At 64.9% G+C, this 55,548-nt stretch carries 53 protein-coding genes, 2 tRNA genes and 1 pseudogene (1 of these 56 only partly in view); 24 read left to right on the plus strand and 32 right to left on the minus strand.

Annotated elements, in window-relative coordinates:
- Window positions 1–67: 67 nt before the first annotated feature.
- The 5 genes from DBO85_RS07435 to DBO85_RS19075 all read right to left on the minus strand — a co-directional run bounded on the left by DBO85_RS07435 (window position 68) and on the right by DBO85_RS19075 (window position 3,596).
- Window positions 68–610, minus strand: coding sequence for a hypothetical protein (locus DBO85_RS07435; RefSeq protein ID WP_108104041.1), 543 nt, complete (start codon window positions 608–610; stop codon window positions 68–70).
- 574 nt (window positions 611–1,184) lie between these two features.
- Complete coding sequence (locus DBO85_RS19065) at window positions 1,185–1,826, minus strand: hypothetical protein (protein ID WP_146168180.1); 642 nt, start codon at window positions 1,824–1,826, stop codon at window positions 1,185–1,187.
- A gap of 448 nt (window positions 1,827–2,274) precedes the next feature.
- Window positions 2,275–2,571 carry a hypothetical protein gene (locus DBO85_RS07440; RefSeq protein WP_108106635.1) on the minus strand — a complete coding sequence of 99 codons (297 nt, stop codon included), beginning with the start codon at window positions 2,569–2,571 and terminating at the stop codon, window positions 2,275–2,277.
- Between the two features lie 121 nt (window positions 2,572–2,692).
- Window positions 2,693–3,079, minus strand: a complete 387-nt coding sequence (locus tag DBO85_RS19070; RefSeq protein WP_146168181.1) for a hypothetical protein — start codon at window positions 3,077–3,079, stop codon at window positions 2,693–2,695.
- A gap of 112 nt (window positions 3,080–3,191) precedes the next feature.
- Window positions 3,192–3,596 (minus strand): hypothetical protein, encoded by a 405-nt coding sequence (locus tag DBO85_RS19075; protein ID WP_146168182.1) that lies wholly within the window; start codon window positions 3,594–3,596, stop codon window positions 3,192–3,194.
- Window positions 3,597–3,639: 43 nt separating this feature from the next.
- On the opposite strand from DBO85_RS19075, the gene DBO85_RS19200 reads away from it, so the two are divergent.
- On the plus strand, window positions 3,640–3,945 hold the full coding sequence (locus DBO85_RS19200; RefSeq protein WP_158268884.1) for a hypothetical protein: 306 nt from the start codon (window positions 3,640–3,642) through the stop codon (window positions 3,943–3,945).
- A 72-nt stretch (window positions 3,946–4,017) separates the two neighbouring features.
- Here DBO85_RS19200 and DBO85_RS19080 read toward each other — a convergent pair whose 3' ends face one another.
- Window positions 4,018–4,446: a hypothetical protein gene (locus DBO85_RS19080; RefSeq protein WP_146168183.1), complete on the minus strand. Its 429-nt coding sequence runs from the start codon at window positions 4,444–4,446 to the stop codon at window positions 4,018–4,020.
- A gap of 107 nt (window positions 4,447–4,553) precedes the next feature.
- Window positions 4,554–4,835 carry a hypothetical protein gene (locus tag DBO85_RS19085; RefSeq protein ID WP_146168184.1) on the minus strand — a complete coding sequence of 94 codons (282 nt, stop codon included), beginning with the start codon at window positions 4,833–4,835 and terminating at the stop codon, window positions 4,554–4,556.
- 151 nt (window positions 4,836–4,986) lie between these two features.
- Here DBO85_RS19085 and DBO85_RS07450 point away from each other — a divergent pair, with 151 nt between their 5' ends.
- The gene (locus DBO85_RS07450; protein WP_108106636.1) at window positions 4,987–5,952 is read left to right on the plus strand and encodes an integron integrase; all 966 of its coding nucleotides are present in this window, start codon (window positions 4,987–4,989) and stop codon (window positions 5,950–5,952) included.
- 238 nt (window positions 5,953–6,190) lie between these two features.
- Here the strand turns inward: DBO85_RS07450 and rimO are convergent, their stop codons facing one another.
- The 10 genes from rimO to DBO85_RS07500 form a co-directional block, all read right to left on the minus strand.
- Window positions 6,191–7,510, minus strand: a complete 1,320-nt coding sequence (gene rimO / locus DBO85_RS07455; protein ID WP_108106637.1) for a 30S ribosomal protein S12 methylthiotransferase RimO — start codon at window positions 7,508–7,510, stop codon at window positions 6,191–6,193.
- A 361-nt stretch (window positions 7,511–7,871) separates the two neighbouring features.
- Window positions 7,872–8,417 (minus strand): cytochrome b, encoded by a 546-nt coding sequence (locus DBO85_RS07460; RefSeq protein WP_108106638.1) that lies wholly within the window; start codon window positions 8,415–8,417, stop codon window positions 7,872–7,874.
- A gap of 221 nt (window positions 8,418–8,638) precedes the next feature.
- The gene (locus tag DBO85_RS07465) at window positions 8,639–9,118 is read right to left on the minus strand and encodes a GNAT family N-acetyltransferase (protein ID WP_407681452.1); all 480 of its coding nucleotides are present in this window, start codon (window positions 9,116–9,118) and stop codon (window positions 8,639–8,641) included.
- Window positions 9,119–9,291: 173 nt separating this feature from the next.
- Window positions 9,292–10,074: an IclR family transcriptional regulator gene (locus DBO85_RS07470; RefSeq protein ID WP_108106640.1), complete on the minus strand. Its 783-nt coding sequence runs from the start codon at window positions 10,072–10,074 to the stop codon at window positions 9,292–9,294.
- 443 nt (window positions 10,075–10,517) lie between these two features.
- On the minus strand, window positions 10,518–11,204 hold the full coding sequence (locus tag DBO85_RS07475) for a sarcosine oxidase subunit gamma (protein ID WP_108106810.1): 687 nt from the start codon (window positions 11,202–11,204) through the stop codon (window positions 10,518–10,520).
- A gap of 2 nt (window positions 11,205–11,206) precedes the next feature.
- The gene (locus tag DBO85_RS07480; RefSeq protein ID WP_108106641.1) at window positions 11,207–14,119 is read right to left on the minus strand and encodes a 2Fe-2S iron-sulfur cluster-binding protein; all 2,913 of its coding nucleotides are present in this window, start codon (window positions 14,117–14,119) and stop codon (window positions 11,207–11,209) included.
- The gene (locus DBO85_RS07485) at window positions 14,116–14,418 is read right to left on the minus strand and encodes a sarcosine oxidase subunit delta (RefSeq protein ID WP_108106642.1); all 303 of its coding nucleotides are present in this window, start codon (window positions 14,416–14,418) and stop codon (window positions 14,116–14,118) included. Before DBO85_RS07485 ends, DBO85_RS07480 begins: the two co-directional genes overlap by 4 nt.
- 10 nt (window positions 14,419–14,428) lie before the next feature.
- On the minus strand, window positions 14,429–15,670 hold the full coding sequence (locus tag DBO85_RS07490; protein ID WP_108106643.1) for an FAD-dependent oxidoreductase: 1,242 nt from the start codon (window positions 15,668–15,670) through the stop codon (window positions 14,429–14,431).
- An 85-nt stretch (window positions 15,671–15,755) separates the two neighbouring features.
- Window positions 15,756–16,622, minus strand: coding sequence for a formyltetrahydrofolate deformylase (gene purU / locus DBO85_RS07495; protein WP_108106644.1), 867 nt, complete (start codon window positions 16,620–16,622; stop codon window positions 15,756–15,758).
- 432 nt (window positions 16,623–17,054) lie between these two features.
- Entirely contained in the window at window positions 17,055–18,350 is a 1,296-nt protein-coding gene (locus tag DBO85_RS07500) for an NAD(P)/FAD-dependent oxidoreductase (RefSeq protein ID WP_108106645.1), read from the minus strand.
- A 111-nt stretch (window positions 18,351–18,461) separates the two neighbouring features.
- Here DBO85_RS07500 and DBO85_RS07505 point away from each other — a divergent pair, with 111 nt between their 5' ends.
- Window positions 18,462–19,250, plus strand: coding sequence for an IclR family transcriptional regulator (locus tag DBO85_RS07505; RefSeq protein WP_108106646.1), 789 nt, complete (start codon window positions 18,462–18,464; stop codon window positions 19,248–19,250).
- 359 nt (window positions 19,251–19,609) lie between these two features.
- On the opposite strand, the gene DBO85_RS07510 is transcribed toward DBO85_RS07505, so the two are convergent.
- The gene (locus DBO85_RS07510; protein ID WP_108106647.1) at window positions 19,610–20,209 is read right to left on the minus strand and encodes a helix-turn-helix domain-containing protein; all 600 of its coding nucleotides are present in this window, start codon (window positions 20,207–20,209) and stop codon (window positions 19,610–19,612) included.
- 240 nt (window positions 20,210–20,449) lie between these two features.
- On the opposite strand from DBO85_RS07510, the gene glnT reads away from it, so the two are divergent.
- The 17 genes from glnT to DBO85_RS07595 all read left to right on the plus strand — a co-directional run bounded on the left by glnT (window position 20,450) and on the right by DBO85_RS07595 (window position 35,957).
- A complete protein-coding gene (gene glnT / locus DBO85_RS07515) occupies window positions 20,450–21,784 on the plus strand; it encodes a type III glutamate--ammonia ligase (protein ID WP_108106648.1) in 1,335 nt (444 codons plus the stop codon).
- A gap of 90 nt (window positions 21,785–21,874) precedes the next feature.
- On the plus strand, window positions 21,875–22,780 hold the full coding sequence (locus tag DBO85_RS07520; protein ID WP_108106649.1) for a class II glutamine amidotransferase: 906 nt from the start codon (window positions 21,875–21,877) through the stop codon (window positions 22,778–22,780).
- A gap of 38 nt (window positions 22,781–22,818) precedes the next feature.
- Window positions 22,819–23,502 (plus strand): GltB/FmdC/FwdC-like GXGXG domain-containing protein, encoded by a 684-nt coding sequence (locus DBO85_RS07525; RefSeq protein ID WP_108106650.1) that lies wholly within the window; start codon window positions 22,819–22,821, stop codon window positions 23,500–23,502.
- 88 nt (window positions 23,503–23,590) lie between these two features.
- On the plus strand, window positions 23,591–24,913 hold the full coding sequence (locus tag DBO85_RS07530) for an FMN-binding glutamate synthase family protein (protein WP_108106651.1): 1,323 nt from the start codon (window positions 23,591–23,593) through the stop codon (window positions 24,911–24,913).
- Between the two features lies 1 nt (window position 24,914).
- Window positions 24,915–25,817: a bifunctional methylenetetrahydrofolate dehydrogenase/methenyltetrahydrofolate cyclohydrolase FolD gene (gene folD / locus DBO85_RS07535; RefSeq protein WP_108106652.1), complete on the plus strand. Its 903-nt coding sequence runs from the start codon at window positions 24,915–24,917 to the stop codon at window positions 25,815–25,817.
- 10 nt (window positions 25,818–25,827) lie between these two features.
- Window positions 25,828–27,150, plus strand: a complete 1,323-nt coding sequence (locus tag DBO85_RS07540) for an ammonium transporter (protein WP_108106653.1) — start codon at window positions 25,828–25,830, stop codon at window positions 27,148–27,150.
- Between the two features lie 354 nt (window positions 27,151–27,504).
- Window positions 27,505–27,879 carry a hypothetical protein gene (locus DBO85_RS07545; RefSeq protein WP_146168185.1) on the plus strand — a complete coding sequence of 125 codons (375 nt, stop codon included), beginning with the start codon at window positions 27,505–27,507 and terminating at the stop codon, window positions 27,877–27,879.
- Between the two features lie 28 nt (window positions 27,880–27,907).
- Window positions 27,908–28,477, plus strand: coding sequence for a dimethylamine monooxygenase subunit DmmA family protein (locus DBO85_RS07550; RefSeq protein ID WP_108106655.1), 570 nt, complete (start codon window positions 27,908–27,910; stop codon window positions 28,475–28,477).
- The gene (locus tag DBO85_RS07555) at window positions 28,474–29,418 is read left to right on the plus strand and encodes a PDR/VanB family oxidoreductase (RefSeq protein WP_108106656.1); all 945 of its coding nucleotides are present in this window, start codon (window positions 28,474–28,476) and stop codon (window positions 29,416–29,418) included. The genes DBO85_RS07550 and DBO85_RS07555 overlap by 4 nt, the downstream gene beginning before the upstream one ends.
- A 9-nt stretch (window positions 29,419–29,427) precedes the next feature.
- Entirely contained in the window at window positions 29,428–30,453 is a 1,026-nt protein-coding gene (locus DBO85_RS07560) for a heme-dependent oxidative N-demethylase family protein (RefSeq protein ID WP_108106657.1), read from the plus strand.
- Between the two features lie 50 nt (window positions 30,454–30,503).
- Window positions 30,504–31,637, plus strand: coding sequence for an aminomethyltransferase family protein (locus DBO85_RS07565; protein ID WP_108106658.1), 1,134 nt, complete (start codon window positions 30,504–30,506; stop codon window positions 31,635–31,637).
- A gap of 103 nt (window positions 31,638–31,740) precedes the next feature.
- On the plus strand, window positions 31,741–32,088 hold the full coding sequence (locus DBO85_RS07570; protein WP_108106659.1) for a DMT family transporter: 348 nt from the start codon (window positions 31,741–31,743) through the stop codon (window positions 32,086–32,088).
- A gap of 22 nt (window positions 32,089–32,110) precedes the next feature.
- A complete protein-coding gene (locus DBO85_RS07575; protein ID WP_108106660.1) occupies window positions 32,111–32,803 on the plus strand; it encodes a type 1 glutamine amidotransferase in 693 nt (230 codons plus the stop codon).
- Between the two features lie 463 nt (window positions 32,804–33,266).
- The gene (locus tag DBO85_RS07580; RefSeq protein WP_108106661.1) at window positions 33,267–33,608 is read left to right on the plus strand and encodes an EF-Tu C-terminal domain-related protein; all 342 of its coding nucleotides are present in this window, start codon (window positions 33,267–33,269) and stop codon (window positions 33,606–33,608) included.
- Between the two features lie 83 nt (window positions 33,609–33,691).
- Window positions 33,692–34,108: a HEAT repeat domain-containing protein gene (locus tag DBO85_RS07585; protein WP_108106662.1), complete on the plus strand. Its 417-nt coding sequence runs from the start codon at window positions 33,692–33,694 to the stop codon at window positions 34,106–34,108.
- Between the two features lie 87 nt (window positions 34,109–34,195).
- Window positions 34,196–34,624 carry an SMI1/KNR4 family protein gene (locus DBO85_RS07590; protein WP_233356570.1) on the plus strand — a complete coding sequence of 143 codons (429 nt, stop codon included), beginning with the start codon at window positions 34,196–34,198 and terminating at the stop codon, window positions 34,622–34,624.
- Window positions 34,625–34,964: 340 nt separating this feature from the next.
- The gene (locus tag DBO85_RS07595) at window positions 34,965–35,957 is read left to right on the plus strand and encodes a hypothetical protein (protein WP_108106663.1); all 993 of its coding nucleotides are present in this window, start codon (window positions 34,965–34,967) and stop codon (window positions 35,955–35,957) included.
- A 105-nt stretch (window positions 35,958–36,062) separates the two neighbouring features.
- Here the strand turns inward: DBO85_RS07595 and DBO85_RS07600 are convergent, their stop codons facing one another.
- The 7 genes and pseudogenes from DBO85_RS07600 to DBO85_RS07625 all read right to left on the minus strand — a co-directional run bounded on the left by DBO85_RS07600 (window position 36,063) and on the right by DBO85_RS07625 (window position 45,292).
- Window positions 36,063–37,874 (minus strand): methyl-accepting chemotaxis protein, encoded by a 1,812-nt coding sequence (locus DBO85_RS07600; RefSeq protein ID WP_108106664.1) that lies wholly within the window; start codon window positions 37,872–37,874, stop codon window positions 36,063–36,065.
- A 16-nt stretch (window positions 37,875–37,890) separates the two neighbouring features.
- Complete coding sequence (locus DBO85_RS07605) at window positions 37,891–38,544, minus strand: B3/B4 domain-containing protein (protein ID WP_108106665.1); 654 nt, start codon at window positions 38,542–38,544, stop codon at window positions 37,891–37,893.
- A gap of 44 nt (window positions 38,545–38,588) precedes the next feature.
- Entirely contained in the window at window positions 38,589–38,762 is a 174-nt protein-coding gene (locus DBO85_RS19315; RefSeq protein ID WP_177429748.1) for a hypothetical protein, read from the minus strand.
- A gap of 51 nt (window positions 38,763–38,813) precedes the next feature.
- Window positions 38,814–40,187 (minus strand): ammonium transporter, encoded by a 1,374-nt coding sequence (locus DBO85_RS07610; protein ID WP_108106666.1) that lies wholly within the window; start codon window positions 40,185–40,187, stop codon window positions 38,814–38,816.
- 259 nt (window positions 40,188–40,446) lie between these two features.
- Window positions 40,447–41,427, minus strand: a pseudogene (locus DBO85_RS07615) (methyl-accepting chemotaxis protein); the annotation flags it as partial.
- 95 nt (window positions 41,428–41,522) lie between these two features.
- Window positions 41,523–43,868, minus strand: coding sequence for a DUF1989 domain-containing protein (locus tag DBO85_RS07620; RefSeq protein WP_108106668.1), 2,346 nt, complete (start codon window positions 43,866–43,868; stop codon window positions 41,523–41,525).
- A gap of 56 nt (window positions 43,869–43,924) precedes the next feature.
- On the minus strand, window positions 43,925–45,292 hold the full coding sequence (locus tag DBO85_RS07625; RefSeq protein ID WP_108106669.1) for an NAD(P)-binding domain-containing protein: 1,368 nt from the start codon (window positions 45,290–45,292) through the stop codon (window positions 43,925–43,927).
- A 318-nt stretch (window positions 45,293–45,610) separates the two neighbouring features.
- On the opposite strand from DBO85_RS07625, the gene DBO85_RS07630 reads away from it, so the two are divergent.
- Genes DBO85_RS07630 through DBO85_RS07640 form a run of 3 tightly spaced genes read left to right on the plus strand, consistent with a single transcriptional unit; the run spans window position 45,611 to window position 48,185 of the window.
- Window positions 45,611–46,714: an ATP-binding protein gene (locus tag DBO85_RS07630; protein WP_108106670.1), complete on the plus strand. Its 1,104-nt coding sequence runs from the start codon at window positions 45,611–45,613 to the stop codon at window positions 46,712–46,714.
- Complete coding sequence (locus tag DBO85_RS07635) at window positions 46,711–47,370, plus strand: response regulator (RefSeq protein ID WP_108106671.1); 660 nt, start codon at window positions 46,711–46,713, stop codon at window positions 47,368–47,370. Before DBO85_RS07630 ends, DBO85_RS07635 begins: the two co-directional genes overlap by 4 nt.
- Complete coding sequence (locus DBO85_RS07640; RefSeq protein ID WP_108106672.1) at window positions 47,367–48,185, plus strand: PAS domain-containing protein; 819 nt, start codon at window positions 47,367–47,369, stop codon at window positions 48,183–48,185. The genes DBO85_RS07635 and DBO85_RS07640 overlap by 4 nt, the downstream gene beginning before the upstream one ends.
- A 43-nt stretch (window positions 48,186–48,228) precedes the next feature.
- On the opposite strand, the gene DBO85_RS07645 is transcribed toward DBO85_RS07640, so the two are convergent.
- The 6 genes from DBO85_RS07645 to DBO85_RS07670 form a co-directional block, all read right to left on the minus strand.
- Window positions 48,229–50,562 (minus strand): FdhF/YdeP family oxidoreductase, encoded by a 2,334-nt coding sequence (locus DBO85_RS07645; protein WP_108106673.1) that lies wholly within the window; start codon window positions 50,560–50,562, stop codon window positions 48,229–48,231.
- A complete protein-coding gene (gene fdhD / locus DBO85_RS07650) occupies window positions 50,559–51,365 on the minus strand; it encodes a formate dehydrogenase accessory sulfurtransferase FdhD (protein WP_108106674.1) in 807 nt (268 codons plus the stop codon). The genes DBO85_RS07645 and fdhD overlap by 4 nt, the downstream gene beginning before the upstream one ends.
- Before the next feature lie 93 nt (window positions 51,366–51,458).
- Window positions 51,459–52,355: a LysR family transcriptional regulator gene (locus DBO85_RS07655; RefSeq protein WP_108106675.1), complete on the minus strand. Its 897-nt coding sequence runs from the start codon at window positions 52,353–52,355 to the stop codon at window positions 51,459–51,461.
- A 28-nt stretch (window positions 52,356–52,383) separates the two neighbouring features.
- On the minus strand, window positions 52,384–52,848 hold the full coding sequence (locus DBO85_RS07660) for a hypothetical protein (protein WP_233356571.1): 465 nt from the start codon (window positions 52,846–52,848) through the stop codon (window positions 52,384–52,386).
- Window positions 52,849–52,992: 144 nt separating this feature from the next.
- A tRNA-Met gene (locus tag DBO85_RS07665) sits at window positions 52,993–53,069 on the minus strand.
- An 864-nt stretch (window positions 53,070–53,933) separates the two neighbouring features.
- Window positions 53,934–54,010, minus strand: a tRNA-Met gene (locus DBO85_RS07670).
- Window positions 54,011–54,145: 135 nt separating this feature from the next.
- On the opposite strand from DBO85_RS07670, the gene dinB reads away from it, so the two are divergent.
- Window positions 54,146–55,204: a DNA polymerase IV gene (dinB, locus tag DBO85_RS07675; protein WP_407681453.1), complete on the plus strand. Its 1,059-nt coding sequence runs from the start codon at window positions 54,146–54,148 to the stop codon at window positions 55,202–55,204.
- Window positions 55,205–55,353: 149 nt separating this feature from the next.
- Here the strand turns inward: dinB and DBO85_RS07680 are convergent, their stop codons facing one another.
- Window positions 55,354–55,548, minus strand: partial view of an META domain-containing protein gene (locus tag DBO85_RS07680; RefSeq protein WP_108106678.1) — the final stretch only. 210 nt of this gene lie beyond the right edge of the window; only the last 195 of its 405 coding nucleotides appear in the window; its start codon lies beyond the right edge, outside the window — the gene reads right to left on this strand; its stop codon occupies window positions 55,354–55,356.

Genomic DNA, 55,548 nt, shown 5'->3' on the forward strand with positions numbered 1-55,548 from the left:
TAACGTTTGGTTAAGGGGCGGGCTTTAGCCCGTCCCAGTGAGCGAAGCGAACGATTTGAACCACTTGTTAGGCAGCGCCTAGATCGCGGCGAACTACCCCAAAGTTGATGACTACGATCTTCTTTCCCATCTCGTCCCACTCCACGAACTTCTGGCACTTCTTGTAGTAGTGTTCATAGCCCATCAGGTCTCCGAATGCCTCCTTGGGTGCCGATGCATCGGATGCACCGAACTCTTGGAGAAACTGTGCGTAGCTTTTGATGTAGCCGAATAGGCTAAGTGATGTCCCATAGAGGGCGAAACTACGGACGCGCCCATTCTCGAACCCAAAGCTGACCTTCTCAGGAAAGTGCAGAACGCCGCTGTGTTCAGTGGCGTTCGCGATCACATCTGGAAGCGGCAAATCTCGTCCGCTAGCGTCCTGATAGCTAGCACCTAACTCCCTCGACCAGGATGAACTCTTCACGATAGGCGCGAGTGAAACTTCGCAGACTTTGTCGATTGGAAAGCTTTTCGCATCGCATCCGTATGGAACGCCGCATAGGGATAACTCCTCGATTCGAAGATCCGATGATTTGAGGAATTGCAGGTTGTCGAAGATATCGGGCATGGTGATCAAGCCGCCTAACGTTTGGTTAAGGGGCGGGCTTTAGCCCGTCCCAGTGAGCGAAGCGAACGGTTTGAACCATTTGTTAGGCTTTGGGTTTGCACGCTCTGCGGTCTATGGATTGTAGATAGGCGTTGGATTTTGCTTTGTTGCCAACTCGACGCCTTTACGTTCGATCAGAAATACTACGCCAGGCCAATTTTTCCCTCTTGGTAGCGCATGGGCTGTCGCTAGCTCGCTTATTTTTATACCCAAGCCACTCAGATGGTTGGTCACTACTAGGCGGCGCCAACGGCACCGCTGAGAGAATTTATTTGTGAATTCTTTTTTACGCCCATGCCTTGGATGGCAATGATACTCAGCAATAAGTAGCCTCCCTAGATAAGCTTTCATCTCTTGCAATGGCATACTTCGCCATTTTTCTCGAAGGATGGCTTCTGTTCTAGTGGCTTGCGACTGCTTTTTAATCCGCAGAGGCGAGGTTCTCATTGATCTGTAGTACATGGTGCCTAACGATAAGCTAAGGGGCGGGCTTTAGCCCGTCCCAGTGAGCGGAGCGAACGATTTGAGCGACTTGTTATACGCTTTCACGAATGAAGCCTGCCTCCGAAAAATAACGATCAAGATTATTCAAGTTGTCAAAACTCGAAGCGCAAAAATAGTTTAGCTCTTTCACTATATTTGATTCGAAAACTGGTGTTGGTAGATAGCAAGCTCCATCATCTACGCTTACCAGAATAACTCTTTCGATTAAATTTCGGTCGTAGTAAATGTCGCACCAGTAACCTGTAGCTTTCGGATGCAGCCATTTGTTCGCCCATGGATCTACAAAATTATCAGTCTGGATACCGTCTTCGTCATACCGCATAAGCATTCGCAAACGAGGGTCTTCTTTGAGAAACCGCTCCGATGACCAGTTCTTTGAGACGCCGCTCCAATCAGAGCTTGGATTTGTCGTTACCATGAAATTAATGATTTCGTCATGTGACATGTCACGAACAGCTTTTCTGTTCGGATACAGGGCTTCGGCAGCATAGGGTAGGCCGAAAAAGATAGACGAGATTAAGCTCAAAGTGAATGCAATAGGCTCGGCATCTTTACCCGACAGCCAAAACATAGCTGCAATGAGCGTAAGCACAAAAAATACAGCGCCAAAGATCCTGAGTGCATCGGTTCTACTTTTTATGAAGAGGGCAGGCCTCTTAAACTTCTCTTTCATTTTTCGCCTGCGTATAACGTTTGGTTAAGGGGCCGGCTTTAGCCGGTCCCGAGTGAGCGAAGCGAACGACTTGAACCATTTGTTAGGCGCTAACACACCATACCTCCGTGCCGTTCGGCACCTCATGCTTTTGTAGCGACGGAAGTATGCAGCCCCAGCGTGGCTCTCGTGGAGCTGGCGTAAGGAACTGATGGGTTACTAGCATTTCCGCTTCGATCGTTGATCCATCAGGGCGGAGGAGGAAAACCTTGAGAGTGCCCGGCCCTTGGAGTCTGTCCACAAGAGGTGCGGGAACTATAACTAAGCCGCGACCAGATATCTGAAAAGACTCTTCAATGGTCATGATCAAGGACTGCATCTTTTAGCGCCTAACGATTAAGCTCACTGGCAGGCAAATGCGCAGCGTTTGACTGTCCAGCGAACGAAGTGAGAGTAGTGCAGCGCATTGTTAGAGGGCCTTCTCTATGGCGCGGCGATTAATAAATTGATGCACAGAAACCCCCAGATTGATAGCTGCCAAAGCTAAGGCCGTGAAGCTAAGGGAGGGGTCGTAGAAAATAAAGCAACCTGCCACAACAATAATTAAGCTAACAATTGTTACGTTGACTTGTTTGAGTAGCGACCCTTTCAGCCCAGTTGCGATGTACGTAATCGCGATCGGTAGGCAAAGGACAAAGAGATAAAACGCAGCGGACAAGATGACTTCCGTCGGCTCCGCAAATCCTGTTTCGACGTAGGAGTACATTTTGGTCTGCCTCTAACGCCTTGCTCATTTGCGCAGTGGTTGTAGTGGATTTTTGTGCAACAATGAGCGAAGCGAATGCACAAAAAGGAGCGTAGGCCGCTGCGTCAAATGGAGCAATTTGTTAGGCTTTGCGAAGTACATAATTTGACTTATTCACGCCGCCTAAAGCCAATGAAAAAGTAAGCTTTTTCCCCTCAAAACGAAAATTAATAGATAAATTATTGTCGACTTCTTGAAAGCATATTTCCAGAATCGTACTTGTTTCTTCTAGAGCATGCGGCCAACTGAATGTAATTATATTTGGAAGTCCCATGCTTGCGTGCAATTCTAGATTTTTACCTGCGACACCAATTACACCGTACAATTGACTTCGACTAGGCCCACCTTTAGTGAGGAGCAAATAGTCATATCCATTTCTTCTGAGCTCAAGCTCAAATACACCGTCATCAGACTTATATATTCCAGCAAGAGTACTTAATTTTTCTAACACAGGGTATCTGGTGATCATTTTAGCCTAACGCCGCGATAAACGGTGGTTTTTAAGTTGCACTTTTGCCATAAAATGGAGCGAAGCGGAATGGCAAAAATGCAACTTAAAAACCATCCGTTTAATTGCCTTGTTATAAGCTATAGCGCACAACTGCATGACCAAAACCACCTTTTGAGTCAAAACCCGCCCAGATTTCACCCCATGAATATTTTCCGGTTTTGTAACCAATATTCATAAGCCATTTCTCAGTATCTTTTGCGCGTAATTTTTCTTTTTCTTCGCTGAAGTCGTTCCAGTTGCTGCCGTATAATTCAGGGTTAACTATTGCCACATTGACACTTTGCAGTTTTGAGCAAAAGAAACAGAGGCTAAAAATTATTCTCTGCCCACTAATTTCAACAGGTGGTAATGAATACCAAATATACCCATTATTCATATCTCTTTTGTCTGTATCGGGAAGTTCGGCAACCTCTGTTTCCGATAACTCTGAACAAATGATAAGTCCGCTCTTTAATTCAAGCCTAAAATTTTTCACGTTGTTCACTTTCCTTATAACATTTGTTTAGCGGTAATTAGAAATGAGCGACCTGAGCCAAGATACTACATCGCTAGTGCATGCCTTATATCAATCCAGAGAGGCTGTGGAGATCTGTCATGTGCTCGAAAACGAATGTGGCACAGAGGCGCTTTCATGCGAGGGGTGGACGCCCGTGCAAATGGAGCGCGTAAGGTACGCTGTGTTAAGGCTCGCAACAGAAAACAGTATGAGTCTGGACTCAGCTATTGATCTCGCCAAAAAGGACTGGAGAGATCTTTTGATTGCAGCTGGATTTGGAAATGAACTTAATGCTCATAAAGAGTGGGAACGTCGAAAAATCCGCTAACAATGCCAAGCACGGCGACGGCTTTTCCGTTGCGGCTTCGCCTTCACTACAAAGCCGCGCGTGTTGGCGGCGTTAGAGGCTTTTGTTAAAACTGGGGAAATCATTAACTTTTTCTTCGATAAAATGCACATTGAATACCTTCATCTTAGTAAGCGTTTTCATTTCTTCGTCGGTTGCCGGACCTTGACATTCATCGCCGAACCACACCTCACCGCCCACTATTCTTTTACTCGCGGCAGCTTCCGAGCTTGACAGCGTCTCAACTCCTAGCCTTGCCCACCTACCTTTTTTAACTGGCATTGTGCCTGTGTATAGCAGCTGATAATCATCACTCCCCAACACATTCACGTATTCAGAGGTTTCTCTGAGCTTGTACTTGTAAAGCTTAAAAAGCGCAACCTGCTTGAAGTAATCAGACACGAACAAAATTTTTGCTACAGCAAAGACACTGTCGAACGGTATAGAAACAATCGAACCTACAGCCACGTCTTTTTTACTCATGGACTTTGCTCCGAGCCACGATTTTACCCTCTAACGTTTGGTTAAGGGGCCGGCTTTAGCCGGTCCCGAGTGAGCGAAGCGAGCGACTTGAACCAATTGTTAAAAGACTACTGTATGAAACCAATCTTTTGGTGGTCAAGGTTTTTGCCGTAAGCAATGAATTTGACGAAGTGACTTGGTATGTGGATGGTCATTTCTGAACCAATACGATTATTGACCTGTTCTGGAGTTATTGTCAGCGCGACAAAGCCTGGAAGGTGAGTTAGCTGTTTGCAGTAAATATATTTACCCACGCTGCCATCGTGCAGATAGCTTTCAATTGCTTTCCCAAGCTCTTCTATGGCCTGAGGAAATAGCAATACTCCATATTTGTCGTCGTTATTGTTCACGGAGCCTCCATAGTCTTTTAACTATTAGTAGACACCAAATGGTGTGTTTAAACGCACCATTTGGTGGGTAACGTTCCTTGTCACTTCCGGCTCTCGCTGTCTACGCTGAGGCGTGCGCCAGGGTCGGCGCGGGATCAGGGAGTTATACGCCATGGATGGCAAGCCTAGGCTGCTCGATCAGCTGCGCGAGCAGATTCGCGTTCGACATTATTCGATTCGCACCGAAGACGTCTATGTGAAGTGGGTGCGGGACTATGTTCGGTTTCACGGTTTGCGACACCCCGCGGAGATGGGGGCGGCGGAGGTTGAGCAGTTTCTATCTCATCTGGCTGTGCGCCGGCAGGTGTCTGCTTCCACGCAGAACCAGGCGCTGTCGGCGCTGCTGTTTCTCTACAAGCATGTTCTGCACATCGAGCTGCCCTGGCTCGACGATGTGGTACGGGCCAAGCGGCCTGAACGTCTGCCGGTGGTGCTGACGCGGGAGGAGACACAGCGGCTGCTGGCGTTGCTGGAGGGCGAGGTGGCGCTGGTGGCCGGGCTGCTGTATGGCGCCGGGTTGCGCCTGATGGAGGCCGTGCGGCTGCGGGTGAAGGATGTGGATTTCGCCCGGCGGGAGATTCTGGTGCGCGACGGCAAGGGCATGAAGGATCGCGTCACGCTGCTGCCGCAGGCGGTGGTGGCGCCGCTGCAGTTGCATCTGGAGCAGGTCGCCGCGCTGCATCGCAGTGACTTGTCGGCTGGCTTTGGTGAGGTCTATCTGCCGTTCGCGCTGGCGCGCAAGTATCCCAGGGCGGCGGCGGAGTGGGGCTGGCAGTATGTGTTTCCGGCGGCGCGGCTGTCGGTCGATCCGCGCTCTGCTGTGCGCCGCCGGCATCACCTGGACGAGAAGAAAGTGCAGCGCGCCTTCAAGCTTGCGGTGCGCCAGGCGGGGCTGATCAAGCCGGTGACCCCGCATACGCTGCGGCACTGCTTCGCCACTCATCTGTTGGAAAGTGGCCAGGACATCCGCACGGTGCAGGAGCTGCTCGGGCATGCGGATGTGAAGACCACGATGATCTACACCCATGTGCTCAATCGCGGTGGTCTGGGGGTGCTGAGTCCGCTTGACCGGATTTAGGCGTGCGGTGGCATCTTGCTCGACAGTTGGAGGGTGCGGGAGCGGCGCAATGCGCTGCGCTTATTGCGCCCTACGAAGTGGGGGGCGTTCGGCAAGCTGTAGGGCGGGTTAGGCCGCAGGGCGTAACCCGCCGCAGCGTCACCATCAGTGCCCGCACAAGGGCAGCGGAAGATGTGCCAGGCATGGCGCAATGCGCTTTCGCTTATGGCGCCCGACGAGAGTAGGGCGCTCCTGTCGGTCAGATGCGTTCGGCCCAGAGGTCGTACTCGTCGGCGTCGATGACGCGGACGCGGATCTTGTCGCCCGGCTGCAGGTTGGTGTCGGCGATGAACACGTTGCCGTCGATCTCCGGGGCGTCGGCGGCGGAGCGGGCGACGGCGCCTTCGTCGTCGACCTCATCGACCAGCACTTCGATCTCGCTGCCGATCTTGCGCGCCAGGCGCGCGGTGGAGATGGCCTGCTGGTGGGCCATGAAGCGCTCCCAGCGTTCCTGCTTGATCTCGTCCGGGACCGGATCGGCCAGCTCGTTGGCCGGGGCGCCTTCCACCGGGCTGTACTGGAAGCAGCCGACGCGGTCGAGCTGGGCTTCGCTCAGCCAGTCGAGCAGGTACTGGAAGTCTTCTTCGGTTTCGCCGGGGAAGCCGACGATGAAGGTCGAACGGATGGTCAGTTCCGGGCAGATCTCGCGCCACTGCTTGATCCGCGCCAGGGTCTTGTCCTCGAAGGCCGGGCGCTTCATCGCCTTGAGCACTTTCGGGCTGGCGTGCTGGAAGGGAATGTCCAGGTACGGCAGCAGCTTGCCCGCGGCCATCAGCGGGATCACGTCGTCGACGTTGGGGTAGGGGTAGACGTAATGCAGGCGCACCCAGACGTCCATCGACGACAACGCCTCGCACAGCTCTTTCATCCGTGTCTTGACCGGCTGGCCATCCCAGAAGTCGGTCTTGTACTTGAGGTCGACGCCGTAGGCGCTGGTGTCCTGGCTGATCACCAGGATCTCCTTGACCCCGGCCTTGACCAGGCGCTGGGCCTCGGAGAGCACATCGCCCACCGGCCGGCTGACCAGCTTACCGCGCATCGAGGGGATGATGCAGAAGCTGCAGCTGTGGTTGCAGCCTTCGGAAATCTTCAGGTAGGCGTAGTGGCGTGGGGTGAGCTTGATGCCCTGCGGCGGCACCAGGTCGACGAAGGGGTCGTGCTCGGTGCTCGGCGGCACCACCTCGTGCACGGCGTTGACCACCTGCTCGTACTGCTGCGGGCCGGTGACGGCCAGCACGCTGGGGTGCACGTCGCGGATGCTGCCTTCGTTGACGCCCATGCAGCCGGTGACGATGACCTTGCCGTTCTCGGCAAGGGCTTCGCCGATCACTTCCAGCGACTCGGCCTTGGCGCTGTCGATGAAGCCGCAGGTGTTGACCACCACCACGTCGGCGTCCTCGTAGGTCGGGACGATCTGGTAGCCCTCCATGCGCAGCTGGGTGAGGATGCGCTCGGAGTCGACGGTGGCCTTCGGGCAACCGAGGGAGACGAATCCGACTTTCGGGGCGGCGGTGGACATGCAGGCATTCCTCGGTGGGCGACTCGCGGGCGCCTCTGATCAAAAAGTGCGCGATTCTAGCGGTGCTGGCGGCGCTTGACCAGCGTTGCGCGCGGGTGTCCGTCGCTCAGATCGAGCCGGCTCCTGCGGCTCGGGTGACCACTGGGGGCGCCAGGTGCAAGGATGCCGGGCGTCCGCCGCGCCGCCAGTGCCTGGCAGGGCTGGGCTGGCTCGGCTGCGCCAGATGCCCGGCGGCGATCGAGATCCTGCGCATGCATCCCGCGGCAATCTGCGCGGCACCGAGACGGGCGCTGCTGGTACTGGCTGGCGACTCGTCTCGGTGGCGTTGGTGCAGGGCGTAGCAGCGTGCAGCTGGTGCCGGTCAGCGACCGGGCAGCATGCGGGTCAGGGTGTTGTCGCGGCGGATGAAGTGATGCAGCAGGCCGGCGGCAGCGTGCAGACCGATCAGCCAGTAGCCAGCGACCCCTGCCAGCTCGTGCAGCTCCTTGATCTGCCCGGCCAGCTCGGGGTTGGGGCCGATCAGCGCGGGCAGTTGCAGCCCGAAGAACGGAATCGGCTTGTCAGCGGCGCTGAGGATCAGCCAGCCGGCCAGGGGGGCGCCGATCATCAGGGCGTACAGCGCCAGGTGCATCAGCTTCGCCGGCAGTGCCTGCCACAGCGGGATGGCCGGAACGATGCGCGGCGTCGGTGCGATCAGGCGCGCCAGCAGGCGCAGCCAGACCAGCGCGAACACGCCCAGGCCGAGCATGAAGTGCCATTGCTTGAGCAACTCGCGCGGTTCGCTGCCCTTGGGGAAGTTGCCCTTGAGTTCGATGCAGGCGTAGACGCCGGCGATCAGAATCAGCATCAGCCAGTGCAGGGCGATGGACAGGCTGCCATAGCGATTTTCGGAATTTTTCCAGCTCATGATGGAGGTCCTTGAAATGAGTCTGTGGTACGGCGTGGGGGCCGGGTGTGCTGATGCTGAACCGCGATTCTTAATTGAAGCTGAGTAACGGCGATGGGGGGCCGCGACCGCTGGTCGCAGACGGCGGCGGAGGATACATGTTGCGGCGCCGTGCTTACAGCCGTACCTCGCGCCTTGGTTGCAGCGCAATGAGCATGGTCCAGTCGCGGGCTGCGGCAGGTTCAGTCGAGCAACAGGCGCATCGGCAGCATGCTCGAGGCGCTGAAACCCTGGCGTGCGTAGAAGCGTTGCGCGGCCTGGTTGTCGGCGTCGGTAAGCAGGGTGATGCGTCGACAGCCGTGGCTGGCGGCCAGGTCGCGGGCCGCCGTGAGCAGGGAGCTGCCGATACCGCCGGTGCGGCAGCGGGCGTCGACCACCATGTCCTCTAACCAGGCAACCGGTGCGCCAAGCGCGGTGGACTGGCTGTAGAGCAGGCTGACCATGCCGAGCACGCGGCCATCCTGCTCGGCGACGAGGATCTGCCCGCAGGCCGGCTGCGCGATGATCGCCGCCAGCCCGCGAGCCTGCTTCTGCGGGTCGGCGACGAACTCGTGCTCCTGGGCGAACAGCTGGGCGAGCAGCGCGCAAAGGGCGGGTATATCGGCAGCGTTGGCGATGCGGATCTGCATTGGCGTGTTCCTTGTGAGCAGCACTGCGGTCATGCGTTGCGCCGCTCCATCATGGCAGCGCAGAAAACCGGCGCAATGCGCTGCGCTTATTGCGCCCTACGCCCGGGTGAAGTCATGGGCGCCCGGGCTGTCGTAATCGCTAGCGGGGCGGCTCGCCAGCACCTCGCCGGCCCCACCTAGGCGGCCCCACCTAGCGGCGGGGGCGCCTAGCCCCCACCCAGCTCCCGCGAGATGGCGCGGGCGCATTGCTGCAATGCCTGGCGATAGTGGCTGCGGGCGGTCTCGTCGTCCATCACCGCGTCGGGGCCGGAGAGGTTGATCGCCGCCGTCACCGCACCGCGATGGTCATGCACTGCACAGGCGATGGCGGTGGAGTAGTCCGAACGGTGCAGCACCCAGCCGCGTTCGCGATCCTGGTCGAGCATGGCGCGCAGTTCGGGCAGGGTTCGCGGCGCCGGCGGCGGGTAGTCGTCCAGGCGCACGTGCTGGTAGAGGTTGTCCAGCTGGCTGTCGTTCAGGCCGCTGAGCAGCATGCGGCCCATGGCGGTGCAGTGGCAGGGGATGCGCGTGCCGATCGGGATGTTCACCGACAGGCGCTGGGCGGCGAAGGCGCGGTAAAGGTAGAGGCTGTCGGTCTGCTCGCGGATGCTCAGGTGGCAGGACAACGAGGTGCGGTCGCGCAGGGCGTTGAGGTGCGGCAGGGCGACGTCGACCAGGTCGCGGCTGGTGAGGTAACCGAAGCCGTCGCTGACCACCTGCGGACCGAGTTCGTAGTTGTTCTTGCCGAGCTTGCGCAGGTAACCCATCTCGCACAGCGTGTGGACGATGCGATAGATCGCCGAAACGCTGACCCCCAGGCGCTCGGCCATCTCCGCCATGCTCAGGTTGCGGCGGGCCGCGTTGAACATCTGCAGGATGGCCAGGCCGCGCTGCAGGGACGGCACCCGGTAGTCGGTCTCGCGCTCGGTGGTTTCGTCGTCGCTGCGCATGTTGTCTCCCGGGTTAGGGTTTGCATTGCGGTGGGCGGATCGGGGGTGCTTGATCCGCGGTTTTTTGGTGGATGTAAAAAGCGACATCCACCCTACGGGTGTTCGCCGCAGGGCTTCGATCTGCGCGCTGCGTTCGGCTGCGTAGGGTGGATCGCGCTGTGTTGATCCACCGGCTCTGGTTTTGGTGGATGTGAAGAGCGACATCCACCCTACGGGTGTCCGCTGCAGGGCTTCGATCTGTGCGCTGCGTTCGGCTGCGTAGGGTGGATCGCGCTGTGTTGATCCACCGGCTCTGGTTTTGGTGGATGTGAAGAGCGACATCCACCCTACGGGTGTCCGCTGCAGGGCTTCGAGCTGTGTGCTGCGTTCGGCTGCGTAGGGTGGATCGCGCTGTGTTGATCCACCGGCTCTGGTTTTGGTGGCTGTGGAGAGCGACATCCACCCTACCTCTGCAGCAGGGCGTCGATGCCGGCCGGGCGGCCGTCGAATTCGGCCATGGCATCGAGCAGGGCGTCCCACAGGTAGTTGGCCGAGGCGCGGTCGCAGAGGATCTGCAGGCAGGGCAGTGCCTCGTCGCCAAGGTTGATGACGATGACGTTGATCCGCGCCGCCGAGGTCTGTGCCACCGCGCCCGTGCCGAACGCCGCCGGGCGCAGGTCGACGCCGCAGAGCTTGGCCATCACCGCGCAGGCATGTTCGCCGGTCAGCCGCAGCCAGGCATGGCTGTCCTGGCGTGGCAGCAGGTAGTTGGCGCTGGCGCCGAACTGCCAGTTGCGCTCCTCGGCGGCGATGCGCGCACCGCCGTCGCGCAGGCTGCCGAGCAGCAGGTATTCGTTCTGCGACAGCCGCGCCACCTGGCTACCGTCGCTCTGGGTCAGTGCGCGGTTGGGTGCATCGGGCAACTGGTAGCCGCGCTCGCGCAGGTAGTCGGCCGCGGCGGCGCCGCGAAAGCCCACCCGTGGCAGGTTGCACAGGTCGATCAGCGCGCAGCGTTGCAGCTGCGCATGTTCATCGTCCGCGCCGTAACGGCTGACCACCAGGCTGTCGCCCAGGCGGCCGAGGGTGGCGCCGGCATGGCGGCGGTACAGCGGGCTGCGTTCGAGGCATTGGCTGGCTTGCAGGCTGGTCATCATCACAGCTCCTGGCGGGTGTTGTCGGGATCGAAGAACGGCAGGCGAACCACCTCGGCCAGCACCACCTCGCCACCCTCGACGCGGATCGGAATCTGCCCGCCCGGGGTCGCCTGGTCGGCGGCGCAATAGGCCAGGCCGATGATCCGGCCGAGGGTCTGCGAGTACTCGCAGGAGGTGACGTTGCCGCTGATGTCGTCGCCCTTGAGCACCAGATGGCCTTCGAGTGGTTTGCGCGCCTCGGCCGCCAGGCTGAAGCCGACCAGCTTGCGCTTGAGCGGCTGCGCTTCGAGGATCTGCACCGAGCGCTTGCCGACGAAGAACGGCTTGTTGCGGGCAATCGCCCAGCCCATGTCGATCTCCGCCGGATGGGTCATGCCGTCGGTGTCCTGGCTGATGATCAGGTGGCCCTTTTCCAGGCGCAGCAGGCGCTGGGTCTCGACGCCGAAGGGGCGGATGTCGAAGGCCTTGCCGGCCTCCATCAGCGCATCCCACAGTGCCTCGCCAAAGCGCGCCGGCACGTGGATCTCATAGCCCAGCTCGCCGACGAAACCGACCCGCAGCAGCCGCGCGGGAATCCCGGCGACCGTGGCCAGGCGTACGCCCAGATAGGGGAAGCCGGCGGGCGACAGATCGACGTCGCTGCAGAGTCTTTCCAGTACCTTGCGCGCGTCCGGCCCGGCCAGGTTGACCGCGGCCAGGGCGGCGGTGACGTTGGTGATGTCGACGTCCAGGCGCCACTGCGCATTCCACTTGAGCATCTGCTGGTAGATGCGGTCGACGCCGCTGGTGGTGGCGGTGACATAGAAGTGGTTGTCGGCGAAGCGCGCGCAGACGCCGTCGTCGATGACCACGCCGTCCTCGCCGGTCATCAGCGCATAGCGCGAACGCCCGACCGGCTGCTTGAGGAAGGCGAAGGTGTAGAGGCGGTTGAGCAGTTCGGCGGCGTCCGGACCGCGCACGTCGAGGCCGCCGAGGGTCGAGACGTCGATCAGCCCGACCTTCTCGCGCACATGCCGGGCCTCGGCCTGCATGCAGGCATCACGCTGCTCGGTCGGGCCGTAGAAGGCCGGGCGCTGCCAGATGCCAGCCGGCATCATCTTCGCCCCGGCTTCCAGGTGGCGCTGGTGCATCGGCGTCTGCCGCGCCGGGTCGAAGCCGCGGCCGGCGATGTGCGCCAGCTTCTCCGCCACGAACGGCGGCCGCGCGGTGGTGACACCGGTTTCGCTGACGCTGCGACCGGTGGCCTGGGCCACCAGGCGCGCCGTCGGCAGTGCCGAGTGGCGGCCCTGCGAGGGGCCCATGCCGACGGTGGAGAAGCGCTTGACCAGCTGTACGTCGCGGTAGCCATGGCGGGTGGCGTTGATGATGTCGCGCACCTGCAGGTCCTCGTCGAAGTCGACGAATTCCTTGCCCTTGGGATGGGCGAAGATCGGCCAGTCGAAGTTCACTCGCGGCTCGGCGAGGAAGTCCTTGGCTTCGCTGTTCCCGGCCTGCGCCAGATCCAGCCGGGAGAGCGCTGCAGCGGCGGCGCGGCGACCGTCCCGCAGCACGTTGTCGAGCAGATGACGACCATTCACCGAGCCTGCGACCTCGAGCCCCGCCGGCAGCCCGCGCAGGGTGAAGGCGGCTTCCTCGTCGCGGTAGCTGAGGGTGGCGCCGGCCTGGCAGAGCAACTGGTAGACCGGCATGTAGCCGGCCGACATGCACAGCAGGTCGCAGTCGATGCGCAGGCCACTGTCCGCCACCTGGCCCTGAGCCTGGATGCGTCGCACCTCGGCGCCGCTGACATGGCGCATGCCCTTGCCGTGCAACGCCTCGTAGACGGTGCTGGACAGGTGGCAGGCGATGCCGCGGCTGCGCAGCGCGGTGAGCAGGCTGCCGTCGTTGGGCTGGGCGCGCATGTCGACCAGCGCGGCGACCTCTACGCCCTGTTCGTGCAGATCGAGCGCGGCCAGGTAGCCGTCGTCGTTGCCGGTGAGCAGCAGGGCACGCTGGCCCGGTTTCACCGCATAGAGCTTCATCAGGCGCTGCGCGGCGCTGGTCAGCATGATGCCGGGCAGGTCGTTGTTGCGGAACACCACCGGCTGGTCGAAGGCGCCGGCCGCGACTATGCATTCGCGGGCGCGCACCTTGTACAGCCGGTTGCCCTGGATCACCGGCAGGAAGTGGTCGCTGAACCAGGCGTTGCAGGTGGCCTCACGCAGGATGCGGATGTTCGGATGGCTCTCCACCGCAGCGCACAGCTCCTGGCCGAGGCGATGGGCCGGTTCGTCGTCGATGGCAAAGCGCGCCCAGTTCAGTGCGCCGCCGAGGATCGGCTGCTGTTCGATCAGCAGTACCCGGGCACCGCCCTCGGCGGCGCTCAGGGCCGCCTGCAGACCGGCGGGGCCGGCACCGACCACGGCCACATCGGTGAACAGGAAGGCCTTGTCGTGGTACTCGGGGCGAAAATCCAGGTCCAGCACGCCGAGCCCGGCCTTCTTGCGAATCAGCGGCTCCCAGACCTTCCACATGCCCTTGGGCTTGTAGAAGGAGCGGTAGTAGAAACCCACCGGCATGAAGCGCGAGAAGTGGCCGAGGAAGGCGTCACGGTCCTTGGTGAGCGAGCCGGAGAAATTCTGCCCGGTCACCGCAAGGTCCGCTTGCAGCGGATGCATGTCGGCCAGCACGTTGGGCTCGCTGGGCAGTTGCACCAGGCTGTTGGCGTCCTGTCCGGCCATGCTCAGCGGGCCGCGCGGACGGTGGTACTTGAATGAGCGCGAGAGCAGCCAGCGGCCGTTGCCGAGCAGGGCGCTGGCGATGCTGTCGCCGGCAAAGCCCTGGTAGCGGGTGCCGTCGAATTCGAAGTGCAGCGGCCGATCGCGGTCGATCAGCAGGCCCATGGGGGCGGGCAGGCGACTGGGCGAAGTCATGCGGGTGTCTCCGTGGCCGGTGCGCTGAATTCGATCCGGCGGTTGAACAGCTCCTTCGGATCGAAGGTGCGGATGATCTGGTCGCTGACGGTGTGGCGTTCGGCGAGGAACCAGTAGCTGGAGGCGGTGTGCATCCACCATTCGGTGACCACCCCGGCGCGGTTGTCGCTGTTGAACACGTAGTCGGCCCATTCGGCATCGCTGCAGCTGGCCGGGTCGGGCATCTGCTTGAGTTCGCCGCCGTAGGTGAATTCGCTGATGTTGCGTGGCCCGTTGAGGGGGCAGGGCATGATCTTCATGGTGCTTTCCTCAGTGGCTGGCGGCGGTGGCGCCCATCTCGTTGACCTGCTGGAAGGTCGAGAAGCGGTCCAGGGCGAAGGGCTTGATCAACGCCGGCGTCTTGCCGCCGCTGGCGACCAGCTCGGCCATGGTCTTGCCGCAGATCGGCGTGGCCTTGAAGCCCCAGGTGCCCCAGCCGGCGTCCAGGTAGTAGTTCTCCACCGGCGACAGACCCATGATCGGGCTGTAGTCCGGGGTCATGTCGGTGATCCCGGCCCACTGGCGCATCAGCCGGGCGTTGGCCAGGAACGGGAACATCTCGATGGCGTGGGCCAGCAGGCCTTCCTTGAGCTCCAGGGTCGAGCGGGTGTTGTACAGCGGGTAGGGATCGGAGCCGCCGCCGATCACCACCTCGCCGCGACCGGTCTGCTGCACGTAGCAGTGCAGCGCGCTGGAGCTCACCAGCGGATCGAGGAACGGCTTGAACGGCTGGGTCACCATCGCCTGCAGCGGGTAGCTGTGGATCGGTGCGCGGATGCCGGCCTTGGCCATCAGCAGCGAGCTGTAGCCGGCGATGGCCTGCACCGCGCAGCCGCACTGCACGGTGCCGCGGTTGGTCTTCACCGCGGTGATGCGGCCGTGCTCGATGACCAGGTCCTGGACCTCGGTGAGTGGGTGGATCTGCACGCCGAGCTTGGCCGCCTGCTTGGCGTAGCCCCAGGCGACGGCGTCGTGGCGGGCGGTGGCGCCGTCCATGTGCCAGAGCCCGGCGAGCACCGGCAGGTGGCCGGGGTCGAGGTTCAAGGTCGGCACCAGTTCGCGGATCTGCTGGCGGTCGATCATCTCGGTACGGCCGCCGAAGTGCTTGTTCACCTCGGCGCGCTGGCGAAACGCGCGCACCGTGGCATCCGTGTGCGCCAGGGTCAGCTGGCCGCGCTCGGAGTACATGATGTTGAAGTCGAATTCGTTGGAGAGGTTCTGGAACAGCTTCACCGACTCGGCATAGAAGCGCACGCCTTCGCTGGTCAGGTAGTTGGAACGGATCACCGCGGTGTTGCGCGCGGTGTTGCCGCTGCCCAGGTAGGACTTCTCCAGTACCGCCACGTTGGTCACGCCGTGGTACTTGGCCAGGTAGTAGGCGGTCGCCAGGCCATGGCCGCCGCCACCGATGATGACCACGTCGTAGCGGGGTTCCAGCTCGCACGGCGGCGGCAGGTCGACCTCCACCGGGTACTCGGATGACAGGCCGTATTTCAGCAGGTTGAAGGGCATGCGGGCTCCTGGTGCGCGGGCGGCGCGTCGTGCTCGGGGGCGGTCCGCGGCGGCAGTGCCGCGGTGCCGGATAGGGGCGCTGGTTTCACCGGAAGATCACCGTCTTGTCGTGGTTGAGGAACACCCGGTGCTCGGTGTGGTAGCGGACCGCCTTGGACAGGGCGACGGTTTCGGTATCGCGGCCGATGGCGACCAGATCGTCCGGCAGGTAGCTGTGGTCGACGCGCTGGATTTCCTGCTCGATGATCGGGCCTTCGTCGAGGTCGCCGGTGACGTAGTGGGCAGTCGCGCCGATCAGCTTGACGCCGCGTTCGTAGGCCTGGTGATAGGGCTTGGCGCCCTTGAAGCCGGGCAGGAAGGAGTGATGGATGTTGATCGCCTTGCCTGCGAGCTTCTTGCACAGATCGTCGGAGAGGATCTGCATGTAGCGCGCCAGCACCACCAGCTCGGTGCCGGTCTCCTCGACGATGCGCATCAGCTCGGCTTCCTGCTGGGCCTTGGTGTCCTTGGTGACCGGCAGGTAGATGAAGCGGATGCCTTCGCGCTCGGCCATCGGCCGCAGGTCCAGGTGGTTGGAGACCACGGCGGTGATCTGCATGTGCAGCTCGCCCTTCTGGAAGCGGTAGAGCAGGTCGGACAGGCAGTGGTCGTACTTGCTGACCATCAGCAGCACGCGCATCGGGGTGGCGGTGCTGTGCAGCTCCCAGTCCATCTCGAAGCGCTCGGCAATGCCGGCGAAGTCCTTCTCCACGCAGGCGATGTCACCGGTCACCCCGGCGTTGAAGCGGAACACCGCGCGCATGAAGAAGCGCCCGCTGAACTCGTCGTCGAACTGCGCCATCTCGCTGATGTAGCACTGCTGTTCGGCGAGGAAGGTGGTGACCGCCGCGACTATGCCCGAGGTCGCCGGGCAACTGATCTTGATGATGAACTGGTTGGGTGCGTGCTGCATGGCTGCCTCGGATTCGGCTGGGCGGTTTTCTCGTCGGCAAAAGAGAAATTCATCCGCGAATAAAATTGACCGTTAGGAATATATATTTCTTGTGGGGATTCTTATAAGCGAAGCCGTCAGGCGCGTCCATACCCAATAGGAAATATATTTTCTTGAAGTGAATATTTGTTTTGCCGGCGAAGAAGGCGCCTGCCGCTGGCGGATCAAGCCCTGGGCAGCGCTCCTGCAGGAAACGCGCCGGCCGGCCGTAGGGTTTCGGTGGATGAGGAAAGCGTCATCCACCCTACGAACTGCAGTCGTACCAAGCGGGCGGCTCTTCGTAGGGTGGATGGTCGAAGCCATCCACCACAGCGGGTTTCGGTGGATGATCAAGGCGTCATCCACCCTACGAGCCTGCGTTGAGGTTCTTGCGCGGCAGCGCGTGAACAAGCCCTAGAGCCGAGCGAAGCGGAAGGGTGCTGGATCCACCAGCGGCGTATCGCCGAGCAGCAGGTCGCGCATGAGCCTGCCGGCGCCCGGCGCGATGCCGAAGCCGTGTCCCGAATAGCCGGTGGAGAGGAACAGGCCGGGGAGCTGCTCGACCGCGCCGATCACCGGGATCGCATCCGGGGTCACATCCATCACGCCGGCCCAGGTCTGCGCCACACGCATCGCGGCGAATGCCGGAAAGGCCTCGATCAGCGCGCTGCGCGCCTCGGCGAGGATGGTCGGCGAGGGCTGCGGATCGAGTACCCGGCAACGCTCGAACGGGCTCTGCGTATCCAGCGCCCAGTGGTTGGGGGTGAGCAGCTCGTCGAGAAAGCGCCGGCCCAGGCGCAGGCGCAACTCGCGATACTGGCTGCCCAGCGCGGGGAGGAAGTCGCGCAGGTAGCGCAGGCTGTCCGGGGTGATCGGCGCCAGGTTGGCGCTGCGCTGGGCGATGCTGTAACCGCCATCCAGGCGTTTGCGAAAGGCATAGCGACGGGCGCCGACGGCAAGCTCTGGTGCGCCCGGCAGCGGCTCGGTGCGCAGTACCGAGGCGATCACCTTGAGCTGCGGCAGACGAATGCCGAGGTTGCGCAGGAACAACGACGACCAGGCACCGCCCGCCAGCACCACCTGGTTGCAGCGCAGCAGGCCCTGCTCGGTGACCACCCCGGCCACCCGCCCGGCCTGCACATCGAGGCCGCGCACCGCGCAGCCGGTCAGCAGCTGTGCGCCCAGGCGCCTGGCGCAGCGGGCGATCGCCAGGGTCGCCAGTTGCGGTTCGGCGCGGCCGTCGAGGGGCGTATGCAGCGCGCCAGACCAGCCGGCCCGTGCGCCATCGGGCAGCAGGCGCGCCAGCTCGCTGCGCTCCAGCAGCTGCGCACGCACGCCCTGGGCGCTGGCGGCGGCCAGCCAGTCGGCCTGCTGTTGCACCTGCTGCGGGTTCTCGCACGCATAGAGAATGCCGCTGCGGCGAAAGCCGAGGTCTTCACCCAGCTCGGCCTGCCAGCGCGTCCAGATATCCAGACTCGCCAAGGCCAGCGGAATCTCGCGCAGGTCACGGCCCATGCTGCGCACCCAGCCCCAGTTGCGCGAGGACTGCTCGGCGGCCAGTTCGCCCTTTTCCAGCAGCACCACCGGTATGCCGCGCTCGGCCAGCCACCAGGCGCAGCAGACGCCGACGATGCCGCCGCCGATGACCGCTACCTCGGTCTGTGCGGGTAGGGTGCTGCTGCATTCCAGACGTTCGATCTGCGGGTACATGGCGGCTCTCCGGCGGGAGGTGGACAAGACGCAGCGGACCCTAGCGCGGCGCCGCGACGAGGCGCGCGAATTGCATCGGCGCAGGCCTGCAGTTATCGCCAGGTGAGAAAAATGCCCGAACAGAAGGGGACCCGCAGCCTCGAACGCGCCTTCCAGTTGCTGCGCCTGCTGGCCGCCGCCGGTGCCCGTGGGGCCAGCCCGGCGGAGCTGGCACAGGCCTGCGACTGTTCACGGCCGACCCTCTATCGTCTGCTGCAGGCGCTGCGTCGCCAGGGCTGCGTGCGCCCGGCGCCGACGCGCGGCCGTTACCAGCTGGGCTACGAGCTGTTCGCCCTGGGCGTGCATGCCGGCAACGCCAGCGGGCTGCGCGAACGTGCCCGGCCGGCGTTGCTGCGGCTGGCGCAGCGCTTTGGCGACAGCTTCTTTCTACTGGTGGCAGACGGTTCCCAGGTGCTGTGCCTGGACATGCTGGCCGGCGAGCAGCCGGTGCAGAGCTACAGCGGCACGGTGGGCGGACGCATTCCCATGGGCGTGGGCCAGGCCTCCCAGGTGCTGCTGGCGCAGATGAGCCGTGCCGAGGCGACGCGCATCCTGCGTCACAACCAGGCGGTGCTGCGGCTGGACTACGGGCTGGATAGCGAGATGATCGCGGCTAGCCTGGCCAGCGTGCGGCGCCTGGGTTTTGCCAGCGGTCTGCCCGACCGCAGGCTGCCGGGGTACACCGGCCTGGCGGTACCGATAGTGGATGCCGCGGGCGAGCTGCTCGGCGCCTTCAGCTGCGCCCTGGCGCGGCCGCGGATGAGCGAGACACGGCGTCAGGCCCTGGCGCAGGCGATGCAGCTGGAGGCGGCGGCGCTGGCCAGGCCGGCGCCGGATCGGCGGTCGGGTTTTGGTGGATGAACAAGGCGTCATCCACCCTACGGACGCAGAGGGCGAGGTGTCGGGTCTTGCGTAGGGTGGATGGTCGACGCCATCCACCGTTGCCGGATTTCGGTGGATGAAGAAAGCGTCATCCACCCTCCGGACGCGGTTGGGTGGGGTGTCGGGTCTTGCGTAGGGTGGATGGTCGAAGCCATCCACCATTGCCGGGTTTCGGTGGATGAACAAGGCGTCATCCACCCTACGGACGCTGTTGGGCGAGGTGTCGGGTCTTGCGTAGGGTGGATGGTCGAAGCCATCCACCGTTGCCGGGTTTTGGTGGATGAACAAGGCGTCATCCACCCTACGATGGGGCGTTCCGAGAGCGGGCAGGCAGCCGCTCAATCCTTGCCGTAGTTCATGATCGACAGCAGGCGGATCGGCACCTTGATCAGCTTCTCCGGGCCATGCGGCACTTCGCCGTCGAAGGTCAGGCTGTCGCCGGGGGTCATGCTGTAGAGCTGGTCGCCGTGGCGGTAGGTCAGCTCGCCCTCGACCAGATAGAGGTACTCGGTGCCGGGGTGGGCGAAGGTCGGAAACTCCTCGCTGGCGTCGTCCATGCTGACCATGTAGGCCTCGAAGCTCTTCTTCGGTCCGCGGGTGTGGTTGAGCAGGTGATAGGTGTGGCCCTTGTCGGTGCCGCGGCGGACCACTTCCATGCCTTCACCGGCCTTGACCAGCAGCGCGCCGCCGCCCTGCTGGTCGTACTGGCTGAACAGCTTGGACATCGGCATGCCGAGCACGTCGCAGAGGCGATTGAGGGTATCCAGGCTGGTGGAGACCTGGGCGTTCTCGATCTTGCTGAGCATGCCCTGGCTGATGCCGGCGATCCGCGCGACATCGGCGATCTTGAGTTCCTGGGCCTGGCGCTGGCGACGGATCTGCATGCCCAGGTATTGCTCCAGCTTGAGACGTGGATGCGCTTCTTCGGTCTTTGCCATTGGCCTTGTGCACCTTCCAAGTTCAGGAATAAAAAATTCGCACCAGTGATGTGCGTCGCTCGCGCTGCTGGGCGCGAAAAATTCCACGTATGAAAACATCTTTCCTGTGTGGATAGAAGCAAGCCGCGGTTTTGCTGGGAGAGGGTGGTTTCGCGTCAGGTTGGCAAGCTGCTTGCATTTCATTTCAGGAAATTAAAATTCCTTAGCGGAATATACGCAGCGACCACCAGGAGGCAGGCCATGTTGCCTAGCGAAACCCAGCGCATCATCGACCAGCACGGCATCAGATACGTGCTGGCCCAGTTTGTCGACATTCACGGCGCGGCCAAGACCAAGTCCGTGCCGGTCAGCGGTCTCGAAGCGGTAGCGGAGGAGGGGGCCGGCTTCGCCGGGTTCGCCATCTGGGGCATGGGCATGGAACCGCACGGGCCGGATTTCATGGCCCGCGGCGACCTCTCGACCCTGACCCCGGTGCCCTGGCAGCCGGGTTACGGGCGGGTGGTCTGCGTCGGCCACGTCAACGGCAAGCCGCATCCCTACGACACCCGTTACGTGCTGCAGCAGCAGGTGCGCCGGCTGAGCGACCGTGGCTGGACCCTGAACACCGGTCTCGAGCCGGAGTTCAGCCTGTTCCGTCGTGACGAGCAGGGCCGGCTGCGGCCGGTGGATGCCAGCGACAAGCTGGAGAAGCCCTGTTACGACTACAAGGGCCTGTCGCGCTCGCGCGCCTTTCTGGAAAAGCTTACCGAGTCGCTGCAGCCGGTCGGCTTCGACATCTACCAGATCGACCACGAGGACGCCTGCGGCCAGTTCGAGATCAACTATACCTACAGCGACGCGCTGGAATCGGCCGACCGCTTCACCTTCTTCCGCATGGCTGCCGGCGAGATCGCCAACGACCTGGAAATGATCTGCTCGTTCATGCCCAAGCCCGACCCGCGCCGGGCCGGCAACGGCATGCACTTCCACCTGTCGATCGCAAGCGAGGGCAACCGCAACCTGTTCCATGACGCCAGCGATCCGAGCGGCATGGGCCTGTCGAAGATGGCCTATCACTTCCTCGCCGGCCTGCTCGCCCATGGCCCGGCGCTGTGCGCCTTCGCCGCGCCGACGGTGAATTCCTACAAGCGCCTGGTGGTCGGCCGTTCGTTGTCCGGGGCGACCTGGGCGCCGGCCTTCATCGCCTACGGCGACAACAACCGCTCGGCGATGCTGCGCATTCCCTACGGCCGCATCGAGTTCCGCCTGCCGGACGCCGGTTGCAATCCCTACCTGGTCAGCGCGGCGATCATCGCCGCCGGGCTCGATGGCATCGACCGCGAGCTCGACCCCGGCACTGCCTGCAACGAGAACCTCTACACGCTGGGCCTGGAGGAGATCGCCGCGCGCGGCATCCAGACCCTGCCGCAGAGCCTCAAGGAAGCCTGCGATGCGCTGGAAGCCGACCCGCTGTTCCGCGAGACCCTGGGCAGCGAGATCGTCGACGAGTTCATCAAGCTCAAGCGCATGGAGTGGGTCGAGTACAGCCGCCACGTCAGCGACTGGGAAATCGAGCGCTACACCGAATTCTTTTAGCCAACGAAAACAGCCGAAGCCGAGCGGCCCCTGGCCGTCCTCGGGCTCCGGGCGTGCGGCCGCCTGCCCGACTGCAGTGAGGAGATGTGTATGTGTGGAATCGTAGGTCTGTATCTGAAGAACCCGGCGCTGGAGTCCCAGCTCGGCACGCTGTTCGAACCCATGCTGCTGGCGATGACCGACCGCGGCCCGGACAGCGCCGGCTTCGCCATCTATGGCGACGAGGTGCGTGACGGCTGGATCAAGCTGACCCTGCAGAGCGCCGGCGACTTCGACTGGAAGGCGCTGATGGGCGCGCTGGAAGGGCGCCTGGGCTGCTCGCTGGAGTGGTTCCAGAACGCCAGCGCGGCGGTGCTCAAGACCAATGCCGGCGAGGCCGAGGTGCGCGCCGCCCTGGTCGAGCTGGCGCCGGGGGTGCGGGTCATGAGCGTCGGCCAGAGCATCGAGATCCTCAAGGGCATGGGCCTGCCTGCGGAAATATCCGAGCGCTTTTCGCTGGCGAAGATGAAGGGCAGCCACATCATCGGCCACACCCGCATGGCCACCGAAAGCGCGGTGACCATGGAGGGCAGCCACCCGTTTTCCACCGGCCAGGACCTGTGCCTGGTGCACAACGGCTCGCTCTCCAACCACTTCCGCCTGCGCCAGGAACTGCGCCGCCACGGCATCGAATTCGAGACCGACAACGACACCGAAGTCGCCGCCGGCTACCTGACCTGGCGCCTGCGTGAGGGCGACAGCCTGAAGCAGGCGCTGGATCACTCGCTGCAAGACCTCGACGGCTTCTTCACCTTCGCCATCGGCACCCGTGACGGCTTCGCGGTGATCCGCGACCCGATCGCCTGCAAGCCGGCGATCCTCGCCGAGACCGACGACTACGTCGCCATGGCCTCGGAATACCAGGCCCTGGCGAGCCTGCCGGGCATCGAGCAGGCGCGGGTCTGGGAGCCGGAGCCGGCCACCCTGTACATCTGGGAACGCCCCCGCGCTGCCTGAGCGGCGGGTGCTCGACTGAACCAATCGGAGATCTGGCAATGAAAACCATAGACCTGTCCGTCGCCACCACGCGCGACCTCAACCAGGCCCTGCACGCCCCGGCCGAGGCGCTCGCCGCGCGCGAGTGGCTGGTGACCCATCCGGGCGGCAAGCACAACCTCGCGGTGGGGGTGAACGAAGCGCTGTCGATCACCATCGACGGCCACGCCGGCTACTACTGCGCCGGCATGAACCAGAAGGCCGACATCACCGTGCTTGGCAACGTCGGCGTCGGCGTGGCGGAAAACATGATGTCCGGCAGTGTGCGGGTACGCGGCAGCGCCTCGCAGGCCGCCGGCGCCACCGCCCACGGCGGGCTGCTGGTGATCGAGGGCGATGCCGGTGCGCGCTGCGGCATCTCGATGAAGGGCGTCGACATCGTGGTCGGCGGCAACATCGGCCACATGAGCTGCTTCATGGGCCAGGCCGGGCGGCTGGTGGTCTGCGGCGACGCCGGCGATGCGCTGGGCGATTCGCTCTACGAAACCCGCATCTACGTGCGCGGCACGGTGAAGTCGCTGGGCTCGGACTGCATCGAGAAGGAGATGCGTCCTGAGCACCTGGCCGAGCTGGCCGAGCTGCTCGATCAGGCCGGTTTCGATGCCGATCCGGCGAGCTTCAGGCGCTACGGCTCGGCCCGCCAGCTGTACAACTTCAAGGTCGACAACGCCTCGGCGTACTGACCGGTCATCCGTGGTCGGGCTGAGCCAGCCACGACCAGGAACACCCCACCGGGAACCAGCCCTGGTCCCGGCCCAGAGGAGAGTCCTCATGAGCGAGAAACATCCACCGGTGCTGCGCGAGTCGGCCACCTTCGACCGCCTGACCATCCAGGAAATCCAGCGCGCCGCGGAAACCGGCATCTACGACATTCGCGGCGGTGGCACCAAGCGCAAGGTGCCGCACTTCGACGACCTGCTGCTGCTCGGCGCGAGCATGTCGCGCTACCCGCTGGAGGGCTACCGCGAGAAGTGCGGCACCGACGTGGTGCTGGGCAATCGCTTCGCCAAGAAGCCGATCCACCTGAAGATCCCGGTGACCATCGCCGGCATGAGCTTCGGCGCGCTTTCGGCCCAGGCCAAGGAGGCACTCGGTCGTGGCGCCAGCATCGCCGGCACCAGCACCACCACCGGTGACGGCGGCATGACCCCGGAGGAACGCGGCCAGTCGCAGCACCTGGTCTACCAGTACCTGCCGTCGCGCTACGGCATGAACCCGGACGATCTGCGCAAGGCCGACGCCATCGAGATCGTCCTCGGCCAGGGCGCCAAGCCGGGTGGCGGCGGCATGCTGCTGGGGATGAAGGTCACCGAGCGGGTCGCCGGCATGCGCACCCTGCCGGTCGGTGTCGACCAGCGCAGCGCCTGTCGCCACCCGGACTGGACCGGCCCGGATGACCTGGCGATCAAGATCGCCGAGCTGCGCGAGATCACCGACTGGGAAAAACCCATCTACGTGAAGATCGGCGCCAGCCGGCCGTACTACGACGTCAAGCTGGCGGTGAAGGCCGGCGCCGACGTGATCGTGCTCGACGGCATGCAGGGCGGCACCGCGGCGACCCAGGAAGTGTTCATCGAGCACGTCGGCATCCCGATCCTCTCGGCCATTCCGCAGGCGGTGCAGGCGCTGCAGGAGATGGACATGCACCGCAAGGTGCAGCTGATCGTCTCCGGCGGCATTCGCACCGGCGCCGACGTGGCCAAGGCGATGGCCATGGGCGCCGATGCGGTGGCCATCGGCACTGCCGCGCTGATCGCCCTGGGCGACAACCATCCGCGTCTGGACGAGGAGCTGAAGAAGATCGGCTCGGCCGCCGGTTTCTATGACGACTGGCAGAACGGCCGCGATCCGGCCGGCATCACCACCCAGGACCCGGAGCTGAGCAAGCGCCTCGACCCGGTGGAAGGCGGCCGTCGGCTGGCCAACTACCTGCGGGTGCTGGTGCTGGAAGCGCAGACCATGGCCCGCGCCTGCGGCAAGTCGCACCTGCTCAACCTCGACCCCGAGGACCTGGTCGCGCTGACCGTGGAATCCGCCGCCATGGCCCGCGTGCCGCTGGCCGGTACCCGCTGGGTGCCGGGGCAGGGCTACTAGGATGAACGCGCCCACTCTCGAAAGCCCACCAAGTGCGGTCGGCGCGGCCCGGCTGCTGGATGGCCGTGCCCTGGCACTGCAGGTCCGCGCGCGGGTCGCCGCCGAGGTGGCCGAGCGCATCGCCCACGGCGGCCAGGCGCCGGGCCTGGCGGTGGTGCTGGTCGGCGAGGACCCGGCCTCGCAGGTCTACGTGCGGCACAAGATCAAGGCCTGTGAGGAGGCCGGCATCCGCTCCTACAGCCACCGCCTGGATGCGCAGGCCAGCGAGGAGGCGCTGCTCGAGCTGATCGACCGGCTCAATCGCGATCCTCAGGTCGACGGCATCCTGGTGCAGCTGCCGCTGCCGGCGCAGATCAACGTGCAGCGGGTGCTGGCGCGGATTCGTCCGGGCAAGGACGTCGACGGCTTCCACGCGGAAAACCTCGGTCGCCTGGCGGCCGGCTTTCCGGCGCTGCGGCCCTGTACCCCGAAGGGCTGCATGCGCCTGCTCGACAGCGCGCAGATCGACTGCCGCGGCAAGCTGGCGGTGGTGGTCGGCGCCTCGAACATCGTCGGCCGGCCGATGGCGCTGGAGCTGCTGAGCGCCGAGGCCACCGTGCTGATCGCCCACAAGCAGACCCGTGACCTGCCGGCGCTGGTGCGCCAGGCCGACATCCTGGTGGTCGCCACCGGGGTGCCCGGGCTGATCCGCGGCGAGTGGATCAAGCCCGGCGCGGTGGTGATCGATGTCGGCATCAATCGTCTGGGCGACGGCAGCCTGACTGGCGACGTGTGTTTCCAGGAGGCCCGCGAGCGCGCCGCCTGGATCACCCCGGTGCCTGGTGGGGTGGGGCCGATGACCATCGCCTGTCTGCTGGAAAACACCCTGGAAGCGGCGCAGAACGCCGTGTTCATTCCCGTTTAGGAGCTTGCAGATGTCGCTCAAACCTGTTGCACGCGCCGTTGCGCGCGCCTTGCCGCTGATGCTTCTCGCGCCGCTTGCGCTGGCCGATGAAGCGACGCTGGATACCGGCGTCACCGCCTGGATGATGACCGCCACCCTGATGGTGCTATGCATGTGCCTGCCGGGCCTGGCGCTGTTCTATGGCGGCATGGTCCGCGCCAAGAACATGCTCTCGTTGTTCACCCAGTGCTTCGCCGTGGCGGGCGTGGTCGGCATCCTCTTCGTGGTCTATGGCTACAGCCTGGTGATCGACACCACCGGGATGGTCGCGGGCGAGTACACGCTGAACAGCTTCGTTGGTGGCCTGTCGCACCTGATGCTCAACGGCATGACCAGCGAAAGCCTGGTACTGGGCATGCCCGAAGGCGTGTTCGTGACCTTCCAGATGAGCTTCGCGATCATTACCCCGGCGCTGATCGCTGGCGCCTTCGCCGAGCGCATGAAGTTCGTCGCCGCGCTGCTGTTCATGGCGCTCTGGTTCACCCTGGTCTACGCGCCCATGGCGCACATGGTCTGGGGTGGGCCTGGCGCGCTGATGCACAACTGGGGTGTGCTGGACTTTGCCGGCGGCACCGCGGTGCACATCAACTCCGGTGTCGCCGCGCTCGCCGCCTGTCTGGTGCTGGGCAAGCGCAAGGGCTATCCGCAGCAGCACATGCCGCCGCACAACCTGGTGTTCACCCTGATCGGCGCGGCGCTGCTGTGGGTCGGCTGGTTCGGCTTCAACATCGGCTCGGGCGTGGCGGTCAACGGCCTGTCCGGCGTGGTGATGCTCAATACCCAGCTCGGCGCCTGCGCCGGGATCGTCGGCTGGATGCTCATCGAGGTACTGCGCGTCGGCCGGCCGAGTGCGCTGGGTCTGGCTTCCGGGGCGCTCGCCGGGCTGATCGGCATCACCCCGGCCTGCGCCTATGTCGGCCCTGGCGGTGCGCTGGTGATCGGCCTGCTCAGCGGCGCGGCCTGCTTCCTCGCCGTGAGCCAGCTGAAGCAGCGCCTGGGCTATGACGACACCCTCGATGTGTTCAGCCTGCACGGCATCGGTGGCATCGTCGGCGCGCTGCTTACCGGGGTGTTCTGCGCGCCGGCCCTGGGCGGCTACGTCGAGGGCACGCAGATCGGTCTGCAGCTGTGGGCCCAGCTCAAGGGCGTGCTGTTCACCTTCGTCTACTGCTTCGTCATCAGCTGGCTGATCCTCAAGCTGCTCGACCGCCTGATCGGCCTGCGCGTCAGCCCGGAAGTCGAGGAGATGGGCCTGGATCTGGGCGAGCACAACGAGCGCGCCTACAGCAACTGACACTGTGGGAATGAACGACGCCGGGCACCGCCCGGCGTCGTGCTTTGTGCATCTCGTAGGGTGGACGACGCCGTGTTCGTCCACCGCAACTCCGCGATGGTGGATGGCTTCGACCATCCACCCTACGAACGACCGACCGTTCGCGACCCGTAGGGTGGACGACGCCGTGTTCGTCCACCACGACCCCGCGATGGTGGATGGCTTCGGCCATCCACCCTACGAACGACCGACCGTTCGCGATTCGTAGGGTGGACGACGCCGTGTTCGTCCACCACGACCCCGCGATGGTGGATGGCTTCGGCCATCCACCCTACGAACGACCGACCGTTCGCGACCCGTAGGGTGGACGACGCCGTGTTCGTCCACCACGACCCCGCGATGGTGGATGGCTGCGACCATCCACCCTACGACCGACCGTTCGCGACCCGTAGGGTGGACGACGCCTTGTTCGTCCACCGCAACCCGACCATCCACCCCACCACAAAGACCCTGCACAAACGCCGTCCGCGCTGCGCCGTTTTGGGCTGTTTGCCGGTCGCGGTGAGCCGCGCTTGTGCAGAAATGCCGGCTGACCAGGGCTGCGTTCTGCGGCTTTTGCCGGCATCCGCCGGCAAGCCCTTGCAGATCAAGGGACAGCGCATTCCTGGCATGCTCCATGCTTTCTTTAAAAGAACAAAAAGTTCCTATCAGGAATTTAATTTCAGGGGCGAAACGCCCTCTCACCGATGAATCGGGCCCGTCACCAGAGGAGGCTTCCATGACTACCGATGCGCCGCAGGCGATGGCCAGCACGCCGCTCTACCAGCAGCAGCCGCAACCCGTCCCGGCCACGCGCCGGCTGCTGGTCAGCCAGTCGCTCGTGCAGCCGGAGGTAAATGCCCTGCAGGCCGCCCTGGCGCAATTCGCCGAGCCGCTGCAGGTGCTGGTGCTGGGCGAATCGGCTGTCGATCCCGTTGCGCTTGATTCCGTCGAAGCCTTCGCCGGGCCACAGCTGCTGCGCGCGCGCCTGCAGACACTGCTGGCGACGGCCCCGGTCGGCACCCGCTTGTACCTGTGCGGCGACGAAGTGTTCCTCTGGGACTGCCGCCAGTTGGCCGAGGAGGCCGGGCTGCTCGACGAGGAGATCGAGCTGTTCCGCACCGGCGCCCGACGCCGGCTGTACTGCGTGCACTGCGCGACCTTCCAGGACATCACTGATGAGGCCCTCTCCGAGTGCACCTGCTGCGGCGTGCAGCTGCTGGTGCGCACGCACTTCTCCCGCCGCCTGGGGGCGTACATGGGCGTGTGCAGCGACCCCAACCTGCCGCGCGCGGAGGTGCGGCCATGAGCGCCGCCATCGAGGTCCGGGTGGCCGCGGTGCGCCAGCTCACGCCGGTGGTGCGCGAATTCACCTTCGAGCCGCTGCAGGGGCGTTTGCCGGGCTTCTCCGCCGGCAGCCACGTGGTGGTGCACATGCCGCTGGCCGAGCGCACCTTGCGCAACGCCTATTCGCTGCTCAGTGACCCGACCGAGCGCGGTCACTACCGCATCGCCGTGCGCCTGCAGGACGAATCCCGCGGTGGCTCGCGCTTCATGCACGAGCAGGTGAAGGAGGGCGATCGGCTGCAGCTGTCGCCGCCGGCCAACCTGTTCTCGCCGAGCAGCCAGGCACGCCGGCACCTGCTGATCGCCGGCGGCATCGGCATCACGCCGTTTCTTTCCTACCTGCCCGAGCTGCGCGCCCGCGGTGCCGACTTCAGCCTGCATTACGCCTTCCGCGGCGGGCTGACCGACGCCTATCGCCAGCAGCTGCAGGCCGAGCTGGGCGAGCGGCTGAGCTGCTACGACGCCGAGGCCGGCTGCTTTCTCGACCTGCCGCGCCTGCTTGGCGAGCAACCGCTGGGCAGCCACGTCTACGTCTGCGGCCCGCAAAGCCTGATCGAGGCGGTGCGCGAACAGGCTGCCGCGCTGGGTTGGCCAGCCAGTCGCGTGCACTGGGAAGTCTTCGCCGCGCCCGAGCCGGGGCAGCCCTTCGTCGCGCAGCTGGCGCGCAGCGGCAAACGGGTGGCGGTAGGCAGCGACTTCAGCCTGCTGGAAGCACTGGAGCAGGCCGGCGTCGAGGTGCCCAACCTCTGCCGCGGCGGTGTCTGCGGCCAGTGCGACACGCGCTACCTGGACGGCGAGGTGGAACACCGCGACGCCTTCCTCGGTGCTGCCGAGCGCGCTACCCACCTCATGCCCTGTGTCTCGCGCGGCCGTTGCGGCAGCGCGCTGTTGCTCGATCTCTAGGAGTTCACCATGCCCGTCACCTTCAAGCCGCTGGAAAGCTATCGCGACGATTTCAGCTTCGCCAACAGCGCCGAGGCGATCCGCCGTTTTCCCTTTCCCTTCGCCGAAGACAGCTACATGTATTCGGTGAACATCGAGCCGGCCACCCCGCGCGAGCCGGGCTCGGTGTTCGCCCACTGGTTCGATATCGACGAGCACTACCTCTCCGAAATGGCCGAGCGTGCGCTGGTGCTGGAGAAGGACCCTGACCGCTGCCTGGTGATGCCGCACATGGCCCAGGCCGCCTGGGACACCCTGGAGATGCTGATGGAGCACCTGGCCGCCGACTACCCGGAGCACTTCGAGTTGCGCCGCGAGGGCAGCGACTGGCTGTGGATCAACCGCCCGCTGCAGATCGAACAGCGCTTCACCTTCGGCGACCCGGCGAGCCTGCCCTGCGAGCCGCTGGAGTACATCACCCGCCAGGTCCAGGGCGACTTCGCCGTGCTCGACCAGCGCGACGGCAACCTCTACATGGACGCCGGCATGGTCACCTGCCCGGCGGACTGGTCGATCAAGTTCGACGCCGGCATGAGCTTCACCCAGTGGCACGCGCCGGTGCCGATGGCGCACCAGATGGGCGTGTTCGAACGGGCGCTGAAGTACCTGCTGAACATCCAGGTCGACCACCCGGTGCGCCGGCTGAACTGGACCATGACCATCAACCCGCGCCTGGACACCTCCTCGGAGACCTTCCACGAGTGGGGCCACGAGCGCAGCCAGATCACCCCCGAGAACGTCGCGCGCAAGGTCCACCTGCGCGTCGAGCTGCAGTTCATGCCGCGCCTGCCGCGCAGCAACGCGCTGCTGTTCGGCATCCGCACCTACCTGATCAGCCTCGAGGAGCTGGCCAGCAACCCGGCCTGGGCCTGCCGCCTGCACCGGGTGCTGCGCGACCTGCCCGAGGCCATCGCCGACTACAAGGGCCTGAGCCTGTACCGGCAGACGGTGGTGGACTGGCTCGCGCAGTTCGACCCCGAAGCCGTCGCCGCCTGAATTCGAACCCGGCGCCGTGCGCGGCGCACCCACATCCGAAGGAGACTCACATGGCCACATCATGGCGCATTTCCGCCCTCGCCGAGCGCCACCGCGCGCTGGGTTCGGCACTCGAAGACTGGAACGGCATGGGCACCGCCTGGACCTACGAAGCGGTCGATCTGGCCGACGCCCACGAGGCGATCCGCACCCGCGCCGGGCTGATGGACGTGTCCGGGCTGAAGAAGGTCCACTACGTCGGCCCGCACGCGCAGAGCCTGCTCGAGTACGCCACCACCCGCGACATCTCGAAGATCTATCCGGGCAAGTCGGTCTACGCGACCATGCTCAACGAGGCCGGCAAGTTCATCGACGACTGCGTGATCTACCGCACCGGGCCTAATGCCTTCATGGTCGTGCACGGTGCCGGCCAGGGCTACGAGATGCTGCTGCGCTCGGCCCAGGGTCGCCAGGTTGCGGTGCTGTTCGATGACGATCTGCACGACCTTTCGCTGCAGGGGCCGCTCGCGGTGGAGTTCCTCGCCGAGCACGTGCCGGGCATCCGCGAGCTGCCGTACTTCCACCACCTGCAGACGCGCCTGTTCGGCTGCCCGGTGATGATCTCGCGCACCGGCTACACCGGCGAGCGCGGCTACGAAATCTTCTGCAAGGCCGCCGACGCGCCGCTGATCTGGGACAGCATTCTCGAGCTGGGCAAGCCTCTGGGCATCATCCCCTGCGCCTTCACCGCGCTGGACTGGCTGCGGGTGGAGAGCTACCTGCTGTTCTATCCCTACGACAATTCCGAGATGTACCCCTTCGCCGACCAGCCGGCTGGCGACACGCTCTGGGAGCTGGGCCTGGACTTCACCGTCTCGCCGACCAAGGGCGAGTTCCGTGGCGGCCTGGAGCATGCGCGGCTCAAGGGCAAGGAGCGCTTCCGCATCTTCGGCGTGCTGCTGCAGGGCGAGCAGGCTGCCGAGCCGGGCGACACTCTCTGGGCCGATGGCCGCCAGGTGGGCGTCATCACCTGCCCGATGTATTCGCGGCTGACCGGCAAGTCCATGGCCATCGCCCGAATGGATGTGGCCTACGCCGAGCAGGGCAGCGCGCTGGAGGTGCGCGGCAGCCTGACGGTGGCGGCGATTGCCCACAGCCTGCCGTTCGACGATCCGCAGAAGACCAAGCGCACCGCGAAGGGCTGAGCCCTCGCGCAACCCGTGTTCCCTGGGGCGGGAACAGGCAGCGACAGGGATGTTGCCGCCACCTGTTCCGGCCCCACAGTTTTTCTAATCCGGGAGCGTACCCATGTTCAGCTGGCTCAACGGTGGCTGGGGATTTTTGCTCTGCGCCGGCATCGCCGAGATCTGCTACGCCGCGGTGATCCCGCGCACCCAGGGCTTCACCCGGCTGTGGCCGACGCTCTACTGCGCATCCTTCATCATCCTCAGCCTGTACCTGCTGGCCCTGGCGATGCGCACCTTGCCGGTAGGCACCGCCTACGCGGTGTGGGTCGGCATCGGCGCGGTGGGCACCGCGATCTACGGCATGCTGGCACTCGACGAGCCGACGCATATCGCGCGCATCGCCTGCCTGGCGCTGATCGTCGGCGGGGTGGTCGGACTCAAGCTGGTCAGCGATACGCCGCTGGCCTGACGGATCGGGGAGGGGCGCCGTCATGAGAGTGCAGGTACTGCAGCATTTGCCCTGTGAAGACATCGGTAGCATGCGCGACTGGTTCGCCAGCCGTGGCGCGCAGCTCGACTACACCCGCTTCCATCAGGCCGACGCCTGCCTGCCGCCGCTAGCCGGCCTCGACCTGATCGTGGTCATGGGCGGGCCGATGAGCGTCAACGACGAAGCGAGCCTGCCCTGGCTGATCGAGGAAAAGCGCTTCCTGCGTGAAGCGATCGACGCCGGCATCGCGGTGCTCGGCATCTGCCTGGGCGCCCAACTGATCGCCAGCGCCCTGGGCGCGCGAGTCAAAGCCAACCCGCTGAAGGAGATCGGCTGGTTCAGCGTCTGGCGCAGCGGCGTCAGCCCTGATGGCTGCTTCGCCTTCCCCGAACGCGAGCTGCTGTTCCACTGGCACGGCGAAACCTTCGAACTGCCACCAGGAGCCGTGCGCCTGGCACTCAGCGACGCCTGCAGCAACCAGGCCTTCCAGTACGGCAGCCGCGTCATCGGCCTGCAGTGCCACCCGGAGATGACCGAAGACATCATCCAGGCACTGATCAAGGCATTCCCCGACGAACTCCAGCCCGGCCAACCCTGGGTGCAATCGCCCACCGACCTGCTGGCCCAGCCGGCTGCCAGCTACAAGGCGGGGCAGCGGTTGGTCGAGTGGGTGTTGGAGTATCTGCTGGGGTAGTGGAGGGCGCTTGCGCCGCACCGCCGAAGGGATGTGCGCGGAAAAACTTCAACCCGCCGGCTTTATTCCCCAACCCGCTTGAGTGCGACCACAGGCCTGGACTAACCTCGGGCCAGCAGGGAACGCACGCCATCCTCCTCCGGGGCCGGACAGCCGCCGAACCCCCGCCAGTATCAAAAACCACCAGGATTCACTGTCGAGCGCGATTTTAATGTGCTGCGAGGTAGTGCAGTTTTTGTGATGAATCGCGGTCGGTCGCCGTTTTTTGCCCATGCTGGGTGAACAGTAGTAATGGATTCACAAAAAGCAGACGTCAAGCGAATGCAGCCGGTCCTTTAGCAAAGCGTCTGAGTGATTGCTTTGAAAGAGATTTTTCCAAAAACGCATCTCCGAAAAATCGGAGTTATATAGGCGCGACCGTTATGCATTAACACTGCACGCGGTCTAATCACTGTTAAGCATCATGACCAAATACGAAGAATTTACTGACTATCACCTTTCCGCCAAAGTATTCGTCATAGAAACTGAGTTCGGTGGCAGAAAGGGCCCGATATTCGACGACTATAGAGGGCAATTTTTATGGCATATAGACGGAGAGACATGCACAGATTGGGATGCTCGCTATGTTTTCGAGGGTGGTCAAGTAGCACCAGGTGAGAGCGCTATGTGCAAAATTGTGGTCTCCAATAACCTTATAAAATACTCTGGTGGAAACTTTCCAGAGGGTGCGCAATTCGGTATCCGTGAAGGATCTAGAGTCGTAGCTGTGGGTGTTATTGAATCAAGCAAGGTGCCAAATGCTTAACAAGGCCAAGCAGCATCGCGCACTGCGTGCGCTGGACCTCGCTACGCTCGGCCGCTGTTGGCGGCGTTAGGCATCAATCAGATATGCGTGAACTTCAGGCACTTATCCAAGATCTAGAATCCCCTGACTCATCTGTTCGAGATAAGGCAGCTTTAGACTTGATGGACATTCAGGATGCCAGCGCAGTAGAACCACTACTTAGAGCAATCGCTAAGCCTGAGAACGTTAATCATCGGGGAACGCTTGTTTATGCTCTAAGTGAATTCAACTGTGAAGCCATTTTACCGGAGCTTGTAGAGCTGGCACTAACCGGAAATTATGAAGTTTGTGCCGGCGCTTGTAGCATCATTGAGGAATCAATAACATCAGCAGAGACCGCTAATCTGGTGCAGGCACAGTTAAAGAATTTCGTCTCAAGTACACAGCTAGCAGAGCATAACCAGATAGCACTGCAACACCTTCTTGAACTAACTTCGTCAAATGGCTGGCCTGCGACATGACGCCTAACAACTGGTTCAAACCGTTCGCTTCGCTCACTGGGACGGGCTAAAGCCCGCCCCTTAACCAAACGTTAGAAAGGAGGCACCGTGACATTCGAGCAAGTTGCAATTGAGCTCAGGCAATTGAGCGAAGAGGTGCCGAAACCATTACGCCTGCCTAGTGAGCACGAAGTGGCAGCGGCAGAGTCAAGGTTAGATGTCTCTTTTCACCCTGAGTTTCGCCGTTATTTGCTCGAGCTTTCAGATGTCGTATTCGGCCCGTTTGAGCCAGTCACAATCACGGCCCCCGACTCACATACACACTTGGACAGAGTTGCTTCTCACGCCTGGTCAGATTGGGGTGTCCCACGTGATTTAATTCCAATATGTCACGACAACGCCGATTTCTATTGTGTGACTAAGGACGGAGTTGTCGTGTTCTGGTCCCATGACATGCAAGATCTGTCTGGAGCGAAATGGCCATCAGTAAAACATTGGATAAAAGATGTCTGGATCGAAGAAACAAAATCTTTCTAACAAGGCGAGGCACGGCGACGGCTTTTTCGTTGCGCCTTCGGCTTCACTGCAAAGCCGCGCGTGCTGGCGGCGTTAGGCACTGCACATGAATATCGAGCAGGCTTCAGCATTCTACTATTTCGATTTCATAGCCAGCGAAACAAGTAATCGGGGACAGACCACGGTTTTCCAAGGCTCGGCGCAATGCGCTGCACTTATGGTGCCCTAACAGTTACGAGGTGGCGTGATGGCGCCATCTGCAGTTCCTGTCTCAAGCTACCTAAAATCCTGAAAGGGCTCAGATTGAGCTGGCCCCGTTTTATCGTTATCCATCTCTGCATGAACCAAGGAGTTGCAGTGTATGTACAAATTCGGATCTTTCTGTCTTGGCCTCTCCATGCTCTGGCTGCAAGGATGCTCCGATTCGAACGTGGAAGCGGTGCGAGATGCGAAGTACGACGGGGGCAGGCACAAGGTTGGCGTTCTTCTCGACAGACGAGAGGAGTGTGACGATCAGCAATGGGAGTCCGTGGCGGATGCCAGCGACAACGTCACTGTGACCGTGCTGTGCACCTTCGAGCTTTCCAGCGCTGTGGTTGAGCGCGCGATGGCGGTGAAAACCGCCGAGGTAGCGATGAAAAAGGAGTCGCTGCTGCAAAGCTATGCCAGGACCCGTCAGCAGGCCGAAGCGTCCTATCACGACGCGGTCGAGGCGGTGGGGCGGGTCAACGCCAGCTATGAACGATCAATAGCGACCGCGGAGCGGGAACTCGAACAGGAAAAAGCCGAGCTGGCCCGGGCCCAGGCGGCGGGCGAGCAGGATTACCTCGTCAAGAGTCTTTCGGCCAACGTCGAGTATCTGGTCAAGGAAGTGGCGAAGACCAAGCAATACGCGCAGGAAAATCTGGCACGCGCGCGTGACGACCAGGCCCTGAGAAAAGGCCAGGTCGATTACCTGGTCAGCATCGAGAAGGACGTCCGACGCGCGGCGGATGATTACGCGGATGCCCAGATGGCCGCCTTTGAGGATGAGTTCGAGCAGAACACCAGGGTGACGAACCTGGTCGCCTTCGAACGATTGGCTTCCGGTCCCAAGCTGAGCGCGTACAAGACCGTTGCCAGGGCCCGTTACGCTACGAAAGAAGAACTGCTCGACCGGCAGGTGCCTACCAGCCAGACGGGGGCAATGGGCCTCGCTGTCGGACTTCGCAGCGCCGATGAAGCGAAGGTGGCAGCCTATTTCACCGAGGAAACGCAGAAGTTGAGGCCCGGCTTCTATGCACAGGTACAACCTGAGCCCTTCTCCTGCTCGATATACAAGGACGGCGTGAAACTTTGCGTCTTCGGGGAATAAGGCAGCTATCGGGGACAGACCACGGTTTCCCACAAATCGGCGCAATGCACTGCGCTTATTGCGCCCTACGAGATGGCCTCCTGCCGCCATCTTGCCGTTCCGGCGTCACACCACCTCGACCCCGGCACAGCGCGCATGCACACCGCTGGCAAAGCTCCAGTTGGGGTCGTTGTAGGTCTGGCCCAGCCAGCGCTGGGTCAGGTCGCGGTAGTCGCGGCTGTTGCGGTAGCTGGCGATGAACTGGTTGAGGGCCTGCAGCAGGCTGGCGTTCTGTGGTTTGCGGGCCACGGCGGCGGAGTAGAACCAGAGCTCGCCGGCCAGGTTGCCGGGGAGGATTTCCAGTTGGCCGCGCCAGGGGCTGTCGCTGCCGTAGCAGGCCCAGTGGTAGATCGGCAGGTCGATGGCGAAGGCGTCCACCACGCCGTCGAGCAGGCAGCGGTGGATCTGGCTCTGGTCGTTGTAGGCCAGCAGATTGGCCAGCTGCACGCGGCCGCCGGGCTGCTGCAGGTTGGCCTGCCAGCGCAGGCCGAGGTTTTCCAGCACGGCCAGGGCGGCGGGGTCGTTGACGCAGCCCAGTACCCGGCCCTGCAGGTCTTCGAGGCTGTTGATGCGGCTGTCGCCGGCGCGGCGGGCGAGTACGTAGGGCAGGAACACGTAGGGATCGGAGAAGGCCACCTCGGCGTAGCCGGGCATGGGCGGTAGCGCGCTCCAGACCAGGTCGACCTCGGCCTCGCGACGCTGGCCGCCGCACTCCAGCAGTTGCAGGCAGCGATCCCAGGGATGCTCGACGAATTCGCAGCGCACCCCCAGCCAGTGGGCGAAGGCCTGCGCCAGCTCGGCGTCCAGTCCGCGCAGCGGGCGGCCGGGCGCGTCGCGGAAGGACAGGCCCTTGAATTGCGGCTCGATGGCGATGCGGATCAGGCCGCGCTCGCGGATGCGTTGCAGGCGGTCGGGCAGGGCGCCGAGCTTTTCCTCGCCGAGCAGACGCTGCAGGGCTTGCGCACGCTCAGTCGGCGGTTGTTCGGCATACAGATGATGAAGATCGGCGAGCAGGCCCTGGCTCCAATTGCCGCGGTTGCGCAGGTGCTGGTCGACGGCCATGCCGAGGCCGACGCCGGCGCTGATCACGCGGTTGTTGGATTCGATTTCGCCGAGCTGGGCGCCGGTCTGGCTGAGCAGGCCGTGCAGGGTGGCGAGGGACTCGCCGACGCGCTCGCCCAGTTGCGCCAGGCGCTCCTCGGAGCTGCGCAGCAGGTCTTCGAGCTGTTCGCCGAGTACGCCCAGGTCGATCTGGCGGTAGGCCTGACGGGCGTTCTCCTGGGTGCGCAGGGCGAGGTCGCGGATCTCGTTGGCGACCACTGCGAAGCCACGCCCGGCCTCGCCGGCGTGCGCTGCCTCGATGGAGGCATTGAGCGAGAGCAGCTGCACTGTGCGGCCGATGTTGTCGATGGCATCGATGACCTGTCGAGAGGCCTGCGAGCGTTCTTCGATCAGCTGCACCAGAGCGTTCAGGCGCTCGCCGAAGAAGACGCGGGTGGCCGTCAGCTCGGCCTGCATGGCCAGGCGCAGCTGTTCGGCGCTGTGGCCGCTGTCGTCGACGAAGCCGCGGGTCTGGCCGACGAAGCTCAACTGCTCGGCGCAGCGCGCGGCAATCTCGGCGAAAGTGCCCTCGACCTGATCCACCGCCTGCAGTGCATGCCGCTGCAGCGACTGCAGCCGCGCCAGCAGGGGCTCCAGTGCGCCGGTATCGGTCTGCGGCTGGGCTGGCCGGCTGCCACGCAGCAGGCATTCGCGCAGCGCCGCTGGCATGTCCGGGGCATCCATCTCCAGCGCGGCCTCGATCTGCCCGGCGAGCAGGTGCTGGCGCCAGTCGGGCGCAGGTCGGCTGGGTGTGGCAAAGCGATTGATCAGGGCCATGGCTTACCTCTGTCGTTCAGGCGACGCGATTGATGCTGCCGGTGCAGCAGCGCAGCAGGTCGTGCTTCAGCGCCTGGGCGCATTGGCTCAGGTAGTCCGGATCGGTTTGCGGGTGGCCCTGGACGATGAACAGTACGGCGCTGCTTTCCGGTTGCAGGGCGGTGGCGGCGCACTGGCGGTATTCCATGCGGCAGAGCACCTGGCCGGCGCCGTCGAGATAGGCGTACTCGCCGGCCGGCAGGGCTTCGTTGCGTTCGCTGCCCAGTGGCTGGAAGGGCTCGCCGCCGCGGGCCAGGGTCAGGCTCACCGGCAGCTGCAGGCGCTGCAGGTCGTGGGCGCCGATCGACAGGCCGCTGTTCAGCGACCACTGGTTGTAGAGATCGACGATGGGCGAGATCGGGCGCAGTGCGCCATTGCGCAGATACACCTCGAGCAGCGCCTGGGGGGACGCCGGGAAGCGTCTGGGCGAGCGGCCGAGGCGCTGGCGTAGCTGGTCGAAACCCTGCATCCGCTGGCGGCTGGCATGGACATCGAACGCTGCCTGCAACTCGCCAAGGCGCGCCGTGAGGGCGCTGCCGTAGTGGCGGTTGTCGAGTGAGTGGAGGCTGAAGGCGATGGCCTGCAGGCCGAGAGTCGGGGGTGTGGCGAGGCGGAAGATCGGACTGAGCATGCTGGTATCCGCCGGGCCGACGCCTGCGCGCCGGCCCGTACGGCTCACTTCTTGGTCATGGGACTGTTGTAGCTGTGCTTCTCGTGGCGAATGGTCGCCCAGACGGCGAAGACGGTGAGGGCCACGGCGATCACCACGATGGTGACGGTGACGGCGGGCTTGTCGGCGAAGGTGAAGATGGCGCTGGCACCTTCCCAACTGCTGATCGGACTGCTCATGGCATTGCTCCTGAAGAATGGCGCGCGGTACGGGACCGCGCGCAAGGGTGATCAGACGGTTTTGACTTCCGCCACCACCAGGGTCGCGCTGGCGCTGTCGGTGCTGACGTAGGTGGTGCTGGCGCCGGTCAGTGCCCACTCCGGGTAGGCCTGCGCCGGTACTTCGGTGAGGTCCAGGCCGCGTTCTTCGGCATGTGCCGGAACCCGCAGCACGCCCATCTTCTTCATCGCCAGGGAGATCAGGTAGCCGGGGATGAAGCCGAGCAGACCGAGCACCACGGCGCCGCCGAACTGGCCGAGGAAGTTCACCGGCGGCACGCCTTCACCCATGTTCGGGTAGCCGCTGAGGAAGATGCCGCTCAGGGTCAGCCCGGCGAAGCCGGCGAAACCGTGTACGGCGAAGGCGCCGACGGCGTCGTCGATCTGCCGCTTGACCAGGAACTTGTGCACCAGCGGTGCGCTGGCGGCCACGCCCATGCCGATCACGTAGGCCAGCGGCGGGTAGTAGACGTCCAGGCCCGGCGCCACCGAGATGATCCCGATCAGCCCGCCGGACATCATCCAGAAGGGTTCGCGGGTGGTCAGGTAGGCGCCGATCAGGCCGCCGGCAAAACCCATCAGGGTGTTGAAGGCAAAACCGGAGAGCGTCGCCGGCTGGCCGTAGATGTTGGTCCACTGGCCGCCGACGTTGAAGATGATGCAGCCGCCGAGGAAGCCGAAGAAGCCGACGATCACCAGCATCAGGCCGATCACGCTCATCGGCATGCTGTGGCCGGTGATGCTGTTGGCGCTGCCGTCGGCGTTGAAGCGGCCGATCCGCGCGCCGACGTTGATCACCACGCCGAGGGTGAAGAAGCCGGCGATCATGTGCACGCAGCCCGCCGCACCGACGTCATGGAAGCCCCACTGGGTGGTCAGCCAGCCGGTCGGGTGCCAGCTCCAGGCCGCGCCGAGGATCCACACCACCGAGCCGAGGATGACGGCGAGGATGATGAAGGCGCTCATGCGGGTGCGCTCGATGAGAGCGCCGGACATGATCGAGGCGGTGGTGGCGGCGAACAGCGCAAACGCCCCCCAGAAGATCCCGGTGGCGTTGTCGCTGATGTTCGGCCCCATGCTCTGGCTCCACGGCAGGGCGGCCGAGGCGGCTTCCATGTCGAGGACGAAGCCGCCTGCGAAGCCGTTGTAGATGAACCAGCCGAAGAAGAAGAAGGTGGGGACGATGAAGGCGAAGGCGAGGATGTTCTTTACCCCGGCGGTCAGCACGTTCTTCAGGCGCGAGGCACCGATCTCGTACGACAGGAAGCCGGCGTGGATCACCATCATCAGCGCGATGCACCACCAGTAGAAGATTTCCATGTTGATGGTGCCGGACATCTGGACGAGCTGGTTGAGCTCTTCCAGCGTAGGAGTTGCCTGTTCCATTGCGGATTCCTCGATGCAGTTTGAAGGTGCGTTCGGTTCGGCAGATCGAGTGCGAAGAAGGCATGCCAGTCGGGGCTGGCTTATTTATCTTGAGTTATAAAAAGTTCCCAGTATGAATTTGCAAGGGCTGTGCCAGCTGCCGCTTTCCGGCTCCGGTGGCCGCCCGGCGCGGCCTCTGCAATGGCGCCTGGCGCAGGCCTGCCCCCTTTCTGTACGCCGCGCCGGCACGGCGCCTGTTATTGGGTCGCGCTCAGTCGCGCTGCGCGAGCATGCTCTGGATCTTCTGCACCGACTCCTGGGTGCGCCGCGCCAGGTTGCGGACCTCGTCGGCGACCACGGCAAAGCCGCGACCCTGTTCACCGGCGCGCGCCGCCTCGATGGCGGCGTTGAGCGCCAGCAGGTTGGTCTGTTCGGCGATGCCCTTGATCGAACCGGCGACCTGGGCGATCTGCCCGTAGGTGCTCTGGATGCTCTGCTGTTCCCGCGCGCGCAGTGACTCGGCGGCCTTCTCGTCGCTGATGTCGCGCACCGCGCCGACCACCCGCAGCAGCGTGCCCCTGGCGTCGTACAGGCAACGGCCGCGCTCGCGGAACCAGGTCTCGCCGCGGGTCTTGTGGCGCATGCGGTACTCGACCACGTAGGCCGGCTCGCCGCCGGGATTGGCGATGTGGTCGGCGAACACCCGCATGACCTCTTTGAGATCCTCGGCGGGAACGATGGCGAAGAAGCTGTCCCAGCCATCGGCGAACTCGGCGCGGCTGTAGCCGATCAGGTGGCGGAACTGCTCGGACCAGCGAATCACGTTGTGCGGATGATCCGGGTCGCCATTGACTACCGTGAGGTCCCAGCACCCCTCGGTGAGGGTCTGCCGGGTCAGCTCCCAGGCCTGCTCGTCCTGCAGCCAGCGCGTCTGCCGGGCGGCCTGGTCGAGGAGCTCGGTCTCGCATTCGGCCAACTGCCGGGTCAGTTGCTCGCGCTGGCGTTCGCTGTCGGCCAGTTTCTCGCACAGCAGCCGGTACTGCTCGGGGCTGCACGGCGGGGGCGGGGTGGCACCGACCTGCTGGCGGAATTGCTGGTGATCCTGCCAGCGCCGGTCGAGCCGCTGCAGGGCGTCGAGCAGTTGCGGATGGCGCTGCAGGCGCCGATTGTGCCGAGCCTCGACCGACTGGTCATTGGCCAGTTGGCTGAGCCACTGGGTGAGGTCCTGCGCGAGCTCCCTGGATGCATCTCTGAACCACATCGGCCACTACTCCTTGCTGGAAGACCACCGCCGCCGCCCCGATAGCGGCGCGGGCGGGCAGGGCTGATTAGCAATTCTCCGGCCAGGTGCGTGGCTCAGGCGCGCACGCGGGTCTTGTCCGGGTCGTAGGCGACGGTGCTGGCGGCCACCTGCGCGGCGATGCGCTTCTGCTGGCCGTCGAGCTTGCCGATCTCGACCCGCGTGCCGGGCTCGCAGTAGCCGATGTCCAGGCGGCACAGGGCGATGTTGGCGCCCAGCAGCGGCGAGCGGGTGGCGCTGGTGATCACGCCGATCTGTGCCCGGCCGAGGTGCACGCAGTCGCCGTGGTGCGCCTGTTCGTTGCCCTCCAGCTGCAGGCAGACCAGCTTGCGCTGCGGGTTGGCGCTGCGCCGCAGGAGGGCTTCGCGGCCGATGAAGTCGTCCTGCTTGGACTTGAGCGGCACGCAGAAGCCGATACCGGCTTCGAAGGGGTCGGTCTGGTCGCAGAACTCGTAGCCTGCGAAGATCAGCCCGGCCTCGATGCGCAGGCTGTCCAGTGCATCGAGGCCCAGCGGCACCAGGCCGAGCGGTTCGCCCAGCTGCCAGAGCCTGTTCCACACCTTCATCGCATCGTCCGGGTGGCACCAGATCTCGTAGCCCAGCTCGCCGGTGTAGCCGGTGCGCGAGACCATCAGCGGGCAGCCGTCGTAGTCGTCCAGGCGGCCGGTGAGAAAGCGGAACCAGCCCAGCGCGGTCAGCGCCGGCTGGGTGCCGGGGGTCCAGATCATCCGGCTGAGCAACTCGCGGCTGAGCGGGCCCTGCACGGCGATGTTGTGGATCTGCTCGGAGGCGGACTTGATCCAGACCTTCATGCCGAGTTTCTGTGCCTGCTCGCGCAGCCAGACGCCGGCGTAGTCCTCGCCGCAGATCCAGCGGAAGGCGTCCGGGCCCAGGCGCAGCAGCGTGCCGTCGTCGAGCATGCCGCCGTGCTCGTAGCACATCGCCGAGTAGACCACCTGGCCGACCGCCAGCTTGCGCACGTCGCGGGTCAGGCAGTAGTTGAGCAGCGCTTCGGCGTCCGGGCCGAGCACCTCGAACTTGCGCAGCGCCGACAGATCCATCACCGCCACCCGCTCGCGGCAGCCGTGGTATTCGGCGATGGCGCCATGGCCGTCGTAACGGGTCGGCGTCCACCAGCCGCGGTAGTCGATGAACTGCCCGGTGAGTGCCGAGGTGCCGGGATGGAAACCGCTCTGCCGGGTCAGCACCGGCTCTGCGTCGGGCGTTTTTCGAGTGGCCATGGCGATACTGAAACGCTCCTGTGCGCTGTAGACGCGGATGTGGATGTCGCTGGGCTGCCAGCCGTTGGCCGGGTCGATATCGTCGGGACAGGAGCTGCTGGCGCAGACCAGCTCGGTCATGGCGCGCAGCAGCACGTAGTCGCCGGGACGCGACCAGGGCTCGTCGAAGGTCAGCTGCTGGTGGGCATCCACCGCGGTGTTGTAGAAGAAGTTGATCGCCGCCCAGCCCGGCCGCGCCTGGACGCCGTGGCCGGCGAGGGTGCGGCTGATGTTGTCGCTGCAGTTGGGGTGGCCGAAGTAGCCCTGGCTCTCGTAGTAGCGCGCGGCGCAGGCCAGGCCGAAGGTGTCGTGGCGGCCGACGGTGTCGCGTACCACTTCGAGCATCGGCCGCATCTGCCGGTCGTAGAAGCGGCTGAACAGGCCCGGTCCCGGATAGGCGCTGCCGTTGAGGGTGCGGGTGACGGTCGGGTCGAGCTCGATCTCGCGGCCGGCATCCAGGCCGCGGCGATCCAGCGCGACGAAGTCCGAGCACTGGCGACCGGCGACGTCGAGCACCTGGATGTACTGGCCGGGCGCGACGCAGTAGTCGCGCGCCGTGCCCGGTGCCAGGGTGAACTCGTCGATCACCTCGCCCAGCGGTTCGGGCAGCGCCGGGGTCAGCAGCGCGCGCGGGTTGGCGCGGGTGATCAGCAGGCGCAACTCGCTGGCGCGCTGCTGGCTGTCGACCGCGCAAGGGGCGGCGGGCGCGGCGACCAGCACCACCAGCGCGGCACTGGCGCGCAGCGTGCGCGCATGCCCGGCCGGGGTCTGCGCCGGCCACAGGCGGGTGGCGCTGCCAAGGGTCTCGCCACGAATGCCGCAGCGCGCCAGGCCCAGGCGCATGCGCGCGGAGTCGGCGCTGTGCCCGGCGAGCAGGCCGGCGATGTAGTCGGCGCTCGGGTCGGCGAAAAGACCGAGCGCCGCCAGGGCATTGCGACCCTGGTCGTCGAAGGCCAGCAGTTCGGCCGGCTGGTCGCCTTCGACGTCGATCAGCTCGAGCTGATCATCCGGCGCAAGCTCCACCACCGTCAGTCCGCCGGGGGCGACGCGATGGCGCTCCAGGCGGGCGGCGCGGGCGAACAGTGCCGGTTCGTAAGGGCGCGATATCACGGGTGCGTGCATGGACGGCTCCTGCCGTGGTCCGGGCGTTGCGGCAGCCGTCGGCCGCCGCGCAGGGGTCAGCCGGCGGCCTTGAGGTCGCTCGGCTGTTCGGCCAGGTAGGCGCGCAGCGAGTCGTCCAGTGCCTGCAGCCAAGAGGTGTGGTGCGGCACGGCCGGGGTGCCGGTCATCAGCGAGCGATAGCACTTGTCGCGATAACCCATGATGTCCTCGTACTTGTCGTGCTTCCAGGCGAGGAAGGTCTGATTCACCGCGGCGATGTCGAAGCTGGGGTAGTCGGTGGCGTCGATCAGTCGCTGGATGTAGGCGCCCTGGAACTCGAACATTTCCTGGGCGGTCTGCAGCTGCTCCTCGCGCTCGCGCCAGGCCTGGTCGTCGGCCAGGCGTTCGGCTTTGGGCGGCAGCGCGATGCGCCCGAGGATGACGTCGCGGGCGTACCAGGCCTGGGCGTCGAACATGTTGAAGCTGTACCACTGGTCCTGCATGCCCAGGTACATCAGCTTCGGGTTGTCTTCCCAGAAGATCCCCTGGTAGAGGCCCAGCGGCCAGAGGCGGTTGCCGGTCTTGAGCCGCAGCGACTCGGGCAGGAAGCTGAAGTGATGCTTGTAGCCGGTGCAGAGGATGATCGCGTCGATGTGCTTGTGGCTGCCGTCGGCAAAGTACGCGGTGTCGCCCTGGACTCGCTGCAGCAGCGGTTTTTCCTCCCAGTTCTGCGGCCACTTGTAGCCCATGGGCGCGCTGCGGTAGCAACTGGTGATGGAGCGCGCGCCGTACTTGTAGCACTGCGAGCCGATGTCTTCGGCGGAGTAGCTGCTGCCGACCACCAGCACGTCCTTGTCCTTGAATTCCAGCGCGTCGCGAAAGTCGTGGGCGTGCAGCACGCGCCCGCCGAAGCTCTCGAAGCCTTCGAAGTAGGGCACGTTGGGGGTGGAGAAATGGCCGCTGGCGACCACCACGTAGTCGAAGCGCTCGCTGTAGGTGCGGTCGCCGTCGTGGTCGTGCACGGTGACGTCGAACTGACCGCTGTGCGGGTCGAACTCGACCATCCGCACGGCCGTGTTGAAGCGGATGTACTGGCGCACGCCGGCCTTGAGCACGCGACCCTGGATGTAGTCCCAGAGCACTTCGCGCGGCGGGTAGGAGCCGATGGGCCGGCCGAAGTGTTCGTCGAAGGTGTAGTCGGCGAACTCCAGGCATTCCTTGGGGCCGTTCGACCACAGGTAGCGATACATGCTGCCGTGCACCGGCTCGCCGTTCTCGTCCAGGCCGGTGCGCCAGGTGTAGTTCCACATGCCGCCCCAGTCCTGCTGTTTCTCGAAGCACACCAGTTCGGGAATTTCGGCGCCCTTGGCACCGGCGGACTGAAAGGCACGCAGCTGCGCCAGGCCGCAGGGGCCGGCGCCGATGATGGCGACACGTTGGCTCATGGTGTTCTCCCGCGAAAGCTGAATTGAATTCGGTTTCAGGAAAAATTGTTTCCTGCTGAGAATTACGTTACTGCACCGCGAGCGCCGCTGAACTCTCCTCGATTGGCTACCCCAATGGGGGTAGGCGCAGCGGCACCGGGATAACGCACGGCGGCGCTGGCAGGCGTTGTGCTGGTGCAGTGGCGGGCCTCGAATTGGTATTCCTGCAGAGAATCAATCTTTCTTGATGGTGTGGCGCCGCGCTGCCGGGGCGCTCGCCTGCCGGGGCATGGATCTTGCTGTCGCTACCGCATCGATCCCCCACCTTGCGGAGCGCGGATGCCGTTGCAGATCACCCTGCGCCACCTGGAATCCGTCTGGCGCTGGCCATGGCGCCGGGCGCCTGCGCGATCTTCCTGCACGGAGCTGTTGCAGACCCTGCCGCTGCGCCTGTTGCGCCAGCCCGGCAGCGACGCGGCCCTGCTGGAGTTGCTCGACGCCTTGCGTGGCGAGCTGGGTGCCGGTCGCGCCTGCCTGCTGCTGGGTGCCGGCGTTGCGGGGCAGCGCCGCTGCCTGGGTGATCGCCGCCTGCTCGATTGTCCCGGCCATGCGCAGTGGCCGGCGCCGGGCAGCCTGCAGGGCTGTCGCGCCTGCGGCGAAGCCGGCTGCCAGCGTCTGCTCTACGGTCTGCCTGGCGCGCAAGGGCCGAGCTGTCTGCTGCTGGAATTCCCCAACGCACCGGGCAGCCGAACCCGCGCGCGCCTGCGCCAGATAGGTCGGCAGCTGGGCGAGGTGCTTGCCGCCTTCGCCGAGGATCGGCGCCTGCGTCAGTGCGAGCTGGCCGCCGAGCGCGGGGTGCTGGCGCGCGAGCTGCACGACTCGGTGGCGCAGCAGCTGAGCTATCTGCAGATCCGCGTCAGCCGCCTGGAGACGGTGCTCGGTTCCTCTGCCGATGAAGCGGCGCAGAGCATGCTCGACGATCTGCGCGAGACGCTGGCGCTGCTGCACCGCCAGGTCCGTGAGCTGATCAGCTCGGCGCGCCTGACCATGGATGGGCGCAGCCTGCGCCAGGCGCTGGAGGCCAGTGTCGAGGAGTTCGCCCGGCGCAGCAGCTGCGTGTTCAGCCTGGACAACCGCCTGCCGGCCGAACGCATCGCGGCGCAGGCCGAGCTGCAGGTGCTGCAGATCGTCCGCGAGGCGCTGGCCAACGTGGTTCGCCACTCCCATGCGCGCAACGTGCGGGTGGCGCTGCTGGCGACCGCCGAGGGGTTTCGGGTGCTGGTCGAGGACGATGGTGTCGGCCTGCCGCAGGAGCAGGTCGAGGAGGGCCACTTCGGCCTGCGCATCATGGCCGAGCGTGCCGCGGCCATCGGCGCCAGCCTGAGCATCGAGGCGCGCCAGCCGCAGGGCACGCGGGTCGAACTGTGCTGGGCCGAGCCATGAACGAGCCGCTGCGCCTGCTGCTGATCGACGACCATCCGCTGCTGCGCCGCGGCCTGAGTGAGCTGCTGGGCGCGTCGCCGGCGTTCTGCGTGGTCGGCAGCGCCGCCGATGGCGAGGAGGGCCTGGCGCTGGCATTGGCGCTGCGCCCGCACCTGGTGGTGCTCGATCTGCACATGCGTGGCATGGGCGGACTGGCGACCATCGCTCAGCTGCGCTGCCGGCTGCCGGAGTGCCTGGTGGTGGTGCTGACGGCGTCGGATGCGCGCGAGGATCTGCTCGCCGCGTTGCGTGCCGGCGCCGATGGCTACCTGCTCAAGGACGGCGACCCGGAGCACCTGCTGGCAAGCCTGCAGAACTGCTGCCGTGGCCAGCTGCAGCTGGCGCCGCAACTGGCGACGCTGCTCGCCGGCGAGCCCGTGGATGCGCCGCGCACGCCACAGGCCGTCGAGCTGACCGCGCGTGAGCGTCAGACCCTGGCGCTGATCGCCGAGGGGCTGAGCAACAAGCTGATCGCCCGCGAGCTGGGCATCAGCGACGGCACGGTGAAAATTCACGTCAAGCACCTGCTGAGCAAGCTCAACCTGCATTCACGGCTGGAAGTGGCAGCCTGGGCGCATCGCGGCGGCTTGCGCAGCGGCATGGCTGGTGAGCGATGAGCAGCGGTCTCTGGCAGGGTCTGCGCCGTCTGTTCGGCAGGCGAGCGGCGGAATGGGGCGCGGGGCTCGACCAGCTGCCGCTGGCGGTGGTGGCGCTGGATGGCGAGGGCCGGATGCTGCGCCTGAATGCCGGCTGGCAGCGCCTGACCGGCTATCCCGCTGGTGAATGCCTGCACCGCAACCAGCTGGAATTCGTCCATCCGGATGATCGCGGGCGCTGGCTACAGGGCCTGGCCGAGCTCGGCGCCGAGGGCAGCGCGCCGCTGGTGCAGATCCTTCGTTACCTGACCCGTGGCGGCGAACTGCGCTGGGTCGAGGTGCGCCTGAGTCGCCAGGGTGCCGGCGTGCTGGCCTGCCTCGCCGACATCAGCGAGCAGATGCAGCATCGCCAGTCGTTGCAGGCCCGTCATCGCAGCCTGAGCAACCTGCTCGATGGCCTGCCGCTGATGGTCTATCGCTGCCGCAACAACCGTCACTGGAGCATGGAGTACGTCAGCGCCGGATGCCGTGCGCTGACCGGCCACGCGCCGGCGCAACTGATCGACAGCCGCAGCCTGACCTTCAACGACCTGATTCATCCCGATGACCGCGAGTATGTCTGGGCCCAGGTCCAGGCCGGGCTGCGCGAGCAGCGCGCGTTTCATTTCTGCTATCGGCTGCTGGTCGCCGACGGCTCGCTCAAGGCGGTGCAGGAGCGTGGCTGCGGCATCTATTCCGATGCCGGCGAGCTGCTCGGGCTGGAGGGCGTGGTGCTGGAACTGGCGCCACCGCTGGCCGCGACTGCGACGCTGCGGCCGCTGGCCGGGCTCGGCTGAGCGGCGCCGGCAGGGGTTGGCGTAAGGCCGTCCTGGCGCGCGTTCAGGCGATTCGCGCGTCGGCGACGTGGGCGCGTAGGCGCACGGCGATCGACTTCGAGGTCGGCGTGAAGCTCTCGCGGCCGTGGCTCTGCAGCGGCACCAGCGGATTGGTTTCCGGGTAGTAGGCGGCCGCCTGGCCTGGCGGCACGTCGTAGGCGAGCAGGGTGAAGCCGCACACGCGGCGTTCCACGCCATCGTTCCACAGCGTCTCGATATCGACCCTCTGCCCCGGCTCGAAGCCCAGGCGGCGGATGTCCTCGGCATTCACGAACAGCACCTCGCGCTGGCCGCGCACGCCACGGTAGCGGTCATCCAGGCCATAGATGGTGGTGTTGTACTGATCGTGCGAGCGCAGCGTCTGCAGGATCAGGTCGGGGGCGGCGCCGTTGCCGGCGCGTGGGTCGAGCAAGCTCGCCGGCAGCGGGTTGGCGCTGAACTGCGCGCGGCCGCTGCTGGTGCGCCATTCGCGGCGGGCCGCCGGGTTGCCCAGGTAGAAGCCGCCGGGGTGCTGCAGGCGCTGGTTGAAGTTCTCGAAGCCGGGAATGCAGTCGGCGATCAGCTCGCGGATGCGCGCGTAGTCCTCGACCAGTGCCAGCCAGTCGACTGGGCGGCTGCCCAGCGGCTGGCGCCCCAGGGTCGCCGCGGCGATGCCGGCGACTATCGACGGCTCCGAGCGCTGCAGCGGGCTGCAGGGTTCGAGCTGGCCGTAGGAGGCGTGGATCATGCTGAAGGTGTCTTCCACCGTCACCGCCTGCGGCCCGCCGGCCTGGCGGTCGATGTCGGTGCGGCCAAGGCACGGCAGGATCAGCGCCTCGCGGCCGTGGGTCAGGTGGCTGCGGTTGAGCTTGGTGCTGATCTGCACCGTCAGCGCGCAGTTGCGCAGCGCCTGGTGGCTGCGCGCGCTGTCCGGGGTGGCCTGGGCGAAGTTGCCACCCAGGCCGATGAACACCCGGCTGCGCCCGGCCAGCATGGCCTCGATGGCTTCCACGGTGTTGTGCCCCGGCGCACGCGGCATGGCGACGCCGAAGCGGCGCTCCAGCGCGTCGAGCAGCGCGGCCGGCGGGCGGTCGTTGATGCCCATGGTGCGGTCGCCCTGCACGTTGCTGTGGCCGCGCACCGGGCAGAGTCCGGCGCCGGGCTTGCCGATGTTGCCGCGCAGCAGCTGCAGGTTGACGATCTCCTCGATGATCGCCACCGAGTGCACATGCTGGGTGATGCCCATCGCCCAGCAGATGATCACCCGCTCGGCGTTGCGGTAGATCCGCGCGGCCTGGTCGATCTCCTCGCGGGTCAGGCCGGACTGCTCGACCAGCTGGCCCCAGTCGCTGGCATCCACCGCCTGCAGATAGTCATCCAGGCCGATGCTGTGGGCGGCGAGAAAGGCGTGATCGAACACGGCCGGCCCGCCGCCTGCCTGGGCCTGGCGTTCCCACGCCAGCAGGCATTTGGCGATGCCGCGCAGCATCGCCAGATCACCGCCCAGATGCGGGCGGAAATAGGCGGTATTGAGCGGCGCGGAGCCGTTGCCGAGCATCTCCAGCGCATGCTGCGGATGCTGGAAACGCTCCAGGCCGCGCTCGCGCAGCGGGTTGCAGCAGACCACCTGGGCGCCGCGGGCCACGGCTTCGCGCAGCGGATCGAGCATACGTGGATGGTTGGTGCCGGGGTTCTGGCCGAGGACGAAGATGGCGTCGGCCTCGGCGAAATCGGCGAAGGTCACGCTGCCCTTGCCGACCCCGACGGCGCGGCCCAGGGCGACGCTGCTGGCTTCGTGGCACATGTTCGAGCAGTCGGGAAAGTTGTTGCTGCCCAGGCTGCGGACGAACAGCTGGTAGAGAAAGGCCGCCTCGTTACTGGTGCGCCCGGAGGTGTAGAACTCCGCCTGGTCGGGGCTTTCCAGCGCGTGGAGATGCTGGGCGATGAGCGCGAAGGCGTCATCCCAGCCGATCGGCAGGTAGCGGTCGCTGGCGGCGTCGTAGCGCATCGGCTCGGTCAGCCGACCCTGGTACTCGAGCCAGTAGTCGCTCTGCTCGCGCAACTGGCTGACCGTGTGGCGGGCGAAGAAGGCGGCGTCGACCCGGCGCCCGCTGGCTTCCCAGTTGACCGCCTTGGCGCCGTTCTCGCAGAACTTCACCCGGCCGTCTTCGGGCGAGTCGCCCCAGGCGCAGCCAGGGCAGTCGAAGCCACCATGCTGGTTGGTCTTGAGCAGTGCACGCAGGTTCTTGAACGGCTGCTTGCTGTCCAGCCAGGCGTGGGCCACGCCGCGCAGGGCGCCCCAGCCGGCGGCGGCGCCCTGGTAGGGGCGATAGCGGGGATGTGGGGTTTGCAGGCTCATGCGCAGGCGCTCTGTTGCGGCGCCGGGCTGTAGACCCGTGGTGCGCTCTGGTGGGGCAGGTGGATCAGGTTCAGGCGTTGGCGGCGCGCCCAGTCGACGGTCAGGCTGCTCGGCGCCGAGAGGCTGACCAGGGTCGACAGTCCGGCGCGGACCGCCTTGTGAATCAGCTCCAGGCTGCAGCGGCTGGTGATCACGGCAAAGCCTGCGGCGGCGTCGATATCCGTGCGGGCGAGGGCGCCGATCAGCTTGTCGAGGGCGTTGTGCCGGCCGATGTCTTCGCGGCAGAGAATGATCTCGCCGTGCCGGTCGACGAACAGCGCCGCGTGCAGGGCGCCGCTGTCGCGGGCCAGGCGCTGGTGCTCGGCGATGCGCTGGCGCAACTGATGCAGATGCTGCACCGGCGGCAGGGCAGCGCCGGGCAGGTCGGGCAGCTCCGGCAGCGCCTGCTCCAGCGCGGCCACGCCACACAGGCCGCAGCCGCTGCTGCCGGCCAGCAGCCGGCGTTGGCGCTTGAGCGCCCAGAACGCGCGGTTGCTGACCTGCAGCCGGGCCTCGCGGGCGTCACCGCTGCCATGCAGCTGGATGTCATAGATATCGTCGATGGACTCGATCAGGCCCTGGCCGATGCAGAAGCCGACGGCGAAGTCTTCCAGATCGCTGGGCGAGACCATCATCACGGCCTGGCTCAGCTGGTTGCAGCTCAGCGCCAGGGCGCATTCGCTGGCGAGCGCGCTGGCGGTGGCGGCCGAGCCGGCGTGCAGTTCCAGGTAGTGATAGGCGGGCGCGGGCGGGTGGAGAGACATGGCGGCAACCTGCGGGCGAGACGGATTGTCGCAGCCTAGGTCGGTGTGTCGGGGGCGTCCAATCGTCGTTGCCGATGGTGTGATCGAGGCGCTTTATCGCTTCTCGGCAGTGGGCGTCGCCAGCGGCGCGGCGAGGGCGAAGCAGGCGTCGGCCAGCGCCGAGCGGGGCGCGCTGCGACGCATGATCAGGCCCAGCGGCGCGAGGGTACGGGCGTCTTCGATCGGCAGCAGGCTCAGGTGCGGCTGCAGCCTCTCCAGACCACTGTCGAGCGGCATCAGGGTGCAGCACAGGCCGGCACTGACCGCCTGCAGCAGGCTGTGCACCGAATCGCTTTCCAGGCGCAGCTGCGGTGTCAGCCCGCGGCTGCGCAGGGCGTGGTCGATCGACTGGCGAAAGTGCATGCCGCTGGACAGCAGGCCGAGCGGCAGTTGCGCCAGCTCGGCCCAGTCCGGCGCCTGTTCGAAGCGGAAGTGGCGGCGGTCATGCAGCAGGCCGATGCGCGTCTGCGCCAGCTCGAGGATGTCGAACTGGCTGCGGTCGAGACGATCTAGGTAGGACAGCCCCAGATCCAGCGCATTGCTCGCCAGCCGCTCGAGGATCGCCTCGCTGCTCAGCACCGATAGCTGGAAGCGCAGGTGCGGGTGCTGTTCGGCATAGACGGCGAGCAGGCGCATCGGATCGAAACCGCCGAGCGGCACCAGGCCCAGGCGCAGGGTGCCGACCAGTTGCCCGCGGCAGGCCGAGGCTTCGGCCAGCAGACCCTCGTGGGCGGCGATCAGGCTGCGTGCCCAGGCGAGGATGCGCTCGCCCTCGGCGCTGAAGCCTTCGAAGCGCTGGCCGCGACGCACCAGTTGCAGGCCCAGCTCGTCCTCCAGCTGGCGCAGGCGCATCGACAGGGTCGGCTGGGTGACGTGACAACGCTCGGCCGCCTGGCCGAAGTTGCCGGTCTCGGCCAGGGCGATCAGGTAGCGGGCCTGCTTGATGTCCATGGATCGACCTCGCTCGCTGGTCGGTGACTCAGAGCTCGTCGTGCTCGCGGATCAGCACGCAGGCCAGGCCGTCGTCCTGCTCCAGGCACTCGTAGAGGTAGTACATCTGCACCCGGCCATCGGCCTCGCTGACCGCCACGTAGTCGCCCGGCTGCGGGCGGAAGTGCTGGCGGCTGCCGGGGGCGGCGCAGGGTTCGAGGCGCGCGGCGACGAAGTCCGCCGGGTCGCTGCCGTCGAAGTAGTCCTCGCAGGTCTGCTCGTCCCAGTCCGCCGGCGGCTGGAACGGGCCCTGCAGCAGCACGCGGGCATCGCCCAGGTCGAGCTCCTCGGCATCCGCGTCGTCCTCGTCAGGGCGGTACAGGCAGCAGTCGAGGCTGTCGGCATGTTCCAGCACTTCGCGGCGCGCCTGCAGGCGTTGCTGGGGGTCGACGCCATTGGCATCGCAGGCGGCCTGCCAGGCGGCGTCATCGGCGGTGAGTGGTTGCATGCTCATGCTGCGGGCCCCGTGCGGGTAGGAGAGGGAGGCGGATCATCGCATTCGGCGACATTTTAGGCACCCGTCGCGGGGCTGGGACTGTGCCGTGCAGACGGCAGAAACAAGAAAGGCCACTCGATTGAGTGGCCTTTCCGATTGTTCTGGTTGCGGGAGCAGGATTTGAACCTACGACCTTCGGGTTATGAGCCCGACGAGCTACCAGACTGCTCCATCCCGCGGCGGTCATTCTATCCAGAAAGCTCGCACTGTCAATGGTTTATTGAATATTGATGGTCAGGTTTCATGGAAATGCTGAATGGAGGGCGGCGATCGATTCCACCGCGCAGGAAAAGCAGGTGCTCTGGGTCCGTCCAGGGTGGAGTCGGGTCAGCCGCGGTGGATGCTGGTGGAGCGCCCAGTGCTCAGAGTCGTTGCTGTGTGTTCCGATGGTCTGGTTTTCGCCCCCCCCCCGGCCGAGTCACTTTTTCTTGCATGCGGATCGCCGCCCGGCCCAAGAGAAAGTAACCAAAGAGAAGGGCACCCCGAGGCGTCAGATTCCTACGCAGGAGCGCGGGATCATCAGGGAATGATCGGCACGTTCAGGCCGCTCGGTGCCACGGTCCCCTTACAGAAGGCCGAGCGCAGGTGCCGCGCGGGAGGTGAGCGGCATGGATGCCGCGAAAGTCAGGGTTGGGCCATGGAAGGCCCATCCCTGAAGGCCTCCGGAGTGGGACCGGAGCGAGGGAAGTCTGGCCGCAAAGCGGGCAGACCCGGATGTTGGGGCGCGCTTTCTCTTTGGTTACTTTCTCTTTGCGCGTGCAAAGAGAAAGTAACTCGGCCGGGGGGCCGAAACCCAGGCCATCCGACAAATAAGTCAGTTGGTTCTGGCGCCGATGGATTGGCTACACGCTACCGATCACTCCCACGGAATCATCGGGGGCGGGTGCGCTGCGGTGTTCTTGGGGCGCAATGCGCTGCGCTTATTGCGCCCTACGTGGGCGAGATAGCAGCCGGGGCGTGGGAACAATCGGCATCGGGGAGCCCACGCACAAAACCCGGGCACAAAAAAAAAGGCCACTCGATTGAGTGGCCTTTTGGTGTTCTGGTTGCGGGAGCAGGATTTGAACCTACGACCTTCGGGTTATGAGCCCGACGAGCTACCAGACTGCTCCATCCCGCGGCGGCCATTCTATTCATCTGGCTCTGGCTGTCAACCCGAATCTTTCAAAAAATCTCGATCACTCAGATGCTTAGCGCGGCGGCGGTGCTACCATTCCGCGCCTCTGGGCCTGCTCGGCGGGGCTTTTGGACCTTGGTGCGCAAGATCATTCACATCGATTGCGACTGTTTCTACGCAGCCATAGAGATGCGCGACGACCCGCGCCTGGCCGGTCGGGCGGTGGCAGTGGGTGGGGCGGCGGAGCGCCGTGGGGTGATCGCCACCTGCAATTACGAAGCACGTGCCTTCGGTGTGCGCTCGGCGATGCCGACCCGCAACGCGCTCAGGCTGTGCCCGGACCTGCTGATCCTCAAGCCACGCATGGACGCCTATCGCGAGGCGTCGCGGCAGATTCACGCGATCCTGCGCGACTACAGCGAGCTGATCGAGCCGCTGTCGCTGGACGAAGCCTACCTGGAGGTCACCGACAGCCTGCATTTCGCCGGCAGCGCCACGCGCATCGCCGAGGACATCCGTCGGCGGGTGGCGGCCGATGTCGGCATCACGGTGTCCGCCGGGGTCGCGCCGAACAAGTTTCTGGCCAAGATCGCCAGCGACTGGAACAAGCCCGACGGGTTGTTCGTGATCCGCCCTGAACAGGTCGAAGGCTTCGTCGCCACGCTGCCGGTGGCGCGTCTGCACGGGGTCGGCAAGGTCACCGCCGAGCGCCTCAAGCGCCTGGGTATCGAACACTGCAGCCAGTTGCGCGAGTGGGATCGGCTGGCGCTGGTGCGCGAGTTCGGCAGTTTCGGTGAGCGCCTGTGGAGCCTGGCGCGCGGGGTCGATGAGCGCGCGGTACAGGTCGAGCACCGGCGCCAGTCGGTCAGCGTGGAGAACACTTTCGATGCCGACCTGCCGGATCTGGCGGCTTGCCAGGCGCAACTACCGCAGCTGCTCGAACAGCTGCAGCGGAGGATGGCGCGGCTGGAGGCGGATTACCGCGCGGAGAAGCCTTTCGTGAAGCTGAAATTTCACGACTTCAGCCAGACCACCCTGGAGCAGGCGGGCGCCGGCTTCGCCCTGGACAACTATCGGCTGTTGCTGGCGGCGGCCTTTGCCCGGGGCGGCAAGCCGGTGCGGCTGCTCGGCGTCGGCATACGGCTGCGGCAGCTGCGCGGCGAGCATGAACAGCTGGAGCTGTTCGGCCGCGACTGAGCAGCCCTGGGATACATCCGAAAACGGGTGAGCAGCTCTGCCGAATGACGCCTGGCGAGGCGAGCCCGCCTCGACGGTCGTCCTGGCCGGGCTCGACGCGCCAGGCGGCGACATCGCTCCGGCCCGTGCGACGCTCCTTCAGCGAACGGCTAGTACTCCTCGGACCAGAGGCGGATCGGCGCGCCTTCCCTGGGCCACAGACGCAGCTGGTCGATCTCCGAGAAATCCCAGCGCTGTACCTCGGACAGCGCCTGCAGGAAACGCTGTTCCTGCTCCATCAGCGCTGGCGCGCAGGCCTTGCGGGTGCTGCCGGGCTGGCTGATGCTCAGCGTGCTGCCTTTGAG

This window comes from Pseudomonas mangrovi (assembly GCF_003052585.1).
Taxonomy (GTDB): Bacteria; Pseudomonadota; Gammaproteobacteria; order Pseudomonadales; family Pseudomonadaceae; genus Aquipseudomonas; species Aquipseudomonas mangrovi.

Bases quoted from the DNA above. Each gene is read 5' to 3' on its own strand.
- DBO85_RS07630 (WP_108106670.1), top strand. From the start codon at position 45,611: ATGCCGTTGCAGATCACCCTGCGCCACCTGGAATCCGTCTGGCGCTGG.
- DBO85_RS07585 (WP_108106662.1), top strand. From the start codon at position 33,692: ATGCGTGAACTTCAGGCACTTATCCAAGATCTAGAATCCCCTGACTCA.
- DBO85_RS07645 (WP_108106673.1), bottom strand. From the start codon at position 50,562: ATGAGCCTGCAAACCCCACATCCCCGCTATCGCCCCTACCAGGGCGCC.
- rimO (WP_108106637.1), bottom strand. From the start codon at position 7,510: ATGTCCACCGCCGCCCCGAAAGTCGGATTCGTCTCCCTCGGTTGCCCG.
- DBO85_RS07635 (WP_108106671.1), top strand. From the start codon at position 46,711: ATGAACGAGCCGCTGCGCCTGCTGCTGATCGACGACCATCCGCTGCTG.
- fdhD (WP_108106674.1), bottom strand. From the start codon at position 51,365: ATGTCTCTCCACCCGCCCGCGCCCGCCTATCACTACCTGGAACTGCAC.
- DBO85_RS07500 (WP_108106645.1), bottom strand. From the start codon at position 18,350: ATGTACCCGCAGATCGAACGTCTGGAATGCAGCAGCACCCTACCCGCA.
- DBO85_RS07605 (WP_108106665.1), bottom strand. From the start codon at position 38,544: ATGCTCAGTCCGATCTTCCGCCTCGCCACACCCCCGACTCTCGGCCTG.
- DBO85_RS07440 (WP_108106635.1), bottom strand. From the start codon at position 2,571: ATGTACTCCTACGTCGAAACAGGATTTGCGGAGCCGACGGAAGTCATC.
- DBO85_RS07570 (WP_108106659.1), top strand. From the start codon at position 31,741: ATGTTCAGCTGGCTCAACGGTGGCTGGGGATTTTTGCTCTGCGCCGGC.
- DBO85_RS07580 (WP_108106661.1), top strand. From the start codon at position 33,267: ATGACCAAATACGAAGAATTTACTGACTATCACCTTTCCGCCAAAGTA.
- DBO85_RS07550 (WP_108106655.1), top strand. From the start codon at position 27,908: ATGACTACCGATGCGCCGCAGGCGATGGCCAGCACGCCGCTCTACCAG.
- DBO85_RS07640 (WP_108106672.1), top strand. From the start codon at position 47,367: ATGAGCAGCGGTCTCTGGCAGGGTCTGCGCCGTCTGTTCGGCAGGCGA.
- DBO85_RS07595 (WP_108106663.1), top strand. From the start codon at position 34,965: ATGTACAAATTCGGATCTTTCTGTCTTGGCCTCTCCATGCTCTGGCTG.
- DBO85_RS07530 (WP_108106651.1), top strand. From the start codon at position 23,591: ATGAGCGAGAAACATCCACCGGTGCTGCGCGAGTCGGCCACCTTCGAC.
- DBO85_RS07470 (WP_108106640.1), bottom strand. From the start codon at position 10,074: ATGCGCAGCGACGACGAAACCACCGAGCGCGAGACCGACTACCGGGTG.
- DBO85_RS19080 (WP_146168183.1), bottom strand. From the start codon at position 4,446: ATGAGTAAAAAAGACGTGGCTGTAGGTTCGATTGTTTCTATACCGTTC.
- DBO85_RS07600 (WP_108106664.1), bottom strand. From the start codon at position 37,874: ATGGCCCTGATCAATCGCTTTGCCACACCCAGCCGACCTGCGCCCGAC.
- glnT (WP_108106648.1), top strand. From the start codon at position 20,450: ATGTTGCCTAGCGAAACCCAGCGCATCATCGACCAGCACGGCATCAGA.
- DBO85_RS07610 (WP_108106666.1), bottom strand. From the start codon at position 40,187: ATGGAACAGGCAACTCCTACGCTGGAAGAGCTCAACCAGCTCGTCCAG.
- DBO85_RS07525 (WP_108106650.1), top strand. From the start codon at position 22,819: ATGAAAACCATAGACCTGTCCGTCGCCACCACGCGCGACCTCAACCAG.
- DBO85_RS07460 (WP_108106638.1), bottom strand. From the start codon at position 8,417: ATGAGCTGGAAAAATTCCGAAAATCGCTATGGCAGCCTGTCCATCGCC.
- DBO85_RS07620 (WP_108106668.1), bottom strand. From the start codon at position 43,868: ATGCACGCACCCGTGATATCGCGCCCTTACGAACCGGCACTGTTCGCC.
- DBO85_RS07485 (WP_108106642.1), bottom strand. From the start codon at position 14,418: ATGAAGATCATGCCCTGCCCCCTCAACGGGCCACGCAACATCAGCGAA.
- DBO85_RS07555 (WP_108106656.1), top strand. From the start codon at position 28,474: ATGAGCGCCGCCATCGAGGTCCGGGTGGCCGCGGTGCGCCAGCTCACG.
- DBO85_RS19200 (WP_158268884.1), top strand. From the start codon at position 3,640: ATGAGCGACCTGAGCCAAGATACTACATCGCTAGTGCATGCCTTATAT.
- DBO85_RS19315 (WP_177429748.1), bottom strand. From the start codon at position 38,762: ATGAGCAGTCCGATCAGCAGTTGGGAAGGTGCCAGCGCCATCTTCACC.
- DBO85_RS07435 (WP_108104041.1), bottom strand. From the start codon at position 610: ATGCCCGATATCTTCGACAACCTGCAATTCCTCAAATCATCGGATCTT.
- DBO85_RS07565 (WP_108106658.1), top strand. From the start codon at position 30,504: ATGGCCACATCATGGCGCATTTCCGCCCTCGCCGAGCGCCACCGCGCG.
- DBO85_RS07505 (WP_108106646.1), top strand. From the start codon at position 18,462: ATGCCCGAACAGAAGGGGACCCGCAGCCTCGAACGCGCCTTCCAGTTG.
- DBO85_RS07655 (WP_108106675.1), bottom strand. From the start codon at position 52,355: ATGGACATCAAGCAGGCCCGCTACCTGATCGCCCTGGCCGAGACCGGC.
- DBO85_RS07575 (WP_108106660.1), top strand. From the start codon at position 32,111: ATGAGAGTGCAGGTACTGCAGCATTTGCCCTGTGAAGACATCGGTAGC.
- DBO85_RS19070 (WP_146168181.1), bottom strand. From the start codon at position 3,079: ATGATCACCAGATACCCTGTGTTAGAAAAATTAAGTACTCTTGCTGGA.
- DBO85_RS07450 (WP_108106636.1), top strand. From the start codon at position 4,987: ATGGATGGCAAGCCTAGGCTGCTCGATCAGCTGCGCGAGCAGATTCGC.
- DBO85_RS07660 (WP_233356571.1), bottom strand. From the start codon at position 52,848: ATGAGCATGCAACCACTCACCGCCGATGACGCCGCCTGGCAGGCCGCC.
- DBO85_RS07475 (WP_108106810.1), bottom strand. From the start codon at position 11,204: ATGACCAGCCTGCAAGCCAGCCAATGCCTCGAACGCAGCCCGCTGTAC.
- DBO85_RS07540 (WP_108106653.1), top strand. From the start codon at position 25,828: ATGTCGCTCAAACCTGTTGCACGCGCCGTTGCGCGCGCCTTGCCGCTG.
- folD (WP_108106652.1), top strand. From the start codon at position 24,915: ATGAACGCGCCCACTCTCGAAAGCCCACCAAGTGCGGTCGGCGCGGCC.
- DBO85_RS07465 (WP_407681452.1), bottom strand. From the start codon at position 9,118: ATGACCGCAGTGCTGCTCACAAGGAACACGCCAATGCAGATCCGCATC.
- DBO85_RS07510 (WP_108106647.1), bottom strand. From the start codon at position 20,209: ATGGCAAAGACCGAAGAAGCGCATCCACGTCTCAAGCTGGAGCAATAC.
- DBO85_RS19065 (WP_146168180.1), bottom strand. From the start codon at position 1,826: ATGAAAGAGAAGTTTAAGAGGCCTGCCCTCTTCATAAAAAGTAGAACC.
- DBO85_RS07490 (WP_108106643.1), bottom strand. From the start codon at position 15,670: ATGCCCTTCAACCTGCTGAAATACGGCCTGTCATCCGAGTACCCGGTG.
- DBO85_RS07625 (WP_108106669.1), bottom strand. From the start codon at position 45,292: ATGAGCCAACGTGTCGCCATCATCGGCGCCGGCCCCTGCGGCCTGGCG.
- DBO85_RS07520 (WP_108106649.1), top strand. From the start codon at position 21,875: ATGTGTGGAATCGTAGGTCTGTATCTGAAGAACCCGGCGCTGGAGTCC.
- DBO85_RS07560 (WP_108106657.1), top strand. From the start codon at position 29,428: ATGCCCGTCACCTTCAAGCCGCTGGAAAGCTATCGCGACGATTTCAGC.
- purU (WP_108106644.1), bottom strand. From the start codon at position 16,622: ATGCAGCACGCACCCAACCAGTTCATCATCAAGATCAGTTGCCCGGCG.
- DBO85_RS07480 (WP_108106641.1), bottom strand. From the start codon at position 14,119: ATGACTTCGCCCAGTCGCCTGCCCGCCCCCATGGGCCTGCTGATCGAC.